This window comes from Chryseobacterium indoltheticum (assembly GCF_003815915.1).
Classification (GTDB): Bacteria; Bacteroidota; Bacteroidia; order Flavobacteriales; family Weeksellaceae; genus Chryseobacterium; species Chryseobacterium indoltheticum.
This window is the reverse complement of record NZ_CP033929.1, coordinates 3,227,165-3,284,835: the sequence shown is the minus strand read 5'-3', so window position 1 is coordinate 3,284,835 and position 57,671 is coordinate 3,227,165. Positions and strand designations below refer to the sequence as shown.

Here is a 57,671-nt window from a genome sequence, read left to right as displayed (position 1 = left end):
CGGAAACATGTATGCCATTGCTAAAGATGTGAAAATTCAGATTGAATTTAATCCGAAATACGTAAAGTCTTACCGCTTGATTGGTTACGAAAACCGAAAACTAAAGAACGAAGATTTTACCAACGATAAAATTGACGCAGGAGAATTGGGAAGCGGTCACACCGTAACGGCTTTATACGAAGTCATTCCTGCCGATGTGAATTCTGAATTTTTACCAAAAGAAAATGATCTAAAATATACTAAAAATACAAATGATGAAAATTTTAATAATGAATTGGCAACGGTAAAATTCAGATACAAAAAACCTGATGGTGATCAAAGTTCTGAAATTGTTCAGGTTGTTAAAAATACCAATCAATCTTTTTCATCCTCGAGCGATGACTTCAAATTTGCTTCTTCAGTTGCTTGGTTTGGCTTGGTTTTAAGAAATTCTGCACTAATAAAAAATAAAGATTTAAAAGATATTGAAAGCCTTGCTAAAAAAGGAAGAGGAAAAGATGAAGATGGCTACAGAGCGGAGTTTGTGAGATTGGTAGAAACGTACGAATCGACACAAAAATAACATTTCAAAAAAAGAAATTTCTTCGGAGATTTCTTTTTTTTCTCTATTTTTAGAAATATTATCAAAGATGAAAAAACTTTATCTGTTATTGCCTGTTTTTGCGGTGCAGTTTGCCTTTGCGCAGGATTCTCAGCGGTATTATTCGGGAACATTTTTTAATGAAAAGAAAAAGCCTCAGAATTTTCTCAAAATTTTCAATAAAAACAACGGTGTTTACGAATTGACCGATGAAAAGGGCTTTGCGATTATTGCTGCAAAAGAATATGATACTTTAGTTTGGAACAGTGGAAAAAATATCCAGGTAGTTCATGGTGTGTATGAATTAAAAAATATTCTGGAAAGACAAGTAAAAAGAGAAAATGTTAAAGATATTAATTCTAAAGATTACGAAAATCTGCTTGAAAAACCTGAAAATGATGAATTTAGTATACAAAACTCTTACGATTCTGTAAGGAAAAATTCAGATCGTCATTTTTCAGCGATAAGAAAACTAAAATTAAAGCAGGATTCTTTATATAAAATTAAGAGTCAACCGAAAAAATATCTTGTGTTCAACGGAAGTTTCAGTACTTCTGTAGATATCAAAAACAGAAATAGAATTCCTAAAACCCACAATCGGTATGTTCAGGGAAGATCTGAAAATGGATTATTAGTTTGGAAAGGGCCGGATACAAATGAAATGTTCAGCTTCGGGCCAGATATATCAACTTTAGGATTCACTAGTCAACCTTACGAATATGATGTCAATGGGCAATTAGTTAATTTGTCAGAAGCAGTTTCTCCGGCAAAAGCTTACAATAATAATATTTTCAAAACAACGGTTGGTTATAGTAATCAGCTGAATTTGAATGCAATTATTAAAAGTGGCTATCAGGACGATGCAAGACTTTCTTTTAATTTGGGGCAGCGAAAAGATCAAATGTATTTTATAGATCAATTTGATGTGACGAATTCTTTTAAAACTAAATTCAGCACAAAAATTTTAGATTTTAATATCAATGCAGGATTTAATTATGAAGAAAATAAGGCAACAAATACCAATAGAATTGGGCTTTTCAATAGAGCGTATCAAAATTCTCTTCTGACTCCGATTTCATTTTCAAATCAGCAGAATGCTTATCTCAGCAATGGTTTGCAAAGAAGCTACAGTTTGTACGCAGACAATCCTGAATTTCTATTTGATGAGAAAAACAAGTATAATTATTACGAAAATATCCGCCAGTTTAGTTTTGATCTAAGCAGGCATTGGGATGGTTTTAAGCTTAATATCAGTCAGGCTTACGACAATCAGGATATTATAAATCTTGATGTTTACAAACCGTCAACCAGCGGTTTTATCAACGGATTGTACAACAAAAGAGATCAGAAAAACGAGTTTTACAATTCAAATATTGTTTTGTCTTATGATTGGAGAGATTCTGAATTGAAGCACGGATTTAGCTTAAATCATATTCTAAATGACAGAAAAGTAAGTGTTAATCATAGTTTAGACCAAAACTATATTTACAAGAGAACTTCTCAGGATTATATTTTTAATTATAATTTAGATTACGAGAATTATGATGTTATAGAATTTGGGGCAAATCTTGGGAATTCTGTTTATATCTCAAACACTTCGCTCAAAAACAGTTATTGGCTTCCGAAAGTAAATGGATATTTTACTTTTAAGAATATATTCGGCTGGTATAATAGTGATTTTCAACTTTTGGGAGCATACACTCAATTATCTGCAGAGCCGGAAATTGCAAAATCTTATTCTTCTTATGCCACGACACAGTTTTCTGCACAAAATTCTTATCAATATTTTCCTTTAAAAGAAGTAGAAACCTTTAATAATCTTTCGAATATCAATATAAAAGAATGGAAAGCCGGTTTTAAATTCATTATCAATCGAAAAATAAATCTTACGGCAGAATATTTTAATAGAAACATTTCTGATGATATTTTTCCTGTTTTTGAAGGAAATAATTTAGTGCTTAAAAATTTAGCAGATCATACGTACAAAGGTTTTGAAGCAAATTTTAATTACGACAATATCATCGCTAATCAAAATTTTAAAGTAAGCAGTAAGGCTTCCTTTTTTAAATATCAAGACGTTGTAGATCGGGTAAATTCGGGGTATAATAATCTGATGATTTCGGGTTTTAATGATATTCATAAAGTTTTATCAGAAGGTCAGGTTTTGGGCGCAATTTCGGGAAGTTTTTATGAAAGAAATGCAGACGGAAAAGTAATAATCGATGATTATGGTTATCCCGTAAAAGCTTCTGGAATGAAAATAATTGCTGATCCTACACCCGATTTTGTGGTAAAATTTACTCATAACTTCAATTACAAAATGTTTGCTTTAGACATCAATTGGGAATGGAAAAAAGGCGGACAAACCTGGAATGGAACACAAGCTGTTCTCGATTATTACGGTCGTTCCCAGACTTCTGCTGATGAAAGAAATATTAAAAACTACGTTTTTGAAGGCGTCAATTATAATGGAAATGTTAATCAAATACCGGTAGATTTTTACAATCCGAACCAATCGGTAAGTGAAAATCGTTGGGCGAGATATGGTTTTCTTGGCGTTGCTGAAAATTATGTTGAAAAAGCAGATTACATTAGAATCAATGATATTTCTCTTTCAGCATATTTTGATGTTGGAGATTTTAGAAGAGCTTTAGGAATCAGTTTTTATGTCAATAATATTTTCCTTTGGCAAGCAAATAACGGTGTAGATTCTAATCAGAATTTCTATGATTCTGATAACAGCCGAGGTTTAGATTTTTTTAATCTACCATCTTTTAAAACTTTCGGATGCACAGTTTCTTTCAAGTTTTAATACGAAATCAGAGATTCAAAAGACGATTCAACACAATAAATGAACTTATGAAATTCAATTTTTTATTCTATATAATTCCTTTTTTTATTTTGCTTTCAAATCCATATTGTAAGGCACAGAATTCATTCAACGATTTCAAAAAAGAGAAAACTTACATACAGACCAACCATGTTTTTTATAAACCTGGAGAGATTATGTTTTATAAAATTTATGTTATTCAGGCAGAAAATAATCTTCCAGCCGATCAAAGCAGAATCGTAAATTTTGAACTTGTTGATCCAAGCGGAGCTGTGGTTAAAAAAGACAAATTTGAAATTAAAAAAGGTCACGCAGAAGGATCTTTTTATTTTGGTGAAGAGATGAAAGGCGGAATCTACAAGATCAGAGCTTTTACAGCCTGGATGCAAAATGAAGCCGGGAAAAATGTGTTTGAAAAAGAAATTACTCTTCAGAAAATTGTTTCTCCACGAATTTTAATGAAACTAGATTTCCCTAAAAAAGGTTATGGAGCAGGAGATGAGGTTGTGGCCGATTTTTCAATGAGAAGTTTAAGCAATCTTCCGATTCCTTTTTATGAAGCTTATTTTACGGTGATGCATCAGGGAGAAAAAATAAATGAAGGTTCTTTGATTACTGATAAAGAAGGAAAATTTTTATTAAAATTTAAACTTCCTGAAGTCTTGAAATCTTCGGATGCTCTTTTAAATATTAAAGTCAATTTTGACGGCTTTACAGAATCTATTTCTAGAAATATCCCAATTGTTCTTAATAATCTGGATGTAAAGTTTATGCCTGAAGGTGGAACTTTCATCAACGGAATCGAACAAAATATTGCTTTTAAAGTTTTAGATGAATTTGAAAAGTCTGTTGATGCAATGTTAGAAATTTATAATCAGAATCATCAGAAATTGACGGAAACCTCAGCCTATAATTTCGGAATGGGAAGCTTTCTTTTTACACCTAAAAAAGGTGAAACATATTATGCAAAAGTTCTTAAACCAGAAAATATCAGTAAAATATACTCACTTCCCATCGCAAAAGATGAAGGAATTGTTTTTAATGCTAAAAAAGAGAATCAAAACATCAGGTTAATAATCAATTCTACTTTTGATAGAAATGTTTTGATTAAAGGAAATTTCCGAGGAAAAGAGATTTTTTCGAAAGCAATGAACTTGAAAAAAGGTTTAAATGAGCTTGAAATTTCAGAAAAAGAACTTCCCATCGGAATTTGCAGATTTACAGTGATTGAAAATAATATTCCTTTAGCGGAAAGAATTGTGTTTTCAAATGAAAATAAACAGATGAAGGTGAAAATAACACCGACAAAGAAAAATTATTTACCACGAGAAAAGGTAATCGTCAATGTAGAAACAACTGACGAAAACGACCAACCCGTTCCCGCAAATCTTGCCATGAGCGTGGTTGACGATAAATTGTGGACGTATGCCGATGACAAACAAAATCATATCATTTCTTGGCTGTTGATGGATTCTGAATTAAGAGGAAAAATTGAAAGACCTCAATTCTATTTCGACAAAAAAGAAGAAAAAGCCTTAAAAAGCTTAGACTTAGTGATGTTGACCAATGGTTACCGCTATTTTGAGATGATTTCCGATGTTATAAAAAGTGGAAACTACAAATATCTTCCGGAAAAGAAAAACCCAATCTACGGAATCGTAGAAGATGAAAATAAAGAACCTGTAAAAGCAGAGGTTTATCTGATTGAAAACTATTCCAAGATTAAAAAACAGATGACTTCAGAAAATGGCTTATTCTATTTTTCTGATTTAGCTGGAGAGTATCAACATGATGTTATTGCAAAATCTTTAGATTCGAAACAGAAAGTAAAAATCAGAATGCTTTCTTATAAACTTAATATAAATCCTTTGGTAAAGCAATCGTTAGAAAACATTAATGTTTTTGAGGTTATAAAAGAAGCTGGTGTAAATTATAAAAATAAAAATTTCAGAAATATTTTTTCACAAAATAATCAAAAAGTATTTTCTATAAATTCTGATACAATTTCGAGACAAACTCAGATAGAATCAGTCACAATAACAGGTTATCGACCTATTTTTGAAAAAACTACGGTTTCAAGTATTGTTAAATTAAATACTGATTTATACTCAAATAATATTTTATCCAAAATTAGTGGTCAGCTTGCTGGAGTTAATATTATGTCAGGCTCGGGTCAACCAGGAGTGAAGCCAACTGTTGTAGTTAGAGGAATTAGTACGCTAGGTTCAAATACTGGCCCCCTTTATATTATTGATGGATTTCCTGCAAATAGTAATTCATTTAGAACATTAAGCTCTAATGATATTAATAATTTAACAATTCTAAAAGACGCAGCCGCAACTTCAATTTACGGAAACAGAGGAGCGAATGGCGTTATCATTATTAATTCAAAAAATGGACAAAATTCAAACATAAAATTTGATATTACTCCCGAAACTTATTTTGTTGTAAAAAATATTCCCAGAGATAGTTTAGTTAATTATAATAATGAATATGACTACAATAGTTACCGTAAATTTTCGTACCCGGTTTATGAATCAACCAATACGTCCTACAGACACGATTATCGCGAGACATTATATTGGAATCCAGTTGTAGAGACCGATAAAAATGGTAAAGCTCAAATTGAATTTTATCAGTCTGATGCCAATTCTGCATTTAGAATAATGACGGAAGGTATTTCTGCATCGGGCTTAATTGGTAGAGATGAAACGACCTACGCTGCTCAAAGTTTAATTTCAATCGATGCAAAAATTCCGCAATATGTTACCCGAACAGACCAAATGACAATTCCTGTGGTCATTAAAAATAATTCTTCGGAAACGAAAACATTAACAATGAATGTCATTGTTCCGAATCACATTAAACTGATAAAAGCAGATAGTTTGATTACATTGAAACCATTAGAATCCGGAAGATTATTTGTGAAAATGCAGACGGATAAATTGATTAGTTCTAATATTCAATTTACTGTAAAGTGTGGAGATTTCAGAGAAACGATGATTTTACCTTTAAAAGTTGAAGAAAAAGGATTTCCTTATCATTTTTCAATTATAAATAATAAATCTGAAAATACTAAAATTAATATTCCTGATTATATCAATACAACCTTAGAAGCATCATATTATGTTTACGAAAACTCTGCCTCACAAATGTTTGAAGATATGGAAAGGCTAAAAAGAGAACCTTACGGATGTTTTGAACAGCTATCTTCGACGGTTTATCCGAATATTTTTATTTTGGATTATTTAAAATCAACAAAGAAAATTAATGCCTATACAGAGTCAGAGAGTATCCGAAATATGAAAAAGGGGTATCAGAAAATGCTGTCCTACAAAAACAGTGACGGCGGATTTTCTTATTTTGGTGGCAACGAATCTGATGTCGCACTTTCTGCTTTTGCCTTGATGGAATTTAGAGATTTAAAAAAATATGTGGCTGTTGATACAAAATTAATCCAAAATCTGAGCGCGTTTATTCTATCGAAAAAAGGTGCTAATGACCTTTTTGAAGTTCGCAGAAATTATGAATCGAAAGCTGAATATTCAGAGTATTCGTGGTCAAGAAATATGTATATTTTGTATGCTTTGTCAAAAATAGGATTTAAAAGTGAGTTGCAAAGTACTTTTGAAATTAGTTTAAAAAGAGCTTTGGCTACGAAAGATTCTTATCAGTTGGCTTTAATGGCAAATGCGGCGGCAAATCTCGGAAAAAATGATGATTACAATAATTTGATGACTATTTTAAATGAACAGTACATCAATAAAGATGTAAAAACTAAAACCACATTTACAGGTTCACAAGGAATTTCAGCCAATGCAGAAACCTTATCACTTTATATGATGGCTTTGCAGAAAAATGAAAATGCAAACCAACTAAAAATTGCTGAAGTTGCAGATGAATTGATTAATTATAACGGATATTACGGATTTGGTTCCACGCAGGCTACAACAGTCGCTTTAGAAGCATTATCAGATTTCTTTGCTAAAAATGAAAAGTTATTTGGAATTGATAAACCCACAATTAAAATTAATAATGTTGAAGTTCTAGTTAACAATAGTTTCGCATCTGCTTTCAAAAAAGGTGAAAACGATTTGAGTGTTGAATATTTATGTGATAAAGGTTTGCCTTACAAATTAGATTATCAATACTACACTTTAGAAGCTCCAAAAAGTGAAAATATTCCTATCACTTTAGAAACAAAACTGAAATCTGAAACTTCAAAAGTAGGAGAAACCAACAGAATGACGATGACGGTGAAAAATAAAATCAACGGACAATTACCGATGACCACTGCGAAAATCGGAATTCCTGCAGGATTGACTTTACAAAATGCTCTGTTGAAAGATTTAATTGATAAGAAACAGATTTCTTACTATGAAATTTTCGATAACTATTTGGTGTTGTATTGGGAGCACTTTGATGTTAACGAAACAAAAACAATTAATCTAGATCTTAAAGTAGAATTTGCAGGTGAATATACCGGAAAAGCAAGTAATGTTTATCTTTACTATATGCCAGAGTCTAAGTTTTGGAATGAAGGAATAAAGGCTAGAATTGAACCTTAATAAAATTAGATTGTAAATATTTGTAATAAATCATTTAAATTGTAAATTGAAAATCACACAATATGAAAAAAATTAGTTTAATAATCGTAGCAATAGCAATATTGACTAGTTGCCAAAAGAAAAAGGAGGAAGATGCTTATGCCGCTTCAATGGATATGATAATGGAATCACCTGTAATGGCCAAAGAAGTGAAAATTGAAAATCCTCCAAATGAAACGGAAAATAACGAGGAAATTGACACTAGCGATGAAGAATATGCTTCTCTGATAGAAAATCCTTTTGAGCTTACAAAAAATCAGCCCGTTTCTACATTTTCTATTGATGTAGACAATGCTTCTTATTCCAACATCAGAAGAATGATTAATGAAGGACAAACTGTAGATAAAAACGCAGTGAGAATTGAAGAAATGGTGAATTATTTTAAATATGACTATCCGCAGCCTCAGAATAACCACCCATTTTCAATTAATACAGAATACAGTGATTCACCATGGAATCCTAAACATAAATTATTAAAAATAGGACTTCAGGGTAAAAGTGTTTCGATGAATAATTTGCCTCCTTCTAATATTGTTTTCCTGATTGATACTTCAGGCTCAATGGATCAAGATAACAAATTACCATTGCTGAAAGAGTCTCTGAAAGTACTTTTAAATCAACTGAGACCCAAAGATAAAGTAGGAATTGTAGTATATGCAGGAAGTGCGGGCGTAATTTTACCTTCAACTTCTGCCTCAGATAAAAATAAAATTCTTGAAGCTTTTGATCAACTTACTGCAGGTGGAAGTACAGCGGGTGGAGAAGGTATTGAATTAGCCTATAAACTGGCAAAAGAAAATTTCATTAAAGGAGGAAACAACAGAGTGGTTTTGGCAACAGACGGTGATTTCAATGTTGGAACATCTTCCGTGGCAAATCTTGAAACTTTAATTGAAGAAAAAAGGAAAACAGGAATTTTCTTGACATGTTTAGGGTACGGAATGGGCAATTATAAGGATGATAAAATGGAAACCTTAGCAGACAAAGGAAATGGAAATTACGCCTATATCGATAATCTGCAGGAAGCCAATAAGTTTTTAGGAAAAGAATTTGCCGGAAACATTTATACGATTGCAAAAGATGTGAAAGTTCAGATTGAGTTTAATCCAAAATATGTACAATCTTACCGTCTAATTGGTTACGAAAACAGAAAACTCAGAAATGAAGATTTTACCGATGATAGAGTAGATGCCGGAGAATTAGGAAGTGGTCACACGGTAACTGCTTTGTATGAAATCATTCCTACAGGTACTCGTTCAGAGTTTTTACCAAAAGAAACTAAACTGAAATATTCGTCGAATAATGCCTCAAAAGGTTTTGGAGATGAGTTGGCTACCGTGAAATTCAGATATAAAAAACCGGATGGAGATAAAAGTATAGAATTTATTCAGGAAATAAAAAATTCAAATTCAGGAATAGAATCGGCAAGTCCAGATTTTAAATTTGCTACGTCTGTAGCATGGTTCGGGTTAGTATTAAGAGATTCAAAACTGATTAAAAATAAAAATTTATCTGCAGTTGAAAATTTGGCAAAAGAAGGTAAAAATAGAGATTCAGACGGTTATCGTTCCGAATTTATTAAACTTCTTCAGAGTTATAAAGCGACACAAAAATAAGTTTATAACAGACATTTTTATGATGTCTGTTTTTATTTAAATTAAACTTTCAAAAATTATTGAAAATTTAAAAAATATTATTATATTTGTAATAGAAATTAGAAAAAATAAAGAAATGCAACTTTCAGAAGCCAAAGAAAAATACATTCAGACTTGGGGAACCTTTGCAACCAATTGGGGAATCAATCGTACAATGGCACAGGTGCATGCTTTACTTTTGGCAACTGGAAAACCACTTTCAACGGATGAAGTAATGGAGCAGCTCGAAATTTCAAGAGGAAATGCCAATATGAATCTTCGCGCTTTGATAGATTGGGGAATTGTAAAAAAAGAATTTATTAAAGGCGATCGTAAAGAGTATTTCGTAGCCGAAAAAGATGTTTGGTATTTGTTTAAGCAAATTACAAAAGAAAGAAGAAAACGCGAAATTGAACCTGTTATAACTTTTTTGGAAGAATTGAAAAACATTGAAGATAAAGACTCTGAAGAAGCTCAGGAATTTATAAAACTAATGAGCGATTTCAGCTCTGTGACAGGCAAAATTAATAATATTATGGATCTCGCCATAAAAAGCGACGATCATTGGTTAGTCGGAAAGATTACCAACTTATTAAAATAGAAAGGACTTTAAAATCCTTTTTTATTTCAAATTAAATTTCAAAAATTATTGAAAATATTATAATTATGAAAAACTTAATCATTCATTTAGTCCTGATTTTTTACTTCGGAGGAAAAACGAAAAGACTCAACTTTTAAAATTTATTGCCATGAAAACTTTCTTAAAAAATGACTTTTATTTTCAATTATTTTTTTTAATCGCTGGAGTTTTCTCAGCTATAATTGGTTGTTTTTTCGACTTTGGAATAATGCTCTTTTATTTTGTTGTGGGAATTCCGCAATTGATAAGCTTTTCAATCAGAGCATTTAATAAGGATAGAAAATCAATTATCTATATTACTTATGGAATATTTATTCTTCCTGTTTGGATGAGTTTACTTATCATTTTTGGATTACAGAATGAATACGGAATCACCAATTTTCTTGGAACTATTTTAATTATTTCCTTGATTTACAGTCCGGTTATAGCAATGTTTTACGTTTACGATGCTTATGAAACTTCAAAAAAGATAGTATGAAAACCCTACAAAATCATACCCTGATATACGACAACGAATGTCCGATGTGTAATATCTATTCAAAAGGTTTTATAAAATCCGGAATGTTGGATGAAACTGGAACAGAAGCCTTTACTGAACTGAGTTTTAAGAATAAAAACCTCATCGATTTCAACCGTGCGAAAAATGAAATTGCTTTAGTTGATCACAACAAAAATAAAGTAATTTACGGTTTAGATAGTTTGCTTCTGATTATCGGAAATTCGTTTCCCACGTTAGAGAAAATGGCGAGAATACAACCTTTGTATTGGTTTTTCAAAAAGCTGTATTCTTTCGTTTCTTACAACAGAAAACAGATTATTCCATCAAAGAATGATGATGAAAACAGTTCTTGCATTCCAGATTTCAACTTGAAATATAGATTGATTTACATAGGTTTTGTTATACTTTTTTCAGGAATTGTTTTAAGTATTTTTACTTCTAAATTAGGTTTAAATTTAAATCAGAATTTCGCCAGAGAATTAATCATTTGCTTAGGCCAAATTGTTTGGCAAACTTTATTTTTAAGAATGTATTTAAAAGAGAAACTTTGGGATTATCTCGGAAATATGATGACAGTTTCTCTAATCGGAACCTTGCTTTTAGTTCCTGTTTTATTCATCAATTTAAGTCCTTTTTTTAATCTTGTTTACTTTGGAATTGTAGTTTTTATCATGTTTTTAGAACATATCAGAAGATGCAAAATTTTAAAATTAAATCACCTTCCTACAATATCCTGGATTATTTTCAGATTGACGGCTTTAGCAATAATTATTTGGTTAAATTTCTAAAAAACATAAAATGAATCACCTAGAACTCACAAAAAGAGTAGAATGGAAAGACCTTAAAAAGCTTTCCGTTAAAGAAATGTTGATAGAAAATAATATCTCTTTGCCATGGCTTTTTATATCTCTATTCTTAGCTTACAAAGGATATTACTGGGCGGCGCTTCCGTTCTCTGGATTCTATTTTTTGACTGCCTTAAGACAAGTTCACAACGGTTTTCACAACTCTTTAGGAACCGGTAAATTTCTCACTTGGCTTTCAATGTATCTCAACAGTATTTCAATGATGGCATCTATTCATGCTGTAAAATTTAATCACATCAGACATCATAAATTTTGCCTATCAGAAGAAGATTATGAAGGGAAATCAGCTTCAATGAAATGGTATGAAGCTATTTTATATGGTCCGAAGCATCTGTTTTTAATTCATTGGATGACTTTTAAATTAGCCAATAAAAACTACAAAAAGAATATGTTTTTAGAATTGATTTCAATTGCTGTTTTTGTTTTTATTGCTTTTTATTTTCAGTTTGATTTCTTGATATATCACATTTTAATTATGTTTTTTGGTGAACTTTTAATGGCATTTTTCGCAGTTTGGACTGTTCATCACGACACCCATGAAAACCCAAACATCGCAAGAACACAACGTGGATTCTGGAAAAATAAATTAACGTTCAGTATGTTTTATCACATGGAACATCATCTTTTTCCTGCAGTTCCCACCATAAAATTACCAGAATTGGCAGAAAGAATCGATAAAGTTTTACCGGAATTAAATAAGAAGCAAACATTTTAAAAGTTATAAAATAAAGTCCCAAAGGGACGGCCTACCAAAGGATAGGATGAAATCCTATCGACAATCGACAATCGACAATGAACTATCAACCATCAAACACAAAAATATGTCTAAAATAATTCTAAACACAACCATTCAAGCGGATATTCATAAAGTTTTCGATTTGGCTAGAGATATTGATTTGCACCAAAAATCAACTTCAAAAACCAACGAAAAAGCAATTGAAGGAAGAATTTCAGGTTTAATTGAATTGAACGAAACCGTAACCTGGAGAGCAAAACATCTCGGATTTTATCAAACCCATCAATCAAAAATTATAGAGATGGAAAAGCCCTATCGGTTTACTGATGTCATGTTAAAAGGAAGATTTACATCATTTAGACATCAACATCTATTTAAAAAAGAAGATCAAAACACAATAATGACAGATATTTTGGAGTTTGAATCACCCTTTGGAATTATCGGTCAATTGTTCAATTATTTTTTTCTGAAAAATTACTTGAAAAAATTTTTATTAGAAAGAAACAAGATGATTAAAAATACAACAGAGAATAATAGAATAAACAGTTAAGATAAGAGCTGTCATGCTGAGTTTGTCGAAGCATATTAAATGAAGAGACTATTAACAAACAACAACCAAAAGTCATGAAATTTCTAAAAGCAGAATGGCGAAAACTAGCCATCATCAACTACGAAATTAACCCCGAAATATTATTAAAATATCTTCCAAAAGGGACTGAACTAGATTTTTATAAAGGAAAATGCTATGTCAGTTTGGTTGGATTCATGTTTTTGAATACCAAATTGTTGGGACTTCCCATTCCTTTTCATAGAAATTTTGAAGAAGTGAATTTAAGATTTTATGTTAAGAAAAAAGAAGGAAATCAATGGAAGAGAGGAGTCGTTTTCATCAAAGAAATTGTTCCTAAATATGCATTGAGTATGGTTGCCAATTCGGTGTATAAAGAGAATTATAAGACTTTGAAAATGAAAAACAAGATGGAATATACCGACAATGATTTGATTGTGACCTATTCTTGGAAAGATAAAGATTGGTATTCTATACAGATTACGGCCGAAAGTAAATCTCAAACGATGGAAGATAATTCTGAATTTGAGTTTATCACAGAACATTATTGGGGTTTTACGAAAAAAGAGGATAAAACTTCAGAATATGAAGTCTGCCATCCGAAATGGGAGTGGTATATGGTGAAAAATCATCAGCTTGAAATTGATTTTAAACAGGTTTACGGAAAAGATTTTGAATGTTTAAATCATCAGAAACCAATCTCTGTAATGCTTGCAGAAGGCTCTGAAATCGAAGTGAGAACGAAGAAATATTTGGTGCAAAAGTAAAAAGAGCCAAGTAAAAAGTAAGTTGTAAATTTTTAAAACAGTTAGTATTAGAAATGTCATGCTGAGCGAAGTCGAAGCATCTCACACAAAACCATCAACAAGCAACCAACAACTAAAATAAGCTCCAATGAAAATAATAATCGCTGCCGGAACCGGTTTCCTCGGAAAAAATCTCGAAAAATATTTTACCGAAAAAGGAAATCAAGTGTATATCTTAACGAGAAATCCGAAACGTAAAAACGAATTTTTATGGGATGCAAAGACTTTAGGAGAATGGAAAAATCTTCTCGAAGACTCTGATGTCTTGATTAATCTCGCAGGAAAATCTGTCGATTGCAGATATACAGAGAAAAATAAAAGAGAAATTTACGACTCAAGAATTAACAGTACAAAAGTCCTTCAACAAGCAGTTGACAATTGCACCAATAAACCTAAAATTTGGTTAAACGCTAGTTCAGCAACAATTTATGTTCATTCCGAAAAACATTTAAATACAGAAGAAAACGGAATTATCGGTGACGACTTTTCAATGAATATTTGTAAAAGTTGGGAAAAGGAATTTTTTAAAACTGAAAATCCAGATACCAGAAAAGTTGCGTTAAGAACATCAATAGTTTTAGGACATAACGGCGGTGCTTTTACCAAACTGAGAATGATCACCAAACTGGGCTTGGGCGGTAAACAGGGAAGAGGAAACCAAAATGTAAGCTGGATTCATATTGATGATTTTTGCGGAGCTGTTGAATGGATTATTGAGAATGAAAACATCTCCGGAGAAATTAATGTAACTGCTCCAAATCCTTTGAACAATGAAGAGTTTATGCGAAAATTAAGAAAAGAAATGAAAATTCCGTTTGGCTTAAACGCTCAGGTCTGGCAATTGGAAATCGCCTCGATCATCTTAGGAACTGAAACCGAATTGCTTCTCAAAAGCCGCAACGTTTATCCCGAAATACTGATTCAAAATGGGTTTCAGTTTTTGTATCCTACAGTCGAAAAAGCCTTTGAGAATTTACTTTAGGGTCATACTGCAAATTTCAAAATTGCTTTTAATTTTAATCAATCGTATTCCAATTAATTTAAAAACATCGCCGTTTTTATTCAAAGTCAATTTACATATTGTCCAAACAATGGTGTTTGTATTCAAAATCAATGTACATTAAGTTCAAACAAGGTTATGTGTACTTAAAATCATTTTACATATTGTCCAAACAGTGGTGTTTGTATTCAAAATCAACTGACATTAAGTCCAAACAGGTGTGTTTGCATTCAAAATCAATGTACATTAAGTTCAAACAAGGTTATGTGTACTTAAAATCATTTTACATTAAGTACAAATAATAGTGTTTGTATTTAAAATCAATTCGCGTTAAGTCCAAACCGGGTTATTTGTATTCCTACACAAAACTATTTTAATCAAAACAAGATTGTCAGTAGTGAAACGCAGAACTGTTTGAATGAAAAATACACCTGTTTACAGTCTCAAATCTCAGATTTTCAATCTTATGTACTCTAAATATTCTCCATAAATTAAACTTAAAACTAATGTGACTCATGTGTCAAAAAACTTTTGTGCCTTTTGTGGTAAAACTTTACGGTTAAATATTAATTTAGCAAAAAACTAAACTTGATGTTCACCAAACAACAAACGAAAACTCTTTTTCTCTCGTCCTTACTATTATCCACTACTTTTTTTACACAGGCTCACAACGTTTCAGAAGGTTATCAAAAACCGACAGATCCATTGGTAATTCAAAATCTTGAAAACTGGCAGGATCTAAAATTTGGACTTTTCATGCATTGGGGAACGTACAGTCAATGGGGAATTGTCGAAAGCTGGAGCCTTTGTCCGGAAGATGAATCGTGGACGCAGCGTAAATCCGAACACGGAAAGTCATACGATGAGTATGTGAAAAACTACGAAAATCTTCAGACCACTTTCAATCCCACTCAATTTAATCCACAAAAATGGGCAGATGCGACGAAAAAAGCAGGAATGAAATATGTAGTTTTCACAACAAAACATCACGACGGTTTTGCAATGTTCGATACACAACAGTCTGATTATAAAATAACTTCTTCAAAAACTCCTTTTTCCAAAAATCCAAAAGCAGATGTAACGAAAGAAATCTTCAATACATTCCGAAAAGATGGCTTCAAAATAGGAGCTTATTTCTCAAAACCTGATTGGCATTCTGATGATTATTGGTGGTCTTATTTTCCTCCAAAAGATAGAAATGTAAATTATGATCCGAAAAAATATCCTGAAAAATGGAACAGTTTCATGAATTTCACCTTTAATCAATTAAATGAAATCACTTCAAACTACGGTAAAGTCGATATTCTTTGGTTAGATGGAGGTTGGGTGCGCCCGTTTCATACGATCGATCCAAATGTTGAATGGCAAAGAACCATCAAGGTTGAACAAGATATTGATATGGATAAAATAGGGACGATGGCTCGTAAAAATCAACCCGGAATTATCGTTGTAGACCGTACGGTTCCTGGGAAATGGGAAAATTATGTCACTCCCGAACAAGCCGTTCCTGAACACGCGCTTTCGATTCCTTGGGAGAGTTGTATCACGATGGGAGATTCGTTTTCGTATGTTCCGAATGACAATTACAAATCGTCTCAAAAGATCATTGAAACATTAGTTAAAATCATTTCAAGAGGTGGAAATTACCTGATGAATATCGCTCCCGGACCAAACGGAGATTACGATCCAATTGTTTATGACAGATTAAATGAAATTTCTACTTGGATGAATGACAATCAATCAGCGGTTTTTGCAACGAGAGCTGTGGCGCCTTATCACGATGGAAATTTTTATTATACACAAAGCAAAGATGGAAAAACAGTGAATATTTTTCATCTGGATGAAAAAGAAAACTATCAATCCCCATCAATAGTAAGCTTTGTACTTCCTGAAAATTTTAAACCAAAATCTTTGAAAGTTTTAGGTCTAAAAAATAAAATTCATTGGAAAAAAACAGGAAATTCAATTGAAATAAATTTACCAAAAGAGAGAAATCAGTTAAAATATTCAACCGTAATTCAAATAATTCAATAGTTGAATTTGTAATTAAAATGACTTAGGAAATCGGAGCGTTAAGAAAATAAAGTGAGTTCCAAGTCTTGAACTTTTGGTTCTTTTGTTTCAAGACAAAAGAACAATAATTAAATCAAATTATTTATGCGCTTTAAATTTCGTTTTAAAATTATAGCAATTTCATTATTGAGCACGACATTTATTACCGCTCAAAAACCTTTATACAAAGACCCAAAACAACCTGTTGAAGCTCGAGTTCAGGATTTGCTGAAACGTATGACTCCGGAAGAAAAATTCTGGCAGTGCTTCATGATTCCCGGAGATTTAGATAACGTTCCGAAAGGTCAATATGCTCATGGAATTTTCGGATTGCAGGTAAGTGCAGGAAATCAAGGCGGTGGAGTTGCAGGACAATTGTTAAAATATAATGCCAATGAAGATGCTGAAAGATTAGCTAAAAAGATCAATGCGATTCAGAAATATTTTGTTGAAGAATCACGGCTGGGAATTCCGATTATTCCTTTTGATGAGGCTTTACACGGATTGATGCGTGAAGGTGCAACTGCTTTTCCACAGGCGATCGGTTTATCGGCAACCTTCAGTCCTGAGTTGATGAAAGAAGTTTCGACAGCAATTGCTAAAGAATCAAAATTGAGAGGAATACGTCAGATTTTGACACCGGTTGTGAATTTGGCGAGCGATGTTCGATGGGGAAGAACAGAGGAAACGTATGGTGAAGATCCGTTTCTGACTTCCGTGATGGGCGTGAATTTTGTGAGTTCATTTGAAAAGCAGGGAATTATTACCACTCCAAAACATTTTTTAGCAAATGTTGGCGAGGGTGGGCGTGATTCATATCCGATTCACTGGAGCAAAAGATATTTGGAAGAAACCCATTTAATTCCTTTTCAAAAAGCCTTTAGTCAGGGAAAAAGTCGTTCGGTTATGACTTCTTATAATTTGCTGGATGGTCGACCTTCGACAGCAAATCATTGGCTATTGACCGAAAAATTAAAAAAAGAATGGGATTTTAAGGGTTTTGTGATCAGTGATGCAAGTGCAGTGGGTGGAGCAAATGTTCTGCATTTCACGGCAAAAGATTACGATGATGCTTCTGCGCAGGCGATCAATGCTGGACTTGACGTGATTTTTCAGACAGAATATCAACATTATAAATTATTTATTCAGCCGTTTTTGGATGGAAGAATTTCTAAGGAGAGAATTGACGATGCTGTTTCAAGAGTTTTACGGGCGAAATTTGAATTGGGTTTGTTTGAAAATCCTTACGTTTCCAACAAAAATATTGAAGAACTAAAGAAAATCAATCATAAACCTTTAGCGGAAAAAACAGCCATTGAATCTTTTGTTTTGCTTCAAAATAATAATCAAACGCTTCCGATTTCTGAAAATGTAAAGAAGATTTTGGTTGTCGGAACCGATGCTGTTGATGCAAGATTGGGAGGTTATTCCGGACCGGGAAATAAGAAGGTAAGTATTTTGGATGGAATTAAAAATTTAGTTAAAAATAAAAATATTGAAATCACTTATACAAAAGGAATCGACTGGAATTTGAAAGATTTCGTAACCGTACCAACTGAGTTTTTATCTTCAGAAAATCAAAAAGGTTTAAAAGGAAATTATTTTTCCAATTCAGATTTAAAAGGAAATCCCGCTTTTGAAAAACAGAACGAACAATTGAATTTCAAATGGACTTTATATTCTCCAAACCCTGAAAAACTACAACCGGATAATTACAGCGTTCGTTGGACAGGAAAATTGGAAGCTCCGCATTCTGGGAAATATCAATTAGGTTTAAGGGGAAATGATGGTTTCAGATTATATGTAAATGGAAAGCTATTGATCGACAATTGGGAAAAGTTGACTTATTCAACCAAAACTGTTGACGTAGATTTTTTGAAAGGTCAAAAATCTGATATTGTTGTTGAGTTTCACGAAAATAGAGGCGAAGCAAACATTGAATTGATCTGGAATTATGGTTTAAATGATTACCAAAAAGAGTTTAATGATGCTTTGAAACTGGCTCAGAATGCAGATTATATTATTGTTACAGCCGGAATTCATGAAGGTGAATTTCAGGATCGTTCATCATTAAGTCTGCCCGGAAATCAGGAACAATTTATTCATGAAGTTTCAAAATTAAATAAACCTACAACAGTCGTTTTAGTCGGTGGTTCTGCAATAAAAACTACCGATTGGAAAGATAAAGTCGGAGCAATTTTAGACGTTTGGTATCCCGGAGAAGAAGGTGGAAATGCTGTTGCAAAAGTTCTGTTCGGAGCTGAAAATCCGTCGGGGAAATTACCAATCACATTTCCGATTAAGGAAGGTCAGTTGCCTTTAACGTACAATCATCATCCGACCGGAAGAGGAAATGATTATTATGATTTGAGTGGAGAACCGTTGTATCCGTTTGGTTTTGGTTTAAGTTATACTAATTTTGAAATTTCTGATTTACAATTAAATAAAACAAAATATTCTGAAAAAGATAAGATTGTCGCCAAAGTAAATGTAAAAAACACAGGTGCAAAAGCAGGAAGTGAAGTCGTTCAGCTGTATATAAAAGATCTGCTGGCTTCAGTTTCAAGACCGATTATTGAACTGAAAGGGTTTAAAAAAGTGTATCTAAAACCCGGCGAATCGAAACAGATTACCATTGAAGTTCCGGTGAAAGAATTGCAGTTTTTAGATTCAAAAATGAACTGGATTGTAGAAAAAGGAACATACAGAATTATGATTGGAAATTCGTCAAAAAATCTCCCTGTGAAACAGAATGTCGAGGTGGAATAATGTTTTAGATTAAATCTGGATGATTATACGTAATGATAAGAAAAAATAGTATTTCCTAAATAAGTCTACGCCTTTGTATAACTTAAAAACGACTGATATTTAAAATTCTTTTGTTTGACTTTGCGCTAAATTAAAAAGAGTAAAATATTAATGATATTCACAGATTCAATTTCTAAAATGTGCAACCGTTTTCTTTTTAGGGAACGGTTTTTGCAATTTTTTAAAACATAATATTTCTAACACATCACATCATTTATTTTATGAAAAAATATCTTCTCCCGGCAGTTGCTCTGCTTTTTTTCAGTTGCAAGGAAAATAAAAATAATACTTCGGAAACAGAAGTTGTTACCAAAACAGATACTTTAAAATTACCACCACCCAACGAGAAAGTTGCCAAAAACAAATTCAGCAATGTCCTTGGCTGGCCTGCAGGAAAATCCCCGACAGCTCCTGAAGGATTTACGGTTACCCGTTTTGCAGAAAATATTAAAAGTCCAAGAAATATGATTCAGGCTGCAAACGGTGATATCTTTGTAGTGCTTTCGAATTCTGAACGTACAAAAACCGAAAAGATAAAAAATGACATCAGCGGAAAAAGTGATGCTGAAGTCGGAGGTAAATCTGCCAATAGAATTATTCTGTACAGAGATGCCAACAAAGACGGCGTTGCAGAAACATCTTCTGTTTTTCTTGATAATCTGAATCAACCGTACGGAATGTTGATTATTAAAGATCAATTTTATGTGGCAAATACCGATGGACTTTGGGTTTACCCGTATAAAGAAGGCGACATGAAAATTACAAAACCCGGAAAGAAAATAGTTAGTCTTCCTGCGGGTGGTTACAATAATCACTGGACGAGAAATTTAATTGCCAATAAAGATCAGTCGAAAATCTATATTTCTGTTGGTTCCGGAAGTAATGTCGGCGAAAACGGAATGGAAAATGAAGTGAGAAGAGCTAATATTCTGGAAGTGAATCCTGACGGAAGTGGCGAGAAAATCTATGCAGCAGGTCTTCGAAATCCTGTCGGAATGAGCTGGAACCCTTCAACAGGGGAGTTATGGACGGTGGTGAACGAAAGAGATGAATTGGGAGACGAATTGGTTCCGGATTATTTAACAAGCGTTAAACAAAATAAATTTTACGGTTGGCCGTACGCTTATTTCGGAAAAAATGAAGACCCGAGAAGAAAGGGCGAAAAACCAGATCTTGTAGCAAAAACAATTGTTCCGGACGTTCCTTTGGGATCGCATACGGCATCTTTAGGTTTGTCTTTTTATACAGGAAACCAGTTTCCTGAGAAATATAAAAACGGAGCTTTCATCGGGCAACATGGTTCGTGGAACCGTTCTTCACTTGTTGGTTATCAGGTCGCATTTGTTCCTTTTAAGAATGGAAAAGCAGCGGGATCTTACCAACCATTTCTCACCGGATTTATCGCCAATGAAGAGAAAGGAGATGTTTACGGAAGACCTGTAGGCGTCCTGCAAATTGCTGACGGCTCACTGTTGGTTGCTGACGATGTAAGTGGAATTGTCTGGAGAGTTGCGTACAATAAAAAGTAAAGCTGAATCTCAATTTTCATTTTGAAATAATTTAGATGAAATTTTGTGGTATGAAATATGCAAGATTCAATGTGTAACCAATTGAAATTATTAAATTTTAATTATTAAAGTTAAACATCATGAAAAAGTTATTAATATCAACGGTTTTATTAGTGGGATTATCAGTAAGTGCTTACGGTCAGCAACGTCCACCAGCGCCACCTCATCCGTCAAAAGCTCAGTTGGCAAACAGTAAAGCAAGCGAACTTGATAAACGATACAGGGCAGAAAAGAAAATGATTCTGAATCATCCGGTTGCCACAAAAAAAATGAAAAACGATCAGCTGAAAGCTTTAAATATAAGATATCAGAATGAAAAAAAATTGCTTAGAAGCGCAAGGTAACCCAAGGAAGATTTATTACTGAAATATTCCTTAAAAAAATAAAAGAGAATGCAGATTGCGTTCTCTTTTTTAGTTTAAAATTAAATCAGGAAACTTTTTGTAATGCATTCTCAGATGAATTTGCTGAAACGCAAAACATCCAATATTTTTCCTTAAATTCGCATAAAAATTTTAAGCTAATGAATTACGATATTATTGTCATCGGAAGTGGTCCCGGTGGATATGTTACTGCAATCAGAGCGGCGCAATTGGGTTTTAAAACTGCAATTATTGAGAAAGAAAATTTAGGAGGAATATGCCTTAACTGGGGATGTATTCCTACCAAAGCTTTGTTGAAGTCTGCTCAGGTTTTTCATTATATTAATCATGCAGAAGATTACGGATTAAATAAGGTGGAAGCTAGTTTTGAGTTTCCAAACGTAATCCAGAGAAGCCGTGGTGTAGCCTCTAAAATGAGCAAAGGAATTGAGTTCTTGATGAAAAAGAACAAAATCGATGTCATTTTGGGAACTGCAAAAGTGCAAAAAGGTAAAAAAGTTTCTGTAACAGATAAAGACGGTAAAGTGACTGAATATTCAGGAACAAACATCATCATCGCAACAGGAGCTCGTTCTAGAGAATTACCAAACTTACCACAAGACGGTAAAAAAGTAATCGGATACAGACAGGCATTGTCTCTTCCTGAGCAGCCAAAATCTATGATTGTTGTAGGTTCTGGAGCAATCGGAGTAGAGTTTGCTGACTTCTATAACACAATGGGTACGAAAGTAACTGTTGTAGAATTTTTACCAAACATCGTACCTGTAGAAGATGAAGAAATCTCAAAACACTTAGAAAAATCTCTTAAGAAATCAGGTATCGAAATCATGACAAATGCTTCTGTAGAAAGCGTTGATACAAGCGGAAACGGTGTAAAAGCAACTGTGAAAACTGCTAATGGAAATGTAACTCTTGAAGCTGATATTTTGCTTTCTGCTGTTGGAATTGCTGCAAACATCGAGAACATTGGTCTTGAAGAAGTGGGAATTCAGACAGATAAAGGTAGAGTTTTGGTAAACGAATGGTACGAAACTTCAGTTCCTGGTTATTACGCAATCGGAGATATTATTCCTACTCAAGCTTTAGCACACGTTGCTTCTGCTGAAGGTATTACTTGTGTAGAAAAAATCAAAGGAATGCACGTTGAGAAAATCGACTACGGCAATATCCCTGGATGTACGTACTGTCACCCGGAAGTTGCTTCTGTTGGTCTTACCGAAAAGCAGGCTAAGGAAAAAGGTTACGAAATTAAAGTTGGTAAATTCCCTCTTTCTGCAAGTGGAAAAGCAACTGCAAACGGAAATACAGACGGTTTCATCAAAGTAATTTTTGATGCCAAATATGGCGAATGGTTAGGTTGTCACATGATTGGTGAAGGCGTTACCGATATGGTTGCTGAAGCGGTTGTAGCAAGAAAACTTGAAACGACTGGTCACGAAATTATTAAATCTATTCACCCGCACCCAACAGTTTCTGAAGCGATTATGGAAGCTGCTGCTGCTGCTTATGGTGAAGTGATTCATATTTAATTTTACGTATAATTTATTATATATCTAAAGCTCAGATTCTGTCTGGGCTTTTTTTTACACTATAATTATGAAAACAAAATTTATTTTATTATTTTCTTTATTATCGGTATTCTTATTCTCTCAACAAAAAGACGATAAAAATTTTTTCCCTGTAGAATATATTTTAAAAAATAGTCAGGATACGATAAAAGCTAAAGTCAGAAACGTAGGTAAATTCAGTAATAAGAAGTATTACTTTGCTACCATTATGTTTAAAATGAAAATGAGAGATTCTGATGGAAATGAGAGCTGGGTGCAGCCAGATGATATTAAATATGTCAAAATTACTGATGAGAACAATCTAAAACATGAATATTTTGCTTCATCTGAAAGACTTCCGAAAGAGCAGGGATTAATCGAAGTTTTATACGAAGGGAAAAATATAAACTGGTATAAAGATTATCACAATCCAACGTTGGCTATGCAGCTCCAAATTAAAGGTTATATTACAGATAACAATAAAAATATTCTTTACTGGGGCTTCTTTGATGATTTAAAACGTAAGTTTAAGATTATATTTAAAGACTACCCGGATTTGCAACTGAGATTAAAGTCTGCGAATACGGAAGAAGATTTTGTAAAGCTTTTGCGTTTATACGATGCTAAACAATAATTAAAACACTATATAGATTTTAATAAATATTTAAGGAAAATAGCTATTGAGATTAGAACGTCTTTTCTTACATTTATTCTATGAACTTTGAAAAAACAGGGTTGGTATTATCAGGCGGTGGTACCAAAGGTATTGCCCATGCGGGAGTACTAAAATTCTTGAACGAGCAGAATATCGATGTAGATATTCTCGCTTGCTGCAGTGCCGGTTCTATCGTGGGATGCCTTTATGCAATCGGAAAAAAACCTGAGGAAATTTTAGATTTCTTTCAGTCGGTTTATTTTTTTAACTGGAAACATTTTACCTTTAACCAGCCGGGTCTGGTGTCGTCTGTGATTTTTAATACATATCTGAAACCTATTTTCAGGGATATGAGGATTGGAGATCTCAATAAGGAAGTGAAAATTGTTGCCACCGAATTGGTTGGCGGAACAGAGAAAATTTTTGATGAAGATTTTTTAGTTACCGATGCCATCATTGCGTCGTGCTCGATTCCGGGCATTACAACGCCTTATATTTTAGGGGAAGAAATGTTCTGCGATGGAGGTGTTTTAAATAACTTCCCGGCAGATATTATCCGTGCCGATTGCGATAAACTGATTGGTGTGTTTGTCTCGCCGCCTCACGATATTAAAATTAGTGATTTAAAGACCATAAAAGCAATTGTTTCGAGATCTTATGATTTGCTTTCATATCGTATCGAAAAGGTTAAGTTTGAGCATTGTGACTGGCTTATTTCCTCTCAGGATTTATCAAGCTACGGAACTTTTGAACGCAAAAAAGACCGTTTAGAACAAATATTTAATATTGGATACCGCGCTGCCAAAGACAGTTTTGCCGAAAGCAATTATTTTACACAAATAAAAAATATTGGATCGTAAATAAAAACTCCCGCCTGAAAGCGAGAGTTTATTAATTTTAATTTTTTACGATTTGCGCATCTTGTCTTACCAAGGTTTCACCGTTTTCACCAACGACTACTAATGTGTAAGGTGCTTTTTTTGGGGAATCTGTTAAATAATTCCTCCATACTTGGTAAATAGTTCCGTTGTTATTAAATTCGAAATAATAATTACCTCCCGATCCATCAGGAATTAATTCTCCGTTACTGATGATCATACTTGGTTTCGCCGTGATTTTTGTATTGGCTCCCCAAGATTGATACAGGTAATTTCCATTCGGTTGCTTATCAATTCTTACCTTAAATTTTTTAGTTTTAATAATAACTGTTTTAGGAACATTCTGAAAATATTCAGTTCCGTTATCGTCTGTAAAATTTGGAGTCTGCTTCACATCATGAGCGGCAACGAGAGAAAACTGAGCGATGCATAAAGTTCCCAATAATAATTTCTTAATCATGTTGATTTTGTTTTAAATTATTACATGGAAATCAAATTTAAAGCCAATAAAGGAAGCATTATGTTTTAAATTATCTGAGTTTGGTGCTTCTAATTATTTCAAATCCGAATAGACCTTCTGATAATTCCAATTCTATCATACTTGACTTCTCAATCTGCTTCTTATAATCAATAGTAAACGTAAGTCTTTTTGTATCGTTAAATTTGGTTTCGAAAATAATTGCTGGAGTCCTTTTACTTCTATTATATTTTCCTCCAGAAATATTGGTTTTTCTTACAATTGAGAATGATTCTATCTTTGTTTTTTGACTGGCCAAAAGTAGATTGAGCCCTAAACAAAGTGCTGTCAAATTTGCACCTACAACAATTATACAAAAAATTGCTTTATTAAAATTATTCCAATTACTGATTTTTGAGAGTTTCTTTTTACTAAGAAAATAGGTTAAAAATCCAATCAAATAAAAAAATAAGAGGTATTCAATTCTGATAAGAGTTTGCTCAAAGAATTTTAAATTAACCAGATTTAATAGTAATGAACCAAATAAAATGCTATTTAAAATAATAGAGTTTTTTTTCAAAACAGTCTGAAGAATTTAAATAATAATTAAATTTTTTCTACCTGTGTATAACTCGCAAAAGCATCTTCTAAACTCTCAAATTTTCCTTTAAAGTCATTGATATTAGAATCCTGAATGATATTCCCCTGATGAATAAGAATCACTCTTGTACAAAGCGCTTCAACTTCCTGCATAATGTGTGTTGACAGTAAAACGGTTTTTTCTTTCCCGATTTCTTTTACCACATTTCTGATCTCAAGAATCTGATTGGGATCTAAACCATTGGTTGGTTCATCCAAAATCAATAAGTCAGGCTGATGAATAATTGCCTGCGCCAAACCAACTCTCTGTTTGTAACCTTTAGAAAGCTGACTGATTTTTTTTGATTTTTCAGGAGTAATTCCAACCAATTCTATAACCTCATCGACTCTTGCTTCAGAAATTTTATGAATATTCGCGACAAACTGTAAATATTCTTTTACATACATTTCCAGATAAAGCGGATTGTTTTCGGGAAGAAACCCGATATTCTTTTTGCTCTCAATTTCGTGCTCTGTAATATTTTTCCCGTTAAAGATAATTTCACCTTCATCAATTTTCAATGCACCGACAATCGATTTCATTAAAGTTGATTTTCCGGCTCCGTTGGGACCCAAAAGACCAATGATTTCATTTTTATCGATAGTTATGTTGATGTTATTTAGAGCAGTCTGCTCACCAAATTTCTTTGTTAGATTAATTACCTGAAGAGACATAGTACAATGTAATATTTTGACAAAAATAGAAATAAAAAAACTCATTCGGTAAGAATGAGCTGATATATGTTTAAAAAAACCAAAATTATCTTCTTTTTTTCGTAGATTTTGCCGGTGTCTTCTGACTATTGTTTTGCTGAGCATTTGTCGAACCTTGCGCCGAAGTATTGTTCATTGCATTTACAGGAGTTTGTCTTACCGCCGATTTGCTGTACAACGCTGCCTTAGGCGTTCCAATACCGAAAATTTTATCGATTTGTTTTTTATTTAAAAACTGAGATTTACCAACATATTTTTTATTCTTATTTATATATTGTATAATCTGTACTGTTGGCTGGCCGTAGTTTTTCTGGTAATAAAGTTCTATAATATCATTCGGAAGTTCCAAAGTAATATTTCCGCTTGGTTCGTCTATAAAACCATCAGTGATCAGCTTATAAAGTCCTTGCACGTCACCGTTTACATCATTAAATGAGAATGATCTGAATGTATTGAGATTACTTGTGTTGATATCCTGATAATTAAAAGTAAACTTGTTTTCCTTTTTATATAAGCCGACAGAATTGTCTTTCCCTATCTCAACTAATGCTTCGTTTTTAAGAACCTTTATTTGTGAAAATGCCGATATTCCGGAAAGTAAAGTGAGGAGTAAAATTATTTTTTTCATGCTATTGTAAATTTAATATTTCGGTTGGTAATGCTAATTTATAGATAAAATCACAAAGACCATTTACTTTTATTAAGCAAAAATAATGTTTTTTTTTAATTTGTCTTTTCTTGAATATTATGCAAATCGTAATATATAATCGAGAAAATGACTTTAAAATTCATTTATATTATGAATATTAGAATTTTTTCGTAACAGAATTAGGGCTTAAAAGTTAGATGTCAATAAATTACATAGGAAATGTACTTAAGTTTCCAGAGACGTAATAGCCTCTTTTTACAATATAAATGCCTTTAATTTGGTTTGTTTACGGTTAATAGTTTTAAATGAATTTAGATATAATACTTTAAGTAGATTAATGTTTTTATTTTAAAATTTTAATAAAATTTTAATATTAAATAAAAATACGTAAGCTATTCCAAAAGATATATAAATAAAATTCTTATAATAAATCTGAATCAAGAGTTATACCAATAATTAAGATTTATTGTAAAAACTAGCTTAAATGCTTAGCTTAAAAACCAAATCTCAAATTGGCTTCCGTGCTCCAATGCTTTGTAATTTAGATATCCTTTATGGGCCTCAATAATACTTTTGCTCAAAGTCAAACCGATTCCCGAGCCACTGATTCTGGTCGTGAAAAACGGAAGAAAAATTTTATCTTTAATTTCGCTCGGTATTCCGATTCCGCTGTCTTCTACACTCAAAACAATACGTTTGTTTAATGTTTTAATCTCTGTTCGGATGTTTTTTTCGGGTGTGCCTTCCACGGCATAGATTGCATTTAGATAAAGATTGATAAGGCATCTTTCAATCATCTTCTGATCTGCAAAAACAGTTTGGTTTTCTAATGAATTGATGATTTTTATATTGTTTTTTTCAAATTCAGGTTTCAGAAAATTAAGTGCTGATTCCACAATATCACTCAGAGAAATAGTTTTGAAAACAGGTTTCGGCAACTCGGCAACCTGTCTGTAATCATCAACAAAATTCAGCAATTGCTTCGATTTATTATTGATAATCATCAGGCTTTCCTGCATGTCTTTTTGATCTTCTTTGTCAATCGCTTCCTGATTGGCAATGTATTCCAGATTTTGAATCAGGCTGTTGACGGGCGTTAAAGTATTTAGAAGTTCGTGAGAAATTACCTTCATCAGATTATTCCATGCCAGTTTTTCCTTTTGCTCAATTATTTTTTGCACAGATTCTAAGCTGATGATGCAAAAACGGTTTTTTACATTCTCTACTTTCTTTGTTCTGAGAGAAAATGACTGTTTTGTATTTTCATTAATTGAAATATCGAAGAACTCCTGAGAGTTTTCATACTGCGTCTGCTCGATGATTTTGTAAAAATTGGGTGTTTTACTTTCGTAAAGATTCCAGTGATTATATTTTGGGATTTCCAGAATTTCCAGAAAAACAGGATTTACATAAAAAACTTCCCATTCATTATTTTTTTCGGAAAGAATCATTAATCCAATTTCCAGTTGATTCAATATTTCTTCATAAAGAAGTTTGTAAGAAGAATGCGAGAGATGCTCTTCTTTGCTTTGATAATAAAGTTTTACGGCACTGTCGAGCAAGCTGTTTTGTTCAGCTTCAGGAAATAGCGAGAAATCTTTTTTCTGAATGGCCAAAAGCAGCTTTTCTGTTTTTTGAATGTAAGATGAAGCCGATTTTTGCGCCAAAATAATACAAATCAGACTTATCGATGAAAAAAGGAAGTAATTAATCCACCTGTTTTGAGAATAAAAATCAAAGGCAAAAATTCCGCTGACAATTGCAAGCAAAATAAATAGTAACCAAAAAAACTGTTGCTTTTTCATTTAAAATTTTTCAAGGTTGTCATTCAGTGAAGAATCTATTTCTCTTATAAGATTCCTGGTTCCGGAATGATACGTTTTTTCCATTTTTACAATTCAAATTTTTCCATTCTTCTGTACAATGCGGCTCTGGATAATCCCAGATCTTCTGCGGCGAGAGAGATATTTCCACGGTGTTTTTTCAATGCTTTTTTAATGAGAATTTCTTCCATTTCCTCGATGTTGAGATTAATGATGGTGTTTTCCGACTCTTCATCTTGAGGCATTAGTAATTTCAGATTTTTTTCGTTGGAAAGAATCACACTTCGCTCAATGCAGTGATCGAGTTCCCGGATATTTCCCGGCCATGAATACTTTATCAATTCTGAAAGTAAGTTTTCATTTAATGCCGATTCAGATTTGTGATACTTCTGTTTGTACTTATCGAGAAAATAATTAGCAAGATCAGGAATATCTTCCAATCGCTCTCTCAGACTCGGAATTTGCAGCTCAACAGTATTGATTCTGTAATACAGATCTTTTCTGAATCTGTTTTCTGAAACTGCTTTTTTTAAATTTTCATTTGTCGCAAAAATAAATCGTACGTCCAAAATTCGCTCTTTGCTTTCTCCAAGTCTAGACAGTTTTCTGTTCTGAATTAAACTTAATAATTTGGTTTGAAGATGAAGCGGAAGATTTCCGATCTCGTCAAGAAAAACAGTTCCGTTTTCTGCATTTTCTATTTTTCCGGCATAATCCTGATGCGCATCGGTAAAAGCACCTTTTTTATAACCGAACAGTTCAGCTTCAAAAAGATTTTCTGAAAGACTTCCCAAATCGATATGCACGAAAGGTTGATTTTTCCTTTCTGATAATTCGTGAATGTGCTCGGCGAGAACATATTTTCCGGTTCCATTTTCTCCCAAAAGCAAAACATTGGCATCGGTTGCAGACACTCTTTCAATCTGATCCATTACCTCTTTCATAGATTGAGACTTGGTTTCCAGCTGATATTGATTGGTTTTAATACTGATGTTTTCCCATTGATTGAGTTTTTTGTTTTTTCGGGAAATATCAACCGCCAAATTAACGGAAGCATACAGTTTTTCATTATTCCAAGGTTTCAGAATAAAGTCGGAAGCACCGTTTTTCAAAGCTTCTACAGCCAATTCCACTTCACCATATGCGGTCATCAGGATAATTGGAAGTTGAGCTTCCAGCGTTTTGATTTCCTGCATCCAGTATAAACCGTCTTGTCCGCTTTCAAAACCTTTCCTGAAGTTCATATCCAGAAGAACGGCATCAACCTGATGTTCAGATAAAAATTTCAGAATATTTTTTGGCTGACTGAGACAGCTTACTTCCGTAAAAAATTTTTTGAGCCAGACTCTTGCTGAAAACAAAATATCCTCATCATCATCCACAATTAAAATATGAGCTTCCTTTTTTCGCATTTCTTTTTATTTGGTTGTCGGTTGATAGTTTTTAGTTAATAGTTATTTAATTACTAAAGATTTAGAATAGAATTCAAAAATAATCAACTAATAACTGACAAATATCAACTAAATCTGTTCGTTTTCGTACAAAAAGTGTCCGATAGTGAACAGTCTTAAAATTAATTAAAATATATTTAATCACATTTACAGGGAGTTATAGTATTGCAAATCTCTGGTCTTTGTATTGTGTAATTCTCTATAAGTAAAACAGTTATCTGAATATGGATACGAAAATAGTAAAAAATAAATCTAAACTAAAATTAATTTTAAGCATCATTGCTTCTGCTTTGGCAGTTTCTGTATTTGGATGGTACTTTCTCAATCAGAAAAAAACCTATAATGTAAAATCAGAAGATATTACAATTGATGAAGTGAAGAATGGAAAATTTGAAGATATGTTAATGGTAACGGCGCAAACTCAGTCTCTTAATTCTTCTCTTGTGAATGTTTTGGAAGGCGGTGCTGTAAAAGAAATTTTTGCTGAAGACGGACAAATGCTGATGAAAGGGCAGCCAATAGCCAGAGTTTTTAATCCTAATACCGAGTTTAATTATCTGAATCAGGAAACCGGAATTATGCAACAGATCAGCCAAATGAGAAGCTCTCTTCTGGAACTGAAGAATCAGGAATTTAATCAGGATAAAGAATTATTGCAATCTCAGAATGATTATAATACGGCTTTGCAAACGTATAATCTTCAGAAAAGATTGTATGATGCGGAGATCGGAAAGAAAACCGATTATGATGTGGCTCTTCAAAATCTGAATTATCAGAAGCAAAGAAAACAAATCGTAGAAAAAGGAGGCGCAAACGAAAGGATATCAAGAAATTCTCAGTTTGCTGCGATTAATAATTCTATCAGTCAAATGGAAAAAAGTTTGAATATTCTGCATTCAAATAAAAATAATTTCCTGATTATGTCACCGGCTTCCGGAAGATTATCGTCATTCAATATATCTTTAGGACAAAATTTAACCAGTGGCGAAAGTATAGGGAAAATAGACTTAATGGGTGGTTACAAGCTGATTGCTAAAGTAGATGAATATTATATCAATAAACTGCAAATCGGCATCAAAGGAAGTCTTGACAATAATGGAAAAGAGTATGAAGTGATCATCGCCAAAATTCTTCCGGAAGTGAAAGATGGGCAATTTTCTGTAGAACTTAATTTCATTGATGTGAAACCTGAAAACTTAAAAATAGGAATGACATTCGGTGTGAAACTGAAATTGTCTGGAGATACCCAAAGTTTAATGGTTCCGAAAGGAAATTTCTATAAAGATACCAACGGAAAATGGATCTTTGTAGTCAAAGGAAATAAAGCCATAAAACGGAACGTAAGTTTTGGAAGAGAAAATTCGATGTATTATGAAGTGCTTTCCGGATTGAAGGCGGGAGAAAAGGTGATCACTTCCGACTATTCTGAACTTAAGAAATATGAAATTATTGATATTAAAAAATAAAACAAGTATGATGATTAAAAAATTTCTAGTATTAACTATTCTTTTTGTCTCAATTCTGAATTTTTCGCAGGAAAAATTAGAACCTAAAGTTGACGAAAGAATAGAAATTGTAAGCGTGGTTTTTCGATTGGCGGGAGCTGAAGAATATAGTCAGAACGATAATAAAAAGTACGTGGCAGATATCAATACTTATTTTGATGCTTATAAAAATTCAGAAATAATTGAATTTATTAAGGAAAACAGAAATAAAAACGGATTGGGCTATGATGCCGTAATGTCGATGGCGCTTCATTTATCTTTTAAAAACGGAAAATTCAGTTTGATTAAAGAAAAAGAAAATTCTTTAGATAAAAGGTGGGAAAAAGTAGACACCAAACGGTTTGTTTCTTTGTTGAATCAATTTTACGAGAAAACCGATTTTCAGAAATTTTTTGACAATCATGCTGGAGAATATAAAAAAGCAGAAATTGAATATCAAACATCTGTTTTGTCTGATTTTAATCAAGATTGGTATTCAAAATTTTACGGTAAAAAAGCCAATGAAGATTATAAAATCATTTTAGGTTACGGAAATGGCGGTGGAAATTACGGAATTAAAATTCACCCCGAAAAAAGTAAAACCATCGTAAATGCAGTAGTCGGTGTCTGGTCTTTTGATAAGGACGGAAACGCAAAATTCGATAAAAATGAATTTCAGCCTTTATTGATTCATGAGTTCAACCATTCGTTTGTCAATTATATTTTGGATATGAATGGCAATACTTTAAAATTAGAAAATTCAGGTAAAATAATTTATGAATTGGTAAAAAAAGACATGGAATCTCAAGCGTATGGAAATTGGGAAACGATGATCAATGAAAGTCTGGTGAGAGCCGCTGTTGTACGGTATATGATCGATAATAAATACTCACAAAAAGATATCGGTGAAGAAATTTTTATTCAGGAAAAAAGAAAATTTTTGTGGATGAAAGAATTGGTAGATCTGCTGGGAATGTATCAGAACAACAGAAAAAAATATCCTTCTTTTGAAAGCTTTTATCCTGAGATTATCTCTTTCTATAATAAGCTAGCACCAAGAATGAAGACCATTATTGCAGATTACGAACAAAAACAACCTAAAGTACAATCTATTTTTCCCGATGTCCGGAACAAAAATGATGTAGATCCTGCGATACAAGAAATCACAATACATTTTGACAGAGAAATGGCAGAAGGCGTTTCTATAAGCATTGGAAGTACAGGCAAAGAACATTTTCCTTTGAAAAAACTCGTAGGCTTTGTGAATGATCATAAAGGAATAAAATTAGTGACGAAAATGAAGCCCAATACAGAATATGAATTTGTATTGACGGGAAATAAATTCAAATCGAAAGAAGGCTATCCTCTAAAAGAAACCGTAATAAAATTTAAAACAAAATAACTCAACTTTAAAACCAAATTAAAATGATAAATATTCAAAACCTATCCAAAGTATATAAAACTGAAGACGTGCAAACCAATGCGCTCAATAATGTAAGTTTAAGCATAAAAGAAGGAGAATTTGTAGCGATAATGGGACCTTCAGGTTGCGGAAAATCTACTTTTCTAAATATTCTTGGGCTTTTAGACAGCGCTTCTTCCGGTTCTTATCAGTTTGAAACAACAGAAACAATTGGAACTTCTGAAAAGAAAAAATCAGAGATCAGAAAGAAAAATATAGGTTTTATCTTCCAGAATTTTAATCTGATTGATGAATTAACGGTTTATGAAAATATAGAATTGCCTTTAATTTACAACGGAGTTTCTTCCTCAGAAAGAAAAAAACGCGTGGAAGAAATTATGGAGAAAATCAATATTGCACACAGAGCAAAACATTATCCACAGCAGCTTTCAGGCGGTCAGCAACAAAGAGCTGCCGTTGCAAGAGCCTTGGTTACAAAACCCAAACTGATTCTTGCTGATGAACCAACAGGAAATCTCGACAGCTCCAATGGAAATGAAGTGATGAATCTCTTGGCAGAACTTCACAGAGAAGGCTCTACCATTGCAATGGTAACGCACTCTTCTTATGATGCCGGCTATGCATCAAGAATTGTCAATATGAAAGACGGTGAGATTTTCTCAGAAGAACATTCTTCTCAAAGAAAAGATGTTTTCGAAAAAGCAGATGCTAAAAACTTCGCGTAAAAACTTTAGTTGATAGTTGTCGGGTGTTAGTTGATGGGAATTCTCAAAACTAACAACAATCAACTAACAACAATCATCCAAAAAACTAAAATTATGTTACAAAACTGGCTCAAAATTGCCTTCATCAATTATAAAAAGAACTGGCTTTCCACAATTATCAATTTATTCGGATTGACGATTGGGCTTACAGGATTTATGCTCATCCTCATGCATTGGAATGACGAAGAATCCTTCGAAAGATGGAATCCTAAAAAAGATAATATTTATTATTTCCAGACGTATTACAAAAAAGATAATAGTTACGGAGGTGCTATTTCTATTCCTTTAGCTGAAAATGCATTAAAACAGATTTCTGAAGTTCAGGATTACGTTTTGATAAACGGGATGGAAATAGCGTATAAAATGACCACAAAAAATAAGACAGCTTATCAACAGGGCGGACTTGCTGCGTCGGAGAATTTTTTCAACTTGTTTCCATTCAAATTAGTGGCAGGAAGTTACAAAGATGTCCTTAAAAATGATAACAACATTGCTATTTCTAATGTTGTGGCAAAAAATCTTTTTGGAAAAACTGAAGTTGCCGGCGAAACAATTAAAATCAATACAAAAGACTACATCGTTACAGCAGTTTATGAATTGCCAAAGGAAAATAGCCAGATAAAACCGGATTTTATTTTTAAACCTGCAGAACAGTTGAAAAATGATAAAGAAGCTTGGGGAAATTTCAACTATGGTTGCTTTTTTCTGCTGAGAAAAGAAGCAGACCCAAGAAGTTTTGAGAAAAAATTTCTGGATATCATTATGTTGCGTGCAAAAATAAACTCTAAAGGTGCGGGAGTGACACCTCAGCAATTTATTGATATGTATGGACCAACTGACTCATTGCTTACTCCAATTGAGAGAATAAAATTACATTCAGAGATGACATGGTTCGGGAAACCAGATTTCAAATCATTAATGATTTTGTTCACTCTTTCTGTTCTGATTGTGATTTTATCGGCTATCAATTTTATCAATTTAAAAACAGCTCAAGCTTCTCAAAGAGCAAAAGAAATCGGAGTGAGAAAAGCGATTGGAAGCACAAAATATAGTCTTATACTTCAGTTTTTAATGGAAACTTTTTTGATCTGTTTTGCCTCATATCTATTGTCGCTGGCTTTAACGGAGCTTCTTTTGCCAAGTCTCAACAAGTTTTATGATAAAGAAATTGTAATGAATGATTGGCACATATACTTTTATTCCTTCTTGATGGTGGCTTTGGTTACTTTGGTTTCGGGACTTATTCCTGCACTGTATTTATCCAATTTTAAAGCGATAGAAACACTGAAAGGAAACTTTGCCAGAAGTAAAAATGGTGTTTGGTTGAGAAACGGTATTCTGACTTTGCAACTCATTATTTCTTCTTTTTTTATCATCGGCGGGTTGATTGTCAATCAGCAGGTAAAATATATGATGAATAAGGATCTTGGTTTCAATGGAAAGCAGATTTTTCAGATCGATTTTAATGAAGATAACAATGGCAAGCCTTGGTTGAAATATGAAAGATTGAGAACGGAGATGGCAAAAATCCCTGGCGTAGAAAGTGTTTCGTTTGCAGAAGCGCCTCCCGGAACCAATAATCAGAGTACTTCGAATATGGATTATATGGATAAAAGTATTCAGGCTCGTCACGGTTCTATGGATTATAATTATCCGCAGTTTATGGGTGTTAAATTGCTTAAAGGACGTTGGCTTGATCCGAAATTGTCCTCAGACACAATTAATAATGCCTTAGTAAATGAAGCTTTTTTAAGAAGATTTGGCTGGACAGATGAGCAGGCAATGAAAAGAGAGATCAGACCTGGATTTGATGACAAAGCTTATCGTATAGTAGGAATTACAAAAGATTTCAATATCAGAAGCTTGAAGAGCGAAGTTGAACCCATGATATTTTTCCATTACAGAGAAACTACCTGGAAACGATATAATGTAAGCAATATTCAATTAAAATTAAAAGCAGACGATATCGATGGAACTGTAAAAAGATTGAAAACGTATTGGCAAAATAGTGTAGAACCGGGATATCCATTCAACTCATATTTTATAGATAAGCAATTTGCGAAAACCTTTGAAACGTACCAAAAACAACAAACCCTTTTCACGATTCTGAATGCAATGGTTTTGATGGTTGCATTATTAGGATTATTCGCTTTGTCTTCATTAATGATCGAGCAGAAATTAAAAGACGTAGCGATCAAAAAAACGTTAGGCGCATCAGATGGAAATCTGATCGTGGGGTTAACGAAACAATTTCTATGGATTACTTTTATAGCGGTTCTTGTAAGCATTCCGATCAGTTATTATCTGATGAATGAGTGGCTGAAAGATTTTGCCTACCGAATTGATATGCCGGTTTTACCATTCATTCTGAGTATGATTTTATTGTTGATTTTAACTTTCGCAGTGGTAAGTATTAAAGCATATCAAGCTACAAAAGTGAATCTTGTAAAATATCTGAAATACGAATAATGTTTGAAGTTAGATGATGGAGGTTTGGTGTTTTTGATAGCCTAAGATTAACTTCCAGCTTCCATCATCCATCTTCAGTCCAAAAAAATCCACCATGAAAAAACTATTCTTCATATTCATCATCAATCTTTTCCCTGCCCAACAGAGTTGGACGCTTAAAGAATGTCTTGATTACGCTTCGATAAATCATCCGCTGGTAAAGCAGGCAACCGTCAATATTCAGAAAAATGACCGACAGATTGCAGCTTCAAAAGGAATGTTGCTTCCATCTGTGAATGCGGGTGTAAATCACAGCTATAGTTTGGGCTCGTCAATCAATCAGTCGAGTAATCAGCGGGAAACGCTTAATACGCAATATGATCAGGTGATTGCTCAAGCAAATATTGAATTGTTTAATTGGAGAAATTATTTGAATATTTCATTGTCAAAACTCAATAAAAATGCGAGTATCTATAGGCTTAAACAAGCTCAGAATGAAGTGAAGTTTAATGTAATTCAGAATTTTTTCACGTATCAAAACAGTAAAAGCTGGTTGGAGGTTTTAGAAACACAGATCGCAGGAATTGAAGAGCAAATCAAGCGTACAGAAAAAGAAGTGGAAATAGGAAGTCGTTCAAAAAGTGATGTTTATGATATCAAAGCCAACCTCGGAACTTTGCAGGAACAATGGGTTTCGGCAAAAAACCAACGTGATCTGGCAAAAATAAACCTTCTGAATGCACTGAATATAACACAGGATTCTATATATTTTGTGATGGATGATAATGAATCTTTAGTTCAGGAAGATTTTAATACTGCTGATTTTACCAATAAATTAATAGAAAATAATCCAGCTTATAAAACTGTGATTGCAGAAATCAGCGCACAGCAAAAAAATATAGATATTGAAAAATCTGCCTATTTGCCAACCCTTAATGGAAACTACAGTTGGTCTACTTTTTACAATAAATCTTTAGGCAGCAATGTTCTTTCCAACACCAGTTTTTCTGATCAGTTTAGCCAGAATAAAAATCAGTCAATTTCTTTTGGTCTGAATATTCCGATTTTTAATAAATTTCAAATCAAAAATAACGTAGAAATAGCAAAATTAAATGTTATTAATTCCCATTACAGCAAAGATTTAATCATTAATGATTTAACCAAATCTATCAATTCTATAAAAGCTCAGTTTCTGAATGCGCAGGAAAAATACAGCCTTTTGGAACTGAATTTTGAAAACCAAAAACTGTCTTTTCAAAAATCTGAAGAAAAATATAAAGAAGGTTTAATGGATGCTTATACGTTTTTTGTGGTAAGAAATAACTGGCTTCAGGCAAATTATAATTTAATAAGCAGCAAAAATGATGTCAATCAACAAGTCGAATTATTGAAAGTTCTTCAATCTGAGTTTTAATATCTTACAAATAATTTTACACTGATTTTGCATCTATTGTAAACTCAACCTTGTCAAGGTTAATAATTCGCATATTTATTAACCTTGACAAGGTTTTGTAAAATGCTGTGAAAGAAAACGAGTATTAAATTTTACATTTTGCTAGCTTTTGAATTCTCTTTTTATCAATCATTTCTTATGTTGCATTTGCGGTTAAAAAATATCATGGATTAAAAAGATCAGGACAATAATTTGATATTTTCAGATAAAATTTCAATGCTTTTATCCATTTCATTCAGATTCAAATTTCCAAAACCCAATCGCATTGCCGTAAGATTTTTATTCTGATAAAGTAGGGTTTTGGGAATGAAAAGATTGTTTTGGGCACAGTTTCTACTGAGTTGCATTAGATTTACGGGGATTTTCCACTTCATCCAGACTGCCAAACCTCCTGAAGGTTTTTGAAAATCAATGTATTCTCCTAAGTTTTGTTCTGAAAGAGAAACGAAATAATCTCTTCTTTCCTGATAAATTTTTAATGATTTTTTTAAATACCTATTGATTTCTCCTTCAGCGATCATTTCTCCCAAAACGTGCTCCATCAAAACGTCGCCTTGCCGGTCTATAATCCCTAAATATTTTCGCATTTCAATCATCAGATTTTCCGGTGCAACAATGAATCCTGTTCGGAAACCGGGAACCAAAGATTTCCCAAAAGATCCGATATAAATAACCATTCCGTTGGTGTCTGCGCTTGCCAAAGGAAGAATAGGGCTTTTGTCGTAATGGAAATCATAATCGTAATCATCTTCAAGAATAATAAAACCATATTCATTCGCAAGATTGAGTAACTCTAACCTTCTTTTTGCACTCAAAGTGACGGTAGTAGGATAGTGGTGATGTGGCGTAAGATAAAGCATTCTTATTTTCTGTTTTTTACAGGCTTCTCTTACTTCTTCCACATTAATTCCTTCGTCATCAATCGAAATAGGCTGAATTTTTACTCCGGCTTTTTGAAAGATCATATTGACAGAGAAATAGCTTAATTTTCCGACTAAGACGATATCACCTTCCGAAAGTAAAATTTCGGAAACAATATAAATACTCATTTCCGTACTACGTGTTATCAAAAGATTGTTTTTCGAGATTGGTAAACCTCGTGATAGATTTAAAAACTGCGAAAGGTTTTTTTTGAAAAATTCACTTCCATCCTGATTATATTGTCCTATTTTATGGGCTTTTCTTTTTAAAATAGAACTGTAAATTCGGGAATGATGATCAATTTGCGTTAAACGAATATCAGGAACGCCGTCATTGAAAATATATTCACAATTAGAATATTCAAACGGATTATCTAAAATATTTGAAGTTTTAAATGAAAAACCGGTCGATTTTGGATAATGTTCAAGGTTATTTTTCTCAAAATCTTTAATTTGAAATGGTTTTTCCTGATTTTTCCCGATGACAAAAGTTCCTTTATTAGGAAGGCTTTCAACCCAACCTTGTGCAAACAATTCTTCATAAGCCGCAACAATTGTATTCCTGTGAACATTCAAAATAATGCTTAAAGCCCTTGTTCCCGGAAGTTTTATGCCAAATGGTAAAAATCCCCTTTGTATTGCATTGATCAATTGATTGGAGATCTGCATGTAAATAGAAATCTCTGAACTTCTATTGATTAAAATAAAACTTTCATAAGGAAACTCAACCGGACTATTCATAATGTTAAAACTGGCACTATCCAACCATCCGGTAATATACTACTTTTGAAACAAAAATAAAAACAAATGGAATTTTATAGCCTTATTGATAATATCGTAAGCGATAATAAAGCTCATTCAAAATGGCTCAATACACTCTCTTTTATGGAGAATGCAGGAGCGAGAAAAATTTCTGCTTGCGAACATCCTACAAAAGTAAATTTAATTCAGCTTAAACATGCTTGTGAAGAGCATCGTCATGCGTATTACCTCAAAAAGCAGATTGGAAAAATCAATGCTGAATGGTGCAAAACCTACGAAGCGAATGAACTTTTAGCACCGATTGCAACACGTCAATATCTTCACGCTTTGGATGTGAAAGCTTGCAAATATCTTCATGCTCATTTCGATTTAACAAAAGAGGAGCTAAAATATGCGGCCTATCTTTTTGTGACGTATGCAATTGAAGTTCGTGCCGACGAATTATATCCCGTATATCAGGAAGTTCTTACCAAAACCAATTCAAAAGTGATGGTGAAATCTATTATATTGGAAGAAGAGGGACATTTGGAAGAAATGATTCATCAATTAGATGAATTTTCTGAGAACTGGAAACCGCACGCGGAGAAAATTATAGAAATTGAAAAAGATTTGCATATCGATTGGGTTAATGCGATAACTGAAGAAGTGATGAAACCGGATTATGCTTAATCATCTTCATTATTTTCGGGAGGCTCTGGATAAAAGAAAAGCAAATCAGACTTTAAGAATATTAAAACCTAAATCTGAAGGTATCGATTTTTATTCTAATGATTATTTGGGATTGGCAAGAAATAAAGAGTTACAAAATTTATTGTTAAAACAGATTAATGAAAATCCTCATTTGCTTTCAGGAAGTACCGGTTCGAGATTGATCAGCGGAAACGGTACAGAAGTTATCGAAACAGAAAATTTTATTTCAAAAGAGCATAAAAGTTCATCTGCATTGCTTTTTTCTTCCGGATACAATGCCAATTTAGCTTTGTTTTCTACACTTCCGAACCGTCATGATACTATTATTGTTGATGAAAAAATTCACCGTTCCGTACATGATGCTTGTAAAATGTCACATGCGAGAAAATTAAAATTTAAGCATAATGATGTTGAGGATCTTGAACAGATTTTAAAAAGACAAAACGGAAATTGTTACGTTGCAATTGAGAGTCTGTACTCCATGGATGGGGATTTTGCACCGATTCAGGAAATTGCAGAAATCGCTAAAAAATATAATGCTTTTCTAATTGTAGACGAAGCTCATACTTTTGGTGTTTTTGGATATGGTTTGGTTGAAAAATATCAATTACAAACGTCGGTTTTGGCAACGGTAATCACTTACGGGAAGGCGCTCGGTTCACATGGCGCAACGATTTTATGTGATAAGGTCATCAAATCTTATCTTGTCAATTTTGCATCACCATTTATTTACACAACTGCAGGTCAGGATGTTCAGTGGAGAAGTATAAGAACTGGATATGAATTTTTAAAAGCAAACAAAAATGCATCTTCCGGATTACAGCAAAATATTAAAATTTTTCATCAACAAAATATAAAAACTCCGTCTTCTGAAAATAGTCCGATTCAGGCAGTTTTAGTTTCGGATAATCACCGTTTGAAAGATTTGCAGGAAACTTTATTGAATGAGGGATTTTTAACCTATGCTGTCTTTAGTCCAACTGTAAAACAGGGAACAGAAAGACTGAGGATTTGCCTTCATAGCTTCAATACAGAAGAAGAAATTATTGGTATGACTAAGGTAATTAAGGATTTTATTTAATGTAAAAAACAACGTGACTTTTGTCATTCCGCAGGAATCTAAGCAAAGAATTTATTTTCAATAGTTGAGATTCTTGCAGAATGACAAACTAGATGGATAAAAATATGGATATAAAAAAAGAAAAATTAGAAATACAAAACGTACAACAAAAAAAACTTTTCATCACGGGCATTGGAACCGAAATAGGAAAAACTGTTTGTTCGGCAATTTTAACAAAATACTTTAAAGCTGATTACTGGAAACCCATTCAATCCGGAGATTTACATTTTTCAGACAGTATGAAAATTAAAGAATGGGTTGGTGAAAATGTAATCATTCATCCTGAAAGATATCGATTGCAACTTGCAGCATCACCTCATCAGTCGGCTTTGGAAGAAGGAATTTTAATTACCGGTAATGATTTTAAACTTCCTGAAACTCAAAATAATTTAATTGTAGAAGGAGCAGGAGGATTAATGGTTCCAATTTCTGATGATGAATTTATTATCGATTTAATTGAAAAACTAAACCTTCCCGTTGCTTTGGTTGTGAGAAATTATTTAGGATGCATTAATCATACTTTATTGTCATTGAAGGCTTTAGAACAAAAAAATATCAAGCTGGAATATCTGATTTTAAATGGAAGTTTCCCTGCAGATACAGAAAGAATAATCTGTAAAAACATTCAGGAGGAAACCAAAATTATAAGAATTCCCGAGATAGAAAACATAACAAAAGAAAACATAGAACGTATTACAAAACAATTAGAAAAAATATGAAAGATAAAGTAAAATTGAGAAATGATTGGACGAAAGAAGAAATTGAAGAAATCTACAATCTTCCTCTCCTTGAATTGATTTATAAAGCAGCAACCGTTCACAGAGAATGGCACAATCCGGAAGAGGTACAGATGTCAACTCTTTTATCCATAAAAACGGGTGGTTGTGTAGAAGATTGTTCGTATTGCGGACAGGCTGCACGTTATCACACCAATATTAAAGTTCATGCTTTATTACCAACTGAAAAAGTAATCGAACATGCCCAAAAAGCAAAAGACAACGGTTCTTCCCGTTTCTGTATGGCTGCAGCTTGGCGAGAAGTGCGAAACAACCGTGATTTTGACCGCGTTATCGACATGGTGAAAGGTGTAAATGAACTCGGATTGGAGGTTTGCTGTACGCTCGGAATGTTGACGGAAGAGCAGGCTGTTCGCCTTGAACAGGCTGGTTTGTATGCTTATAATCACAATTTGGATACTTCAGAACAGTATTATGAAGAAATTATTTCGACAAGAACTTTTGATAATAGAATTAATACCATCAACAACGTCAGAAAAGCAGGAATTACAGTTTGTTCGGGCGGAATTATCGGTTTGGGCGAAACTCATGCAGACAGAATTTCAATGCTGTTAACATTGGCTACAATGCCAAAACATCCTGAATCTGTTCCGATTAATGCCTTGGCAAGAGTGGCAGGAACTCCTCTTGAAAATAACGAAAAAACCAATACTTGGGAAATGGTAAGAATGATTGCTACCGCAAGAATTGTAATGCCTTCATCAATGGTTCGTTTGAGCGCAGGAAGAATTGAAATGACAGAATTTGAACAAGGATGGTGCTTTATGGCAGGAGCAAACTCAATTTTTACAGGCGAAAGAGAAACTTTATTGGTAACACCAAATCCGGGAGTTTCTGAAGATATGCAAATGCTGCAGACTTTAGGATTAAAACCGATGAAGAAAAAGGAAACGAAAAAAGTTATGAATTATGAATTATTTTCCCTAAACCCTAAACCCTAAACCCTAAACCCTAAACCCTAAACCCTAAACAATGAATTTACAAGAGCGAGACAGAGCCGTCAATTGGCATCCTTATACGCAAATGAAAACTGCAGATGATGCTATCCCGATCGCTAAAGGAAAAGGAGTTTACCTTTTTGATGATAAAGGAAATAAGTATATCGATGCGGTTTCTTCATGGTGGGTTACGCTTCACGGTCATGCGCATCCTTACATTGCACAACGAGTTTCTGAACAGTTAAATACTTTAGAGCAGGTTATTTTTGCAGGTTTTACCCATGAGCCAGCGATACAGCTTTCTGAAAATTTACTAAAGCTTCTTCCTCAAAATCAGCAGAAAGTTTTCTATTCTGATAATGGCTCGACAGCGGTGGAAGTTGCTTTGAAAATGTGCATTCAAAATGCGTACAATCAGAGAAAAGAAAAGACAAAAATTTTAGCATTTAAAAACGCTTATCACGGCGATACTTTTGGGGCAATGTCGGTGAGCGGAAGAAGTGTTTGGACGAAGCCTTTCGGAGAGATGCTGTTTGAAGTCATTTTTATTGATACTCCTACTTCTGAAAATATTGAAGATCTCAAATCTCAGATTTTAACGTATCAGGATGAAGTCGTTTGTTTCATTTATGAACCGCTCATTCAGGGGGCTGCAGGAATGCTGATGTACAATGCTGAAGATTTAGATAAGTTAATGAAATTCTGCAGAGCACAGGAAATTTTGATGATTCAGGATGAGGTTTTTACCGGTTTTGGAAGAACAGGAAAATTGTTTGCAGCTAATTATCTTTCAGAAAAGCCAGATATTATGTGTTTTTCTAAAGGTTTGACGGGCGGAACGATGCCTATGGGAATTACAACTTGTTCAAATGAGATTTACAATGCTTTTTTGTCAGATGATAAATATAAAACGTTGTTTCATGGGCATTCTTTTACAGCAAATCCATTAGCTTGTACTGCGGCTTTAGCAAGCATGGAACTTTTATTAAATAACGAAACTCAACAAAGTATTCAGCGAATTTCAGAGCAGCATTTTTGTTTTTCAAAAGTTTTAAGAGGACATTCGAAAGTTGAAAACGTACGACAAACCGGAACTATTTTAGCGTGGGAAATTAAAAATGATCATAAAACTTCTTATTTTAATGAGATAGGAAAAAAAGTGTATGATGAATTTTTGTCGCGGGGAATTATTATGCGTCCGTTAGGAAATGTGATGTATTTGGTTCCGCCTTACTGTATCAGTTCAGAAGAATTAAATTTCATTTATGAAAATATTTTAGAAGTACTGAATTTCATTTAAAAAGGTTTAATATTTTGCTATAAATTCTTTTAAATTTTGTTTAAAACCATAAAAAAATAAACATTTCAATACTGAAATGTTTATTTTTTCTAATTATTAATTTATCCTTAAATGAGGAATGAAAGATGATTGATATTCAGAAAAAAGTAATTCTTTTTCCAAACTTTCTTATGTTAACTTTTGTGATAAGGGCAACCTGAAGGAGGATTTACGACACGTTCGGTAATTGAGGCAGGTGTTGTCATACTCATTGCAGAAGGAGCGTTGAAGAATTGCTCTTCAATTACTTTTCTCTGATCAGCAGGAATGTCCTCAATTTTTCGAAGTGTATTTACCTGAATGTGTGGCCAGCTTGTTGTACCGCCATCATTTCCAAAATCAAATTCGAAAAATATAATTTGCTCATATTGCAGCTGAAAAATTTCTTTTCCGTCTTCAATCACGGTTTCAATCCACAAGTTAAATTCTATTTCTACAGTGGGTACAAATCGATTAACGAAAGGTACATTTAAAATTCCACCTTGTGCACCGGTTGGCATTTTTGATGACATTTGGATTAGGACATAATTGGCAACAGTTTGTCCGCTCAATGTATCTCTTAATCGCATATCGGGTCTTACGCAGTAAGGATATAGCTCATCTGCCAATATTCTCTGCGTATATATTTTGTTTGAACCGGGATCGTTTTCATCGTTTAATGTTTCGTGAACCCAAGCCGGAGCTGGTTCGTCAAGATTAATTGCACCGCCCGCACCTCCCATAGTTGGTGAGATAGCAAGATGAGGAGGATCCCAGGTTGCAATACCGGTAGGAAATTTTGGGGTACCTTTTCTAAGATAATAAGTTTTCTTATCGACACTTTCTGGGGTAATATCTCCCAACACAGTAATTGTGCTTCCGTGCGGAATAACACCACTTCGTGAAATAGAATAGTCAGGGATAAAATAGGGCCCCGTGATTCCATCCATTGGTTTAATTTCCTGCGCCGGAATAATTTCGTAATATTTCTGACCTTCTTTCAACTGGCTCAAAAGAATGTATGAAGAATTACCGTTTTCGTCTTTTACTTCAACCAATGGCTCATTTCTGTATTCTCCTTTGTATCCGTATTTTTCAAAATCTTCGGTAGAAAATGCGTGAATTCCACGATCTTTTTCTATAGTTTCTTTCGTTGCAGCATAATTGTAAACATCACTAAGCCAAAGATACATTCCGTTTTCTTCATGAATTCCGGCGTATTGCAAATCTGGATTTCCTTCTACTTTATTTACACTTTTAATGGTTTGATCGTATTTTACAGCACCACAAAATAATTCGGTTGCACCACCACGGTTACGAACACCGCCGGGAACGATTTCGAAAGTTAACTTTTCAATATATTCTTCCGTATCAAAGCTGAATTTTCCGGGAATTGTACTCGGATTTGTACCCGGAGAAGGCATGATGGTCGTATGTATTCCGCTTCCCAGCGAAGGTCTTCCGATGTTTGTATTGTAATTGGCATTATAACTTACCCAAGTGCCATTCAGTGCTTCCAAAACACCATAATCTACATTATTTGCAATTTCCTGAAGATTTTCTTCACTAAAAGGTCTCATAGGATCATCGATCAAAAGTTTCGAGTATCCGTTCATTAAATTGGCAAGATAGCCTTTCGGGTCTTGATCCTGATTTGGAGCAGCAGCTCTTGAAAACTGATTTTCCTGTCCAAAAATTTCTTTATTTCTTTTTAACATGATTTATTAGTTTTTGATGGTTTTAGTTTTAAATTTAATTTGCAGCATATTCAAAAGTTGGTCCTGCATTTTGAGTCGAATTTAAAGGCTGACTCATCAATCCGATGGCCTGTTCTTTCAAAGCGTACATGTACATGATTGATTTTTCCAATTCTTTCGCATTACCTTCTACTGCAGCCTGAATGGCATCCAATAGATTTTTGTAAGTTTGGTTAAATGCTTTTCCCTGTGCGTACAATTGCGGATTCGATTGGTAATCGCTGATTTTCGGGTTGGGTTTCATCGGGTAAGCTGCGTTCCAGTCAACAGGTAATTCTTTTCCTACAGGTGGCGTGGTTACAGGCATCATTCCGTTTTCATCGGTGAAAGGTCTGTAGTCTCCTCCAAGATAAAAATGCTCATGAAAAACTTCTTTAAATCTGAAATAATGCGCCAATTCTGCACCTTCCTCAAACTGCGAAGGATCTACATCAAAAATAGAATCGTCTGCACCTTCACCTTGTCCTTTAATTTCCTGAAAAACAGCAATTACTCCATCCAAAGCTTCTACAGGATGTAGTTTTCCACCGCTTCCGTAATACTGTTCCGGACGAATCTGCTTTGCGGGATCTCCAGTGAAAATTCCGCCTTTGTTTAATTCTTCAAAATTTTGCGGAAGTTTTCCGTTCGCCTTGTAATAAGCAATGATTTGAAAAACAACGATGTAAAAGAATAAAACATCATAATATTCACCAATTGTATGAACATTCTGCATCATAAAATCTTTCATGTTTTCCAGCGTCCACAGATTATTTTCCTGAACAGCACTTTTAGAATATAAGGCCGAATTTTCTACTTCAGAGGTATATTTCGGAGCTTTTACCAACGGATTACTTGGGCTTTCAATAGCAATAAAAGTAGCAATGCTGTTTGTAGAAAAAGTTTCCAGACCAACAAAAAAATCAACATTCATCGGCAATTTCATCGGATAAGTAGGGTAGTTCTGAGGCCTGTTTACCGACGGCTGAATACTCACAGCATTCATTACATTACAAACCATAATCATGTGAAGCATTTCTTCCACTGCAACACTTCTGATAATTTGTGATGCTAAAATATTGGTTCCGTCTTTAATCGAATATAAAGCGGTAAGATAAGGTGGAATCGTAGAATGTTCGATTAAAATTGCCGTTTGCAGAAGATCTTGTAAAATCGGGCGATAATCTAATTCCGTTAATCCTTTTTTAATTTCAGAAAGTTGCCCTTTTGAAAGTTCTGCAGAAGGTTGCAAACTTGAAATTTTGCCGGAAAATTGTGCGCTTAAGTACTCATTAAATTCTTTAATCTGATTATTTAATAACAGGTTTGTGAGTGTTTTGCTATGGTATTTTAATCCTTCAATCCAGTCTTGTTTATTTATTGTAGAATCAAATAATAATGACTGAAGCGAAATTGCCTCTGCTTCGATTGTATTTTGGGCTAAAGAACTTTTTGAAGAAAGGCTAGTTTCCTGAGGTTCTGTTTTATTGATAAGTCTTTGTCTCATTTCTTTCTATTTTAAAATTGTTTCCAGATCCTTCAATATAGATTCTACCGAACGTATTGTGAATGCTGATAAGGTTAATGTAGGATTTGAAGTTCCTAAAGTGGTCATGTTTCCTGCACCGACGATGTATAAATTCGGGTGATCCCAAGATTTACAATAACTGTTGGTTACAGAATCATCCGGCGTGTCGCCCATTCTGTGAGTTCCCACGATATGACCGGCTCCGTTGTAAGAATATCTCACATTGTTGTACACAAAAGTGTTGTTGTCTGTCGCGTTATATTTTGTGAAATCTTCAATGTTTAATCTTGCAAACATTTGGTCGGAAGCCAATTTTGCCTGTTCCATTGCTCTCATTTCATATTCATTCAATTCATAATTGATAACAGGACGCGGAATTCCCAATGCATCAAGATATTGATCATTAATGGTGACTCTGTTGTTCGGATTCGGAAGCTGTTCAATTTCAAAATGAAATAAAACCTGTCTCGAAAGTCTGTAGGTTAACGCTTCTTTTAATTCTTCGCCGAAAAGTCCCTGTCCCAAAAATTCTGAAAGATCAGATCCCGGTGAAAACGCAGGCCAACTCCATCCCCAATTATCCAATGGAGAAATCCATGCAGAAAATTCGCTCCTGAAATCCCCGTCTCGGAAAGATGAAATATTGGTGGTAGAACCGGGACCTCTGTAAGAATATACCGGCTCTGGAAATAATCCCCAAGTAAGCATGACCATATGATCCATCAAATTTCTTCCTACCTGATCGCTTCTGTTGGCAACCGTTTTTTCGACTTTTTGCCCGTTTTCGATAACGGTGTATTTTGAATTTAAAAGAATTTTAGGGTTTTCAAAAGCATTGGCTGCAAGAATGACAACAGAATTTGTAGTGTCGATTTCTTCTTCAACAAAATCTGTTTTTTCTCTGGAAGTGTATCTTCTTATATGAACTTTTGAAATTTTTTCCTGATTAGCCTGATCCACACTTAATCTATAAACAACACTCTGCGCCTGAATCTGAATATGAGGATTTCTCTGCAGGTTTTCGTTTTTATTGACTTTATAAAGTGCTTTTTTCAGGGTTTTCAAAGCGTTGTATTTTGCCTGAACCGGACAGATCGGAACGCATGAAGCATTTCCTTCGCAACGTTCTCCCATGTAAGGATTCCAAACTGCGCCTAATGCTTTGTAATCTTCGTTTTCAATATTATTTAAGGATAATTTATATCCGGATTCTGAAGAATTGGCTTTGATTAATTTTGCTTTTCCGTAAGCAATATTTGGAGTAGAATTTCTTCCCTGGGGCGAAGGAACCATCGTCAATGGGATATTCTTAAAATTCAACTGAACCGACGTTCCTGCTAATCCGTTAATAATCTGCTGATCCATATAACTTTGCGGGATCTCATCCATCGGAAAGACATAATCTTTACCATAATATTCTTCCATATTTTCCTGGATTGGATATTCCTGAGCAGAAACATTTCCGGAAACTCCTATTTCAAACTCAGCCATTTCATAATAAGGCTTTAGAGTTTCATAATCAATTGGCCAGTCCATTGCTCGGCCGTATTTTTCTTTTAATCTAAAATCATTCGGAAGCATTCTCGGTGTAGTTCCCAACCAGTGAAGGGTAGTGCCGCCTCCAACTCTTATGGCATCACTCGCAAAAGGCATCGGACCAAACTGAACCAAATATCCTTTTTTATCAGGAAACGGTGGAATGATGGGTTCCATATCTAAAACATTGGGTGAAGGTGCCTGTTTCAGATTCGGATAAGGCGAGTTCGGAACTTTAGCTTCTTCCATATAAAACTTGCGAATGTAGTCGTTGTAAGTCGTCATAGAAGTTGCAGAATCCAGTTCTATTCCGGCTTCTAAACCGGCTTCGTACATGAGAATAGATAATTCTTTATATGTTTTTGAATCGTTCATTTCAGAACGGTGGATCATTTTTCCTTTTTCTGTATCAAAAACATGATCGGTTAAAAGTTTTGCAATCAGCGATCCGGCAATTCCCGTTCCTACAATGATTACATCTTTTTTCTGTTGTGGTTTTTCTTTTTGATTCATGAGTTGCTGTTTACAGGTTTTACGCCCCAAGATTTAAAGCCAGGCTGTTTTGCTCCGGGTGGATGAGCTTGCATCAAGTTCCAGACCAATCCTTCTTTGTAAGACAGATCGTTGATGTAAGCGCCTTCCCAGGTTCCTAGGTACCAAAGCGTGATAATGCTGTTGGCAATATCCTGAGTCGCAGGATTGGCAAGAATGTCAGAAGAAATGGCGTTGTTGAGTTGATTCTGTGTAGTAGAATTTTCAAGAATATCTTTAGAAATATTCAGAAATTCTGTAAACGTTACACTTTCTATCTGATGAAGAATATGCGTGTAATAAGTCTCGGCTAAGCCTGTAGATTGCAGTTCGTTCACGGAAAATCCTGTGAGAGATTCTGAGATAGCCATGAACACGTCGTAATAATAATCGTCGACGTTGAAGATTTTTTGGATAATCATTTCGTTGAAATTTGGTGTTAAAATAACTGGTCTTCTTATCATTTTAGGAAGACATTAATACAATCGAAAATAAAAAGGTGACATGGTTTTAGTCTTGATCAGACCGCATAGAAATTTTGTGAAGTTTTTTTAAGTTAGACATGGTTATTAGTTTTAGTTATCCAAATTTATTGAGTTTTTTCTGAGTGAAATTCAGTATTTATACTACAATAAAATATTGATGTGGTATTTATAATGATTATAGAAAAGCTTTTTTAAATAATAATTTTAGTCATCTATTGTAATTTAATTTAGAATATTTCTATTTTATGAGATATTTATAATTAAATTATTAAATGTACTTAAAAAGAATATCAACCGCCTTTAGATCTTCTGTAAAATCAGTTTCAGAAAATGCTTTAATTTCGTCGTAATGAGCAACAATTCCGCCCATCATGCCTTGTCTCCACAAGTTTCTCTGCACGCCTTCTTTTATATCGGCACCTTCTCTGTTGTACCCCTATAAAGGAATCGTCAAATCAATAAAGATGAAGCTTGCATTTAAGATCAATTTAAGCATAATTGATTTTCAGTGAGATTAAATTTTATTAAAGATTAAAACATCATTTATTAAACTAGTTAAATGTGCAGCAATTCTGATCATCCTAAATTTGTCATATCAAAATTAAAGAAAATGCAAAATAGAATATTAGGGCTGCACCACATCACTGCAATTGCAGACAACGCAAAAAGAAATTTAGATTTTTATACTCAGGTTTTAGGAGTAAGGTTGGTAAAGAAAACGGTAAATTTTGATGATCTGGGCACGTATCATTTTTACTTTGGAAATGAAGAAGGAACTCCGGGAACAATTTTGACATTTTTTCCTTGGGAAGGAATCGGACAAGGAAGTAACGGAACCGGCTTGGCAACTCACATCGGATACTCTGTACCGAAAGGAAGCTTAGAATTTTGGAAAAACAGATTACAACAGTTTAATATAAATGTTGAAGAAAATGAAATTTTTGGCGAAAAATTGATTTCATTCAAAGATCCTGACGGTTTACAGCTACAGTTCATCGAATCATCAACTCCTGATGACAGAAAAGTATGGACAACAGATGATATCAAAGACGAAAATGCATTAAAAGGTTTTCATAATATTACTTTAACATTAAAAAAAGCAGATCCCACAATAAAAGTATTAACTGATATTTTTGGGTACGACCTGCAAAAACAAGAAGGTGAAAGATACCGTTTTGCAACCGATGCAATCGAAACAGCAAATCTTGTAGATATTATTGAAAGTGATAAGATTCTGGCCGGAAGAAATGCTGCCGGAACCAATCACCATGTTGCATTCAGGGTAAAAGATGATCAGGTTTTAATGGAATTCCGTGAGAAAGTAATGTCTGCAGGATTGAGCATTACTCCGAAGATAGACAGAGATTATTTCTATTCATTATACTTCCGCGAGCCGGGTGGCGTTCTGTTTGAAATAGCAACCGACAACCCGGGATTTACTGTTGATGAGCCCCTGAACGAATTAGGAAAAAATTTAAAACTTCCAAAACAGCACGAAGCTTTACGAGAAAGAATTGAAAATGCCTTACCGAAGTTATCATAGGTCATCATTTAATTTTAGAAGACACCTTAATTTAGCAATATCAAAAAAAATTAATACAATGGAAAGAACAGAAGTAGTTTTAGGAAACGCAAAAGGAGAAATTCAACTTTTCTCAGACAATAACAAAGCCGGGAAAATGGATATTTCGGTGATCGGAAAAAAATTAACCGTTTATCATACGGAAGTTGATGAAGAGTATGCGGGAAAAGGTTTAGCGAAATTATTATTAGAAAAACTTGTTTCTTATGCAAGAGAAAACGATTTGAAAATTGTGCCGTTGTGTCCATACGTTCACGCACAGTTCAAACGCAATCCGGAAGAATATAATGACGTTTGGCTTAAAGAAAACTAAACCATCAACCAACAACTATCAACCAACAATCTAAAATTATGGCACTCATCACAGGACTTCATCATGTCACCGCTATTACTGGCAACTCACAGGAAAATATAGACTTTTATACAGGAGTTTTAGGGCTTCGATTGGTAAAGAAAACCGTTAATTTTGATTATTCAGATGTTTATCATTTCTATTTCGGAGACGAATTCGGAACTCCCGGAACGATTATGACCACTTTTCCTTACGGAAAAGATCTTGTGAACGGAAGACACGGAAAAGGAATGCTCAATACAACAGCTTTTTCGGCCTCGATGGAAGCATTAGATTATTGGCTTAATCGTCTGGATCAGTTTAATATTCCTTACAAGCAGCCACAAGAGAGGTTTTCAGGTGAAGTTTTTATTTATCTTGAAGATTTTGACGGATTGGGATTGGAGTTGGTTTTTAATGATAAAGATGATCGGAAAGGTTACTATAATGGCTTTATTCCAAAAGATTATACCATTAAAGGAATTCATCATGTAGAGATTTGGCTTAATGCTTATGAAAGAACCTCAGCACTTTTGACTACTCAAATGGATCATAAAGTCATTGCAGAATCTTCAAACAGAGTACGTCTTGGGACAGAAGATTTTCCGGGAAAATATGTTGATTTGGTTGCTGCGCCAGATTCTCTAAAGGGTCTTGCAGGTCGGGGAACTGTTCATCACGTGGCTTTTGCAACTCCTACTGCAGAAACTCAGCTTGAAATGATAGAGAAATTAAACAAATTCGGTTTGGAGCATACCGAGGTAAAAGACAGAAAATATTTTACTTCCGTATATTTTAAAGAACCGGGCGGAGTTTTATTTGAAATCGCCACTTCGGGACCGGGATTCGATGTCGATGAGGAACTTGCATCTTTGGGTGAAAGCCTGAGTTTGCCAGCGCAATTTGAAGAAAAGAGAGAACATTTAAATGATGTTCTACCAAAATTTAATTATCCAACAGAAAAATACAGATAAAATAATGAGTCATATTTTAGATATAAAAACAGCAGGAAAATCTATTACTGAAGCTGAGAAAGCTTTAATAATGATTCACGGGCGAGGTGGAAGTGCAGACGATATTTTGAGTTTATCACAGCATCTGAATGTAGAAGATTATGCCTTACTGGCGCCACAAGCAACCAATGGATCGTGGTACCCTTTATCCTTCATTGCTCCCGTTGAGCAGAACGAACCTTGGTTATCATCAGCTATTGAGACTATCGGAAAGACAGTTCAAACTGCTTTGGATGCTGGAATAAAAACTGAAAATATTTATTTCTTCGGATTTTCCCAAGGAGCATGTCTTACACTGGAGTTTTTAGCAAGAAATGCTCAAAGATTTGGTGGCGCTGCGGCGATTATCGGTGGCGTAATCGGAGATAAAATTAATCGTGAAAATTATAAAGGGGATTTTGCACAGACTCCGATTTTTTTAGGAACAAGCGATCCCGATTTCCACGTTCCGGTAGAAAGGGTGTATGCTACGGCAAATATCTTAAAGGAAATGAATGCTGATGTTACCGAAAAAGTTTATGCTAACTTCGGACATTCTATCAATCAGGAGGAAATTGAATTAGCAAATTCTATTATTTTTAAACAGAATTAAAATCGACATCGGAAACTGAAGCGTTAAGGAAATTTAAAATTAATACGTTAAAAAATTCCCACTGTTCGAAGCGCGACATAAATTTTGAATCGAAGGATGAATGTTGAATTCGCGCAAGTTTTGGGAATTTTAGGATTAAATTTAAATTTTTAGCATTCAGTTTCCAAGTCTTGAACTTTTGTTTCTTTTGTTTTAAGACAAAAGAAATTTAATTTAAAATATTATGAAAATCACAAAAATATTAAGTGACGACAACGGCGAGTCTCATTTTGAAGAAGTCGAAATTCCGTTAATTAATCAAGGTGAGATCGGATTTTTATCAGAAAATATAGCTGTTAAGAAATTACAGTTCAGAAAAGTTTCCGCTGATTATGATTACAATTTTCACCACGCTCCACAAAAACAATATATTGTACTTTTGGATGGCGGCGTGGAAATAGAAACCTCGCTAGGTGAAGTCAGGAAATTTCAAACAGGCGAAATACTTTTGGTGGAAGATATTTCCGGAAAAGGTCACAAAACAAAAAACCTTGAAAAGAAGGAAAGAACATCACTTTTTATACATTTATAAAAGATAAAAGATAAAAGATAAAAGATAAAAGATAAAAGATAAAAGATAAAAGATAAAAGATAAAAGATCTTAATGCTAAACCTCTATTTTTCATCTAACATCTAACATCTAAGATCTAACATCTTAAAAAAAACGAACTATGCACGAAGATTTACTACTTATACTCGGACTCTTACTGATCGTCATGTTGCTGGTCATGCTGGCGCAGCGTATCAAAATTGCCTATCCCATTTTTTTAGTATTGGCGGGATTGGGGATCAGCCTTATTCCGGGAGTTCCGGTTTTGAAATTAGATCCTGAAATTATTTTCCTGATTTTTTTACCACCACTTTTATATGAAGCAGCCTGGTACACCTCGTGGAACGATTTCTGGAAATGGAAACGCACCATCGGATTACTGGCTTTCGGACTGGTTTTCCTGACGTCCATTGTCGTGGCATTTGCTTCACAGGCCTTAATCCCGGGATTTACATTGGCAATGGGCTTTCTGTTAGGAGGAATTGTTTCGCCACCAGACGCAATTGCTGCAACAACCGTTTTGAAAGGTCTGAAAGTGCCAAAACGTACCATCGCAATGCTGGAGGGTGAAAGTCTGATCAACGATGCTTCTTCACTTATTGTTTTCAGATTTGCTTTAGCCGCCGTGATGACAGGTGTATTTTCTATGCAAGAAGCAACGGGACAGTTTTTCCTGGTTGCAGGAATGGGAGTTGTAGTAGGAATTGTAGGCGCTCATATTTTTTATGCTATTCACAGATTTTTACCAACAACACCCGCAATTGATGCTGCTTTAACGGTAATGACGCCTTATATTTTATTTCTTTCAGCAGAACATTTTCATTATTCAGGAGTAATGGCGGTAGTAAGCGGAGGATTGTTTATGTCATTCCGTTCTCACGAAATATTTAAAACAGGAACTACAAGAATCAATATGACCGGTGTCTGGAATACGCTGATTTTTGTGATGAATGCGTTGGTTTTTGTTTTAATAGGATTAGAACTTCCTGATATTATCAACGGTTTGGGCGAAACATCAGTCATGGAAGGGATAAAATACGGATTGATTATCAGTCTCATTGTAATTTTTGTTCGTCTGTTGTGGATTTATCCTGTGGCGCACGTCCCGCGATGGTTCAGTAAAAAAATACGCAAAGATCCAAGTCCGGGATGGAAAAATCCGCTGATTATTGGTTGGGCAGGAATGCGCGGCGTAGTTTCTTTGGCAACCGCTTTATCAATTCCGGTGATGATGAACGAACAATCAACATTTCCACACAGAAATTTAATTATTTTCATCACGTTTGTAGTTATTTTTGTGACATTGGTTTTTCAGGGTTTAACGCTTCCTTTAATTATTAAATGGACTAAAATCGATGAACTTGATCCTATTTTGCCGTCACATGAGCAACAGGCAAATATCCAAATCAGACTAGATAATCTTGCAGTGGAAAGATTAAACGAAAAATATCAATCAAATTTAGAAACAAATAGTTTGGTTGAAAATTTTAAAAACACCATTGAAAATGATATTTCGCAGCAGCAAAGTCATCTCGAATCTTTAGAAACATGCACAAACAGGAGAAATGATTTACATGAATATCACAAAATCATGCTCGATATTTTTGCTTTACAGAGAAAAGAGTTATTCAAAATAAAACGTGAAAAACAATTCAGTGACGACGAAATACGAAAAGCAGAATCGCAATTAGATTTAAATGAATTGAAAATTACAGGCAACAAACATTTATAAAGTAAATCAGTCGCAATTAATATTTGAAGAAATGAAAAAATTACAATTTCTAGTCATTGGGAAAAATCAGGAAATTCTTGATACCCTAAAAAGAATTATCGAAAATAATGAAGGCTGGAAGGCTGAAATTCAAAACGATGAAAGCGTTTGTTATGATTATATAAAAGAAAATCAGGTAGATATCGTTCTTCTGAGTTCAGGATTAGATCAGGAATTTGAGAATAATATAAAAATGTTTTGTGAAAATTTAGATAAAGAAGTGAAGGTTATCGACCATTACGGCGGCGGAAGCGGGCTTTTAAAGAATGAAGTTTACGCACTTTTTCCTAATTTGCAGCCGTAAACTTATTTTATGTTTGAAAATATCATCAGGAACGTTACCCGTTTTATCACTTTGAGTAGTGAGGAAGAAAAAATATTTACCGATTTACTGGTTTGTGAATCAGTTCCCAAAAAAACAATTTTATTACGTGAAGGCGAAATTTGCCAGTTCGAAGGCTTCATTCACAAAGGCTGTTTAAGGGCTTATTATCTTGATGATAATGGTTTTGAAGTGACGATTTTGTTTGCCATCGAAGATTGGTGGATCAGCGATATTGCCTCATTTCAGGATCAAAAACCTTCCAATTTATATATTGAAACGATTGAAGATTCAGAAATCTTTATGCTGAGTCCGACCACCAAAGAAAAGCTTTTGCAGGAAATTCCAAAATTTGAAAGGGTTTTCAGAATGTTGGTTCAGAGAAATCTGTTTACTCTTCAAAACCGTCTGGTAAATACAATTTCAAAAAGTGCATCTGACCGATATCTGGAATTTATAAAAGTGTATCCTACAATTCCGCAGAGAGTTGCGCAATATTATATTGCTTCTTATCTGGGTGTTTCTAAAGAATTTGTTAGTACGATCAGAAAACGTTTGGCGACGAAAGAGAAATAACTTAGTATTTTAAATACATGTCCATTTTTAATCATAATGCTAGAATCAGCAGTCATTTTGTCATTCCGGTAGGAATCTCAGCACACTGAAAATAAAGCAGTTTAGATTCCTACCGGAATGACAAACAAACTGCCAAAAACTAAGTTGTTACTAAGTACGGACATTCATAGTATTTAAAATAGATGATGTCGGATGTGAAAATATCAGACATTTTTTTGCTTAAAATATATTTATTAAACTAGTTAAATGCGCAGCAATTTCCATCACCATACATTTGTCCTATCAATAACGAATAAACAACAAAACAGATATGGACAGAAAAGATTTTTTAAAGAAAGGGTTACTCGGAACAGGAATGTTTGTAGCAACCGCTTCATTGGGAAATACAATGAAAAATGAAATTGACGAAATCGAGCCACTGGAACCGATTGGATACAATCATTTACCAAATACAGATTCAAAAATCAAAGACAATTCTGTGATTCACAAAGCGGATTTCAGAGGGAAGGCAGACCACGGCTGGTTGGTGAGCAATCATACGTTCAGTTTTGCGAATTATCACAATCCGGAAA

The 57,671-nt window shown here is 33.9% G+C and carries 49 protein-coding genes (2 of these 49 running past the window's edge); 37 read left to right on the top strand and 12 right to left on the bottom strand.

Translation table 11 applies throughout. From position 1 onward, the window contains the following. The 18 genes from EG358_RS15210 to EG358_RS15125 form a co-directional block, all read left to right on the top strand. Nucleotides 1-562 carry the end of a vWA domain-containing protein gene (locus EG358_RS15210; protein ID WP_076560719.1) on the top strand. It extends 1,958 nt beyond the left edge of the window, so 562 of the gene's 2,520 nt are visible here — the last part of the coding sequence; its start codon lies beyond the left edge, outside the window; it ends in the stop codon at nt 560-562. Nucleotides 563-629: 67 nt separating this feature from the next. After that, complete coding sequence (locus EG358_RS15205) at nt 630-3,392, top strand: porin family protein (RefSeq protein ID WP_076560721.1); 2,763 nt, start codon at nt 630-632, stop codon at nt 3,390-3,392. Nucleotides 3,393-3,439: 47 nt separating this feature from the next. Beyond that, complete coding sequence (locus EG358_RS15200) at nt 3,440-7,978, top strand: TonB-dependent receptor plug domain-containing protein (protein WP_159436371.1); 4,539 nt, start codon at nt 3,440-3,442, stop codon at nt 7,976-7,978. A 62-nt stretch (nt 7,979-8,040) separates the two neighbouring features. Then, complete coding sequence (locus tag EG358_RS15195; RefSeq protein ID WP_083677039.1) at nt 8,041-9,633, top strand: vWA domain-containing protein; 1,593 nt, start codon at nt 8,041-8,043, stop codon at nt 9,631-9,633. 115 nt (nt 9,634-9,748) lie between these two features. Next, the gene (locus EG358_RS15190) at nt 9,749-10,252 is read left to right on the top strand and encodes a GbsR/MarR family transcriptional regulator (protein ID WP_076560725.1); all 504 of its coding nucleotides are present in this window, start codon (nt 9,749-9,751) and stop codon (nt 10,250-10,252) included. A 148-nt stretch (nt 10,253-10,400) separates the two neighbouring features. Further along, nucleotides 10,401-10,769, top strand: coding sequence for a hypothetical protein (locus tag EG358_RS15185; protein ID WP_076560727.1), 369 nt, complete (start codon nt 10,401-10,403; stop codon nt 10,767-10,769). Further along, a complete protein-coding gene (locus EG358_RS15180; protein ID WP_076560729.1) occupies nt 10,766-11,578 on the top strand; it encodes a thiol-disulfide oxidoreductase DCC family protein in 813 nt (270 codons plus the stop codon). Before EG358_RS15185 ends, EG358_RS15180 begins: the two co-directional genes overlap by 4 nt. Before the next feature lie 10 nt (nt 11,579-11,588). Continuing rightward, entirely contained in the window at nt 11,589-12,371 is a 783-nt protein-coding gene (locus EG358_RS15175) for a fatty acid desaturase family protein (protein ID WP_076560731.1), read from the top strand. A 106-nt stretch (nt 12,372-12,477) separates the two neighbouring features. Next, nucleotides 12,478-12,942, top strand: coding sequence for an SRPBCC family protein (locus EG358_RS15170; protein WP_076560733.1), 465 nt, complete (start codon nt 12,478-12,480; stop codon nt 12,940-12,942). A 74-nt stretch (nt 12,943-13,016) separates the two neighbouring features. Further along, the gene (locus EG358_RS15165) at nt 13,017-13,727 is read left to right on the top strand and encodes a YqjF family protein (protein ID WP_076560735.1); all 711 of its coding nucleotides are present in this window, start codon (nt 13,017-13,019) and stop codon (nt 13,725-13,727) included. Between the two features lie 127 nt (nt 13,728-13,854). Next, nucleotides 13,855-14,748, top strand: a complete 894-nt coding sequence (locus tag EG358_RS15160) for a TIGR01777 family oxidoreductase (RefSeq protein WP_076560737.1) — start codon at nt 13,855-13,857, stop codon at nt 14,746-14,748. Nucleotides 14,749-15,357: 609 nt separating this feature from the next. Continuing rightward, nucleotides 15,358-16,800 carry an alpha-L-fucosidase gene (locus tag EG358_RS15155; protein WP_076560739.1) on the top strand — a complete coding sequence of 481 codons (1,443 nt, stop codon included), beginning with the start codon at nt 15,358-15,360 and terminating at the stop codon, nt 16,798-16,800. 123 nt (nt 16,801-16,923) lie between these two features. Next, a complete protein-coding gene (locus EG358_RS15150) occupies nt 16,924-19,587 on the top strand; it encodes a glycoside hydrolase family 3 N-terminal domain-containing protein (protein ID WP_076560741.1) in 2,664 nt (887 codons plus the stop codon). Between the two features lie 260 nt (nt 19,588-19,847). Then, nucleotides 19,848-21,155 (top strand): PQQ-dependent sugar dehydrogenase, encoded by a 1,308-nt coding sequence (locus EG358_RS15145; protein ID WP_076560743.1) that lies wholly within the window; start codon nt 19,848-19,850, stop codon nt 21,153-21,155. 119 nt (nt 21,156-21,274) lie between these two features. Beyond that, entirely contained in the window at nt 21,275-21,538 is a 264-nt protein-coding gene (locus tag EG358_RS15140) for a hypothetical protein (RefSeq protein WP_076560745.1), read from the top strand. A gap of 179 nt (nt 21,539-21,717) precedes the next feature. After that, complete coding sequence (gene lpdA, locus EG358_RS15135; protein WP_076560747.1) at nt 21,718-23,106, top strand: dihydrolipoyl dehydrogenase; 1,389 nt, start codon at nt 21,718-21,720, stop codon at nt 23,104-23,106. Between the two features lie 67 nt (nt 23,107-23,173). Next, a complete protein-coding gene (locus tag EG358_RS15130) occupies nt 23,174-23,758 on the top strand; it encodes a hypothetical protein (RefSeq protein ID WP_076560749.1) in 585 nt (194 codons plus the stop codon). A gap of 80 nt (nt 23,759-23,838) precedes the next feature. Next, nucleotides 23,839-24,639: a patatin-like phospholipase family protein gene (locus EG358_RS15125; RefSeq protein ID WP_076560751.1), complete on the top strand. Its 801-nt coding sequence runs from the start codon at nt 23,839-23,841 to the stop codon at nt 24,637-24,639. Nucleotides 24,640-24,676: 37 nt separating this feature from the next. On the opposite strand, the gene EG358_RS15120 is transcribed toward EG358_RS15125, so the two are convergent. The 6 genes from EG358_RS15120 to EG358_RS15095 all read right to left on the bottom strand — a co-directional run bounded on the left by EG358_RS15120 (nt 24,677) and on the right by EG358_RS15095 (nt 30,351). Next, a complete protein-coding gene (locus EG358_RS15120; protein WP_076560753.1) occupies nt 24,677-25,117 on the bottom strand; it encodes a hypothetical protein in 441 nt (146 codons plus the stop codon). A gap of 70 nt (nt 25,118-25,187) precedes the next feature. Then, nucleotides 25,188-25,694: a hypothetical protein gene (locus tag EG358_RS15115; protein ID WP_076560756.1), complete on the bottom strand. Its 507-nt coding sequence runs from the start codon at nt 25,692-25,694 to the stop codon at nt 25,188-25,190. A 26-nt stretch (nt 25,695-25,720) separates the two neighbouring features. Beyond that, nucleotides 25,721-26,428 carry an ABC transporter ATP-binding protein gene (locus EG358_RS15110; protein WP_076560759.1) on the bottom strand — a complete coding sequence of 236 codons (708 nt, stop codon included), beginning with the start codon at nt 26,426-26,428 and terminating at the stop codon, nt 25,721-25,723. Between the two features lie 85 nt (nt 26,429-26,513). Continuing rightward, entirely contained in the window at nt 26,514-27,095 is a 582-nt protein-coding gene (locus tag EG358_RS15105) for a hypothetical protein (RefSeq protein WP_076560762.1), read from the bottom strand. 509 nt (nt 27,096-27,604) lie between these two features. After that, nucleotides 27,605-28,921 carry a sensor histidine kinase gene (locus EG358_RS15100; RefSeq protein WP_076560764.1) on the bottom strand — a complete coding sequence of 439 codons (1,317 nt, stop codon included), beginning with the start codon at nt 28,919-28,921 and terminating at the stop codon, nt 27,605-27,607. 86 nt (nt 28,922-29,007) lie between these two features. Then, nucleotides 29,008-30,351 carry a sigma-54-dependent transcriptional regulator gene (locus tag EG358_RS15095; RefSeq protein ID WP_076560766.1) on the bottom strand — a complete coding sequence of 448 codons (1,344 nt, stop codon included), beginning with the start codon at nt 30,349-30,351 and terminating at the stop codon, nt 29,008-29,010. A 263-nt stretch (nt 30,352-30,614) separates the two neighbouring features. Here EG358_RS15095 and EG358_RS15090 point away from each other — a divergent pair, with 263 nt between their 5' ends. The 5 genes from EG358_RS15090 (at nt 30,615) to EG358_RS15070 (ending at nt 37,923) form a co-directional block, all read left to right on the top strand. Then, complete coding sequence (locus EG358_RS15090; RefSeq protein ID WP_076560768.1) at nt 30,615-31,856, top strand: efflux RND transporter periplasmic adaptor subunit; 1,242 nt, start codon at nt 30,615-30,617, stop codon at nt 31,854-31,856. Between the two features lie 7 nt (nt 31,857-31,863). Continuing rightward, nucleotides 31,864-33,276: a DUF4932 domain-containing protein gene (locus EG358_RS15085; RefSeq protein ID WP_076560933.1), complete on the top strand. Its 1,413-nt coding sequence runs from the start codon at nt 31,864-31,866 to the stop codon at nt 33,274-33,276. A gap of 23 nt (nt 33,277-33,299) precedes the next feature. After that, nucleotides 33,300-34,022 carry an ABC transporter ATP-binding protein gene (locus EG358_RS15080; RefSeq protein ID WP_076560770.1) on the top strand — a complete coding sequence of 241 codons (723 nt, stop codon included), beginning with the start codon at nt 33,300-33,302 and terminating at the stop codon, nt 34,020-34,022. Nucleotides 34,023-34,115: 93 nt separating this feature from the next. Next, complete coding sequence (locus tag EG358_RS15075) at nt 34,116-36,530, top strand: ABC transporter permease (protein ID WP_076560935.1); 2,415 nt, start codon at nt 34,116-34,118, stop codon at nt 36,528-36,530. 94 nt (nt 36,531-36,624) lie between these two features. Beyond that, nucleotides 36,625-37,923, top strand: a complete 1,299-nt coding sequence (locus tag EG358_RS15070) for a TolC family protein (RefSeq protein ID WP_076560771.1) — start codon at nt 36,625-36,627, stop codon at nt 37,921-37,923. A 218-nt stretch (nt 37,924-38,141) separates the two neighbouring features. Here the strand turns inward: EG358_RS15070 and EG358_RS15065 are convergent, their stop codons facing one another. Further along, nucleotides 38,142-39,623: an aminotransferase-like domain-containing protein gene (locus tag EG358_RS15065; protein WP_076560773.1), complete on the bottom strand. Its 1,482-nt coding sequence runs from the start codon at nt 39,621-39,623 to the stop codon at nt 38,142-38,144. 66 nt (nt 39,624-39,689) lie between these two features. Here EG358_RS15065 and EG358_RS15060 point away from each other — a divergent pair, with 66 nt between their 5' ends. From EG358_RS15060 to bioA, 5 genes are all read left to right on the top strand, one after another. Next, on the top strand, nt 39,690-40,313 hold the full coding sequence (locus EG358_RS15060; RefSeq protein ID WP_076560775.1) for a hypothetical protein: 624 nt from the start codon (nt 39,690-39,692) through the stop codon (nt 40,311-40,313). Further along, nucleotides 40,306-41,415, top strand: a complete 1,110-nt coding sequence (locus tag EG358_RS15055) for an aminotransferase class I/II-fold pyridoxal phosphate-dependent enzyme (RefSeq protein WP_076560778.1) — start codon at nt 40,306-40,308, stop codon at nt 41,413-41,415. Before EG358_RS15060 ends, EG358_RS15055 begins: the two co-directional genes overlap by 8 nt. A gap of 104 nt (nt 41,416-41,519) precedes the next feature. Then, complete coding sequence (gene bioD, locus EG358_RS15050) at nt 41,520-42,173, top strand: dethiobiotin synthase (RefSeq protein ID WP_076560938.1); 654 nt, start codon at nt 41,520-41,522, stop codon at nt 42,171-42,173. Then, nucleotides 42,170-43,192 (top strand): biotin synthase BioB, encoded by a 1,023-nt coding sequence (bioB, locus tag EG358_RS15045; protein WP_076560780.1) that lies wholly within the window; start codon nt 42,170-42,172, stop codon nt 43,190-43,192. Before bioD ends, bioB begins: the two co-directional genes overlap by 4 nt. Before the next feature lie 31 nt (nt 43,193-43,223). Further along, on the top strand, nt 43,224-44,489 hold the full coding sequence (gene bioA / locus EG358_RS15040) for an adenosylmethionine--8-amino-7-oxononanoate transaminase (protein ID WP_076560783.1): 1,266 nt from the start codon (nt 43,224-43,226) through the stop codon (nt 44,487-44,489). 173 nt (nt 44,490-44,662) lie between these two features. On the opposite strand, the gene EG358_RS15035 is transcribed toward bioA, so the two are convergent. The 5 genes from EG358_RS15035 to EG358_RS19910 form a co-directional block, all read right to left on the bottom strand. Continuing rightward, complete coding sequence (locus EG358_RS15035; protein ID WP_228421363.1) at nt 44,663-46,225, bottom strand: peroxidase, FMP-type; 1,563 nt, start codon at nt 46,223-46,225, stop codon at nt 44,663-44,665. A 34-nt stretch (nt 46,226-46,259) separates the two neighbouring features. Continuing rightward, a complete protein-coding gene (locus EG358_RS15030; RefSeq protein WP_076560785.1) occupies nt 46,260-47,750 on the bottom strand; it encodes a ferritin-like domain-containing protein in 1,491 nt (496 codons plus the stop codon). Nucleotides 47,751-47,756: 6 nt separating this feature from the next. Then, complete coding sequence (locus EG358_RS15025; protein WP_076560787.1) at nt 47,757-49,820, bottom strand: GMC oxidoreductase; 2,064 nt, start codon at nt 49,818-49,820, stop codon at nt 47,757-47,759. Continuing rightward, nucleotides 49,817-50,260, bottom strand: a complete 444-nt coding sequence (locus EG358_RS15020; protein WP_164462485.1) for a sugar dehydrogenase complex small subunit — start codon at nt 50,258-50,260, stop codon at nt 49,817-49,819. The genes EG358_RS15025 and EG358_RS15020 overlap by 4 nt, the downstream gene beginning before the upstream one ends. 331 nt (nt 50,261-50,591) lie before the next feature. Then, a complete protein-coding gene (locus tag EG358_RS19910; protein ID WP_262487813.1) occupies nt 50,592-50,723 on the bottom strand; it encodes a hypothetical protein in 132 nt (43 codons plus the stop codon). A 210-nt stretch (nt 50,724-50,933) separates the two neighbouring features. Here EG358_RS19910 and EG358_RS15010 point away from each other — a divergent pair, with 210 nt between their 5' ends. The 9 genes from EG358_RS15010 to EG358_RS14970 all read left to right on the top strand — a co-directional run. Next, complete coding sequence (locus tag EG358_RS15010; RefSeq protein ID WP_076560791.1) at nt 50,934-51,866, top strand: ring-cleaving dioxygenase; 933 nt, start codon at nt 50,934-50,936, stop codon at nt 51,864-51,866. A 58-nt stretch (nt 51,867-51,924) separates the two neighbouring features. Further along, the gene (locus EG358_RS15005) at nt 51,925-52,218 is read left to right on the top strand and encodes a GNAT family N-acetyltransferase (protein WP_076560793.1); all 294 of its coding nucleotides are present in this window, start codon (nt 51,925-51,927) and stop codon (nt 52,216-52,218) included. A gap of 38 nt (nt 52,219-52,256) precedes the next feature. After that, on the top strand, nt 52,257-53,210 hold the full coding sequence (locus EG358_RS15000) for a VOC family protein (protein WP_076560795.1): 954 nt from the start codon (nt 52,257-52,259) through the stop codon (nt 53,208-53,210). 4 nt (nt 53,211-53,214) lie between these two features. Next, a complete protein-coding gene (locus EG358_RS14995) occupies nt 53,215-53,841 on the top strand; it encodes an alpha/beta hydrolase (RefSeq protein WP_076560940.1) in 627 nt (208 codons plus the stop codon). A 223-nt stretch (nt 53,842-54,064) separates the two neighbouring features. Further along, nucleotides 54,065-54,412: a cupin domain-containing protein gene (locus tag EG358_RS14990; protein ID WP_076560797.1), complete on the top strand. Its 348-nt coding sequence runs from the start codon at nt 54,065-54,067 to the stop codon at nt 54,410-54,412. Between the two features lie 139 nt (nt 54,413-54,551). Further along, on the top strand, nt 54,552-56,162 hold the full coding sequence (locus EG358_RS14985) for a Na+/H+ antiporter (RefSeq protein WP_076560799.1): 1,611 nt from the start codon (nt 54,552-54,554) through the stop codon (nt 56,160-56,162). A 31-nt stretch (nt 56,163-56,193) separates the two neighbouring features. Continuing rightward, nucleotides 56,194-56,505, top strand: coding sequence for a hypothetical protein (locus tag EG358_RS14980; protein ID WP_076560801.1), 312 nt, complete (start codon nt 56,194-56,196; stop codon nt 56,503-56,505). 9 nt (nt 56,506-56,514) lie between these two features. Beyond that, a complete protein-coding gene (locus tag EG358_RS14975) occupies nt 56,515-57,099 on the top strand; it encodes a Crp/Fnr family transcriptional regulator (RefSeq protein ID WP_076560803.1) in 585 nt (194 codons plus the stop codon). 310 nt (nt 57,100-57,409) lie between these two features. Beyond that, nucleotides 57,410-57,671, top strand: partial view of a pirin family protein gene (locus EG358_RS14970; RefSeq protein WP_076560805.1) — the beginning only. The gene runs 614 nt beyond the window's last position; 262 of the gene's 876 nt are visible here — the first part of the coding sequence; the start codon lies at nt 57,410-57,412; the stop codon falls past the right edge of the window.

Bases quoted from the DNA above. Each gene is read 5' to 3' on its own strand.
- EG358_RS15205 (WP_076560721.1), top strand. From the start codon at position 630: ATGAAAAAACTTTATCTGTTATTGCCTGTTTTTGCGGTGCAGTTTGCC.
- EG358_RS15200 (WP_159436371.1), top strand. From the start codon at position 3,440: ATGAAATTCAATTTTTTATTCTATATAATTCCTTTTTTTATTTTGCTT.
- EG358_RS15195 (WP_083677039.1), top strand. From the start codon at position 8,041: ATGAAAAAAATTAGTTTAATAATCGTAGCAATAGCAATATTGACTAGT.
- EG358_RS15190 (WP_076560725.1), top strand. From the start codon at position 9,749: ATGCAACTTTCAGAAGCCAAAGAAAAATACATTCAGACTTGGGGAACC.
- EG358_RS15185 (WP_076560727.1), top strand. From the start codon at position 10,401: ATGAAAACTTTCTTAAAAAATGACTTTTATTTTCAATTATTTTTTTTA.
- EG358_RS15180 (WP_076560729.1), top strand. From the start codon at position 10,766: ATGAAAACCCTACAAAATCATACCCTGATATACGACAACGAATGTCCG.
- EG358_RS15175 (WP_076560731.1), top strand. From the start codon at position 11,589: ATGAATCACCTAGAACTCACAAAAAGAGTAGAATGGAAAGACCTTAAA.
- EG358_RS15170 (WP_076560733.1), top strand. From the start codon at position 12,478: ATGTCTAAAATAATTCTAAACACAACCATTCAAGCGGATATTCATAAA.
- EG358_RS15165 (WP_076560735.1), top strand. From the start codon at position 13,017: ATGAAATTTCTAAAAGCAGAATGGCGAAAACTAGCCATCATCAACTAC.
- EG358_RS15160 (WP_076560737.1), top strand. From the start codon at position 13,855: ATGAAAATAATAATCGCTGCCGGAACCGGTTTCCTCGGAAAAAATCTC.
- EG358_RS15155 (WP_076560739.1), top strand. From the start codon at position 15,358: ATGTTCACCAAACAACAAACGAAAACTCTTTTTCTCTCGTCCTTACTA.
- EG358_RS15150 (WP_076560741.1), top strand. From the start codon at position 16,924: ATGCGCTTTAAATTTCGTTTTAAAATTATAGCAATTTCATTATTGAGC.
- EG358_RS15145 (WP_076560743.1), top strand. From the start codon at position 19,848: ATGAAAAAATATCTTCTCCCGGCAGTTGCTCTGCTTTTTTTCAGTTGC.
- EG358_RS15140 (WP_076560745.1), top strand. From the start codon at position 21,275: ATGAAAAAGTTATTAATATCAACGGTTTTATTAGTGGGATTATCAGTA.
- lpdA (WP_076560747.1), top strand. From the start codon at position 21,718: ATGAATTACGATATTATTGTCATCGGAAGTGGTCCCGGTGGATATGTT.
- EG358_RS15130 (WP_076560749.1), top strand. From the start codon at position 23,174: ATGAAAACAAAATTTATTTTATTATTTTCTTTATTATCGGTATTCTTA.
- EG358_RS15125 (WP_076560751.1), top strand. From the start codon at position 23,839: ATGAACTTTGAAAAAACAGGGTTGGTATTATCAGGCGGTGGTACCAAA.
- EG358_RS15120 (WP_076560753.1), bottom strand. From the start codon at position 25,117: ATGATTAAGAAATTATTATTGGGAACTTTATGCATCGCTCAGTTTTCT.
- EG358_RS15110 (WP_076560759.1), bottom strand. From the start codon at position 26,428: ATGTCTCTTCAGGTAATTAATCTAACAAAGAAATTTGGTGAGCAGACT.
- EG358_RS15105 (WP_076560762.1), bottom strand. From the start codon at position 27,095: ATGAAAAAAATAATTTTACTCCTCACTTTACTTTCCGGAATATCGGCA.
- EG358_RS15100 (WP_076560764.1), bottom strand. From the start codon at position 28,921: ATGAAAAAGCAACAGTTTTTTTGGTTACTATTTATTTTGCTTGCAATT.
- EG358_RS15095 (WP_076560766.1), bottom strand. From the start codon at position 30,351: ATGCGAAAAAAGGAAGCTCATATTTTAATTGTGGATGATGATGAGGAT.
- EG358_RS15090 (WP_076560768.1), top strand. From the start codon at position 30,615: ATGGATACGAAAATAGTAAAAAATAAATCTAAACTAAAATTAATTTTA.
- EG358_RS15085 (WP_076560933.1), top strand. From the start codon at position 31,864: ATGATGATTAAAAAATTTCTAGTATTAACTATTCTTTTTGTCTCAATT.
- EG358_RS15080 (WP_076560770.1), top strand. From the start codon at position 33,300: ATGATAAATATTCAAAACCTATCCAAAGTATATAAAACTGAAGACGTG.
- EG358_RS15075 (WP_076560935.1), top strand. From the start codon at position 34,116: ATGTTACAAAACTGGCTCAAAATTGCCTTCATCAATTATAAAAAGAAC.
- EG358_RS15070 (WP_076560771.1), top strand. From the start codon at position 36,625: ATGAAAAAACTATTCTTCATATTCATCATCAATCTTTTCCCTGCCCAA.
- EG358_RS15065 (WP_076560773.1), bottom strand. From the start codon at position 39,623: ATGAATAGTCCGGTTGAGTTTCCTTATGAAAGTTTTATTTTAATCAAT.
- EG358_RS15060 (WP_076560775.1), top strand. From the start codon at position 39,690: ATGGAATTTTATAGCCTTATTGATAATATCGTAAGCGATAATAAAGCT.
- EG358_RS15055 (WP_076560778.1), top strand. From the start codon at position 40,306: ATGCTTAATCATCTTCATTATTTTCGGGAGGCTCTGGATAAAAGAAAA.
- bioD (WP_076560938.1), top strand. From the start codon at position 41,520: ATGGATATAAAAAAAGAAAAATTAGAAATACAAAACGTACAACAAAAA.
- bioB (WP_076560780.1), top strand. From the start codon at position 42,170: ATGAAAGATAAAGTAAAATTGAGAAATGATTGGACGAAAGAAGAAATT.
- bioA (WP_076560783.1), top strand. From the start codon at position 43,224: ATGAATTTACAAGAGCGAGACAGAGCCGTCAATTGGCATCCTTATACG.
- EG358_RS15035 (WP_228421363.1), bottom strand. From the start codon at position 46,225: ATGTTAAAAAGAAATAAAGAAATTTTTGGACAGGAAAATCAGTTTTCA.
- EG358_RS15030 (WP_076560785.1), bottom strand. From the start codon at position 47,750: ATGAGACAAAGACTTATCAATAAAACAGAACCTCAGGAAACTAGCCTT.
- EG358_RS15025 (WP_076560787.1), bottom strand. From the start codon at position 49,820: ATGAATCAAAAAGAAAAACCACAACAGAAAAAAGATGTAATCATTGTA.
- EG358_RS15020 (WP_164462485.1), bottom strand. From the start codon at position 50,260: ATGATTATCCAAAAAATCTTCAACGTCGACGATTATTATTACGACGTG.
- EG358_RS15010 (WP_076560791.1), top strand. From the start codon at position 50,934: ATGCAAAATAGAATATTAGGGCTGCACCACATCACTGCAATTGCAGAC.
- EG358_RS15005 (WP_076560793.1), top strand. From the start codon at position 51,925: ATGGAAAGAACAGAAGTAGTTTTAGGAAACGCAAAAGGAGAAATTCAA.
- EG358_RS15000 (WP_076560795.1), top strand. From the start codon at position 52,257: ATGGCACTCATCACAGGACTTCATCATGTCACCGCTATTACTGGCAAC.
- EG358_RS14995 (WP_076560940.1), top strand. From the start codon at position 53,215: ATGAGTCATATTTTAGATATAAAAACAGCAGGAAAATCTATTACTGAA.
- EG358_RS14990 (WP_076560797.1), top strand. From the start codon at position 54,065: ATGAAAATCACAAAAATATTAAGTGACGACAACGGCGAGTCTCATTTT.
- EG358_RS14985 (WP_076560799.1), top strand. From the start codon at position 54,552: ATGCACGAAGATTTACTACTTATACTCGGACTCTTACTGATCGTCATG.
- EG358_RS14980 (WP_076560801.1), top strand. From the start codon at position 56,194: ATGAAAAAATTACAATTTCTAGTCATTGGGAAAAATCAGGAAATTCTT.
- EG358_RS14975 (WP_076560803.1), top strand. From the start codon at position 56,515: ATGTTTGAAAATATCATCAGGAACGTTACCCGTTTTATCACTTTGAGT.